Annotated in this window: 56 protein-coding genes (1 of these 56 running past the window's edge); 15 read left to right on the top strand and 41 right to left on the bottom strand. The window is 44.6% G+C overall.

From position 1 onward, the window contains the following. The 3 genes in view from B5P39_RS22055 to B5P39_RS22045 are tightly spaced (each overlapping or abutting the next) and all read right to left on the bottom strand, a layout consistent with a single transcriptional unit that may run on beyond the window. Nucleotides 1-608, bottom strand: the 5' portion of a protein-coding gene (locus B5P39_RS22055) for a TniB family NTP-binding protein (RefSeq protein WP_088212920.1). It extends 415 nt beyond the left edge of the window; the window shows 608 of its 1,023 coding nt (coding positions 1-608); the start codon lies at nt 606-608; its stop codon lies beyond the left edge, outside the window. Beyond that, complete coding sequence (locus B5P39_RS22050; RefSeq protein ID WP_088212919.1) at nt 605-2,458, bottom strand: Mu transposase C-terminal domain-containing protein; 1,854 nt, start codon at nt 2,456-2,458, stop codon at nt 605-607. The genes B5P39_RS22055 and B5P39_RS22050 overlap by 4 nt, the downstream gene beginning before the upstream one ends. Next, a complete protein-coding gene (locus B5P39_RS22045; protein ID WP_251068953.1) occupies nt 2,458-3,003 on the bottom strand; it encodes a TnsA endonuclease N-terminal domain-containing protein in 546 nt (181 codons plus the stop codon). Before B5P39_RS22045 ends, B5P39_RS22050 begins: the two co-directional genes overlap by 1 nt. Before the next feature lie 268 nt (nt 3,004-3,271). Here B5P39_RS22045 and B5P39_RS25070 point away from each other — a divergent pair, with 268 nt between their 5' ends. From B5P39_RS25070 to B5P39_RS22035, 3 genes are all read left to right on the top strand, one after another. Then, nucleotides 3,272-3,400 (top strand): hypothetical protein, encoded by a 129-nt coding sequence (locus B5P39_RS25070; RefSeq protein ID WP_254915840.1) that lies wholly within the window; start codon nt 3,272-3,274, stop codon nt 3,398-3,400. Between the two features lie 16 nt (nt 3,401-3,416). Continuing rightward, the gene (locus B5P39_RS22040; protein WP_088212917.1) at nt 3,417-4,073 is read left to right on the top strand and encodes a hypothetical protein; all 657 of its coding nucleotides are present in this window, start codon (nt 3,417-3,419) and stop codon (nt 4,071-4,073) included. Nucleotides 4,074-4,155: 82 nt separating this feature from the next. Continuing rightward, nucleotides 4,156-5,502 (top strand): hypothetical protein, encoded by a 1,347-nt coding sequence (locus B5P39_RS22035; protein WP_088212916.1) that lies wholly within the window; start codon nt 4,156-4,158, stop codon nt 5,500-5,502. A gap of 523 nt (nt 5,503-6,025) precedes the next feature. Here the strand turns inward: B5P39_RS22035 and B5P39_RS22030 are convergent. The 4 genes from B5P39_RS22030 to B5P39_RS22015 form a co-directional block, all read right to left on the bottom strand. Beyond that, nucleotides 6,026-6,940: a DNA cytosine methyltransferase gene (locus tag B5P39_RS22030; protein ID WP_088212915.1), complete on the bottom strand. Its 915-nt coding sequence runs from the start codon at nt 6,938-6,940 to the stop codon at nt 6,026-6,028. 206 nt (nt 6,941-7,146) lie between these two features. Then, nucleotides 7,147-8,397 (bottom strand): Y-family DNA polymerase, encoded by a 1,251-nt coding sequence (locus B5P39_RS22025; protein WP_088212914.1) that lies wholly within the window; start codon nt 8,395-8,397, stop codon nt 7,147-7,149. Further along, nucleotides 8,394-9,116 (bottom strand): S24 family peptidase, encoded by a 723-nt coding sequence (locus B5P39_RS22020; RefSeq protein ID WP_254915839.1) that lies wholly within the window; start codon nt 9,114-9,116, stop codon nt 8,394-8,396. Before B5P39_RS22020 ends, B5P39_RS22025 begins: the two co-directional genes overlap by 4 nt. A gap of 217 nt (nt 9,117-9,333) precedes the next feature. After that, nucleotides 9,334-9,684 (bottom strand): hypothetical protein, encoded by a 351-nt coding sequence (locus B5P39_RS22015; RefSeq protein WP_088212912.1) that lies wholly within the window; start codon nt 9,682-9,684, stop codon nt 9,334-9,336. 240 nt (nt 9,685-9,924) lie between these two features. On the opposite strand from B5P39_RS22015, the gene B5P39_RS22010 reads away from it, so the two are divergent. From B5P39_RS22010 to B5P39_RS21985, 6 genes are all read left to right on the top strand, one after another. Beyond that, nucleotides 9,925-11,031: a hypothetical protein gene (locus B5P39_RS22010; RefSeq protein ID WP_088212911.1), complete on the top strand. Its 1,107-nt coding sequence runs from the start codon at nt 9,925-9,927 to the stop codon at nt 11,029-11,031. A 562-nt stretch (nt 11,032-11,593) separates the two neighbouring features. Beyond that, the gene (locus B5P39_RS22005; RefSeq protein ID WP_011711497.1) at nt 11,594-12,004 is read left to right on the top strand and encodes a DUF6088 family protein; all 411 of its coding nucleotides are present in this window, start codon (nt 11,594-11,596) and stop codon (nt 12,002-12,004) included. Continuing rightward, nucleotides 12,001-12,942 (top strand): nucleotidyl transferase AbiEii/AbiGii toxin family protein, encoded by a 942-nt coding sequence (locus tag B5P39_RS22000; RefSeq protein ID WP_011711498.1) that lies wholly within the window; start codon nt 12,001-12,003, stop codon nt 12,940-12,942. The genes B5P39_RS22005 and B5P39_RS22000 overlap by 4 nt, the downstream gene beginning before the upstream one ends. 7 nt (nt 12,943-12,949) lie before the next feature. Next, complete coding sequence (locus B5P39_RS21995) at nt 12,950-15,574, top strand: type I restriction-modification system subunit M (protein WP_088212910.1); 2,625 nt, start codon at nt 12,950-12,952, stop codon at nt 15,572-15,574. A 1-nt stretch (nt 15,575) separates the two neighbouring features. Next, nucleotides 15,576-16,814: a restriction endonuclease subunit S gene (locus tag B5P39_RS21990; protein WP_088212909.1), complete on the top strand. Its 1,239-nt coding sequence runs from the start codon at nt 15,576-15,578 to the stop codon at nt 16,812-16,814. Between the two features lie 14 nt (nt 16,815-16,828). Continuing rightward, entirely contained in the window at nt 16,829-20,083 is a 3,255-nt protein-coding gene (locus B5P39_RS21985) for a type I restriction endonuclease subunit R (RefSeq protein ID WP_088212908.1), read from the top strand. 417 nt (nt 20,084-20,500) lie between these two features. On the opposite strand, the gene B5P39_RS21980 is transcribed toward B5P39_RS21985, so the two are convergent. From B5P39_RS21980 to B5P39_RS21955, 6 genes are all read right to left on the bottom strand, one after another. Further along, nucleotides 20,501-21,049, bottom strand: a complete 549-nt coding sequence (locus B5P39_RS21980) for a GmrSD restriction endonuclease domain-containing protein (RefSeq protein WP_041413300.1) — start codon at nt 21,047-21,049, stop codon at nt 20,501-20,503. 10 nt (nt 21,050-21,059) lie between these two features. Further along, entirely contained in the window at nt 21,060-21,368 is a 309-nt protein-coding gene (locus B5P39_RS21975; RefSeq protein WP_041413302.1) for a hypothetical protein, read from the bottom strand. Nucleotides 21,369-21,390: 22 nt separating this feature from the next. Then, the gene (locus tag B5P39_RS21970) at nt 21,391-22,287 is read right to left on the bottom strand and encodes a hypothetical protein (protein WP_011711516.1); all 897 of its coding nucleotides are present in this window, start codon (nt 22,285-22,287) and stop codon (nt 21,391-21,393) included. Nucleotides 22,288-22,297: 10 nt separating this feature from the next. Next, entirely contained in the window at nt 22,298-22,945 is a 648-nt protein-coding gene (locus tag B5P39_RS21965; protein ID WP_011711517.1) for a recombinase RecT, read from the bottom strand. A gap of 13 nt (nt 22,946-22,958) precedes the next feature. Beyond that, complete coding sequence (locus tag B5P39_RS21960) at nt 22,959-23,681, bottom strand: recombinase RecT (RefSeq protein ID WP_011711518.1); 723 nt, start codon at nt 23,679-23,681, stop codon at nt 22,959-22,961. Between the two features lie 354 nt (nt 23,682-24,035). Beyond that, complete coding sequence (locus B5P39_RS21955) at nt 24,036-24,737, bottom strand: hypothetical protein (RefSeq protein ID WP_088212907.1); 702 nt, start codon at nt 24,735-24,737, stop codon at nt 24,036-24,038. Between the two features lie 71 nt (nt 24,738-24,808). Between B5P39_RS21955 and B5P39_RS21950 the strand changes: the two genes are divergently transcribed. Then, nucleotides 24,809-25,339: a lytic transglycosylase domain-containing protein gene (locus tag B5P39_RS21950; RefSeq protein WP_086903608.1), complete on the top strand. Its 531-nt coding sequence runs from the start codon at nt 24,809-24,811 to the stop codon at nt 25,337-25,339. 82 nt (nt 25,340-25,421) lie between these two features. Here the strand turns inward: B5P39_RS21950 and B5P39_RS21945 are convergent, their stop codons facing one another. The 4 genes from B5P39_RS21945 to B5P39_RS21930 form a co-directional block, all read right to left on the bottom strand. Further along, on the bottom strand, nt 25,422-26,525 hold the full coding sequence (locus B5P39_RS21945; RefSeq protein ID WP_088212906.1) for an RNA-guided endonuclease InsQ/TnpB family protein: 1,104 nt from the start codon (nt 26,523-26,525) through the stop codon (nt 25,422-25,424). 138 nt (nt 26,526-26,663) lie between these two features. After that, the gene (locus B5P39_RS21940; protein WP_088212905.1) at nt 26,664-27,179 is read right to left on the bottom strand and encodes a hypothetical protein; all 516 of its coding nucleotides are present in this window, start codon (nt 27,177-27,179) and stop codon (nt 26,664-26,666) included. 2 nt (nt 27,180-27,181) lie between these two features. Continuing rightward, nucleotides 27,182-27,646, bottom strand: coding sequence for a metal-dependent hydrolase (locus B5P39_RS21935; protein WP_037429945.1), 465 nt, complete (start codon nt 27,644-27,646; stop codon nt 27,182-27,184). Further along, a complete protein-coding gene (locus tag B5P39_RS21930) occupies nt 27,643-28,257 on the bottom strand; it encodes an LPP20 family lipoprotein (protein ID WP_088212904.1) in 615 nt (204 codons plus the stop codon). Before B5P39_RS21930 ends, B5P39_RS21935 begins: the two co-directional genes overlap by 4 nt. A gap of 288 nt (nt 28,258-28,545) precedes the next feature. Here B5P39_RS21930 and B5P39_RS21925 point away from each other — a divergent pair, with 288 nt between their 5' ends. Next, nucleotides 28,546-29,190 carry a hypothetical protein gene (locus B5P39_RS21925; RefSeq protein WP_088212903.1) on the top strand — a complete coding sequence of 215 codons (645 nt, stop codon included), beginning with the start codon at nt 28,546-28,548 and terminating at the stop codon, nt 29,188-29,190. A 14-nt stretch (nt 29,191-29,204) separates the two neighbouring features. On the opposite strand, the gene B5P39_RS21920 is transcribed toward B5P39_RS21925, so the two are convergent. Beyond that, nucleotides 29,205-30,614 carry an RNA-guided endonuclease InsQ/TnpB family protein gene (locus B5P39_RS21920; RefSeq protein ID WP_088212902.1) on the bottom strand — a complete coding sequence of 470 codons (1,410 nt, stop codon included), beginning with the start codon at nt 30,612-30,614 and terminating at the stop codon, nt 29,205-29,207. Further along, nucleotides 30,614-30,871: a hypothetical protein gene (locus B5P39_RS21915; protein ID WP_209000262.1), complete on the bottom strand. Its 258-nt coding sequence runs from the start codon at nt 30,869-30,871 to the stop codon at nt 30,614-30,616. The genes B5P39_RS21920 and B5P39_RS21915 overlap by 1 nt, the downstream gene beginning before the upstream one ends. A gap of 123 nt (nt 30,872-30,994) precedes the next feature. Between B5P39_RS21915 and tnpA the strand changes: the two genes are divergently transcribed. Then, complete coding sequence (tnpA, locus tag B5P39_RS21910; protein ID WP_088212900.1) at nt 30,995-31,459, top strand: IS200/IS605 family transposase; 465 nt, start codon at nt 30,995-30,997, stop codon at nt 31,457-31,459. A 112-nt stretch (nt 31,460-31,571) separates the two neighbouring features. On the opposite strand, the gene B5P39_RS21905 is transcribed toward tnpA, so the two are convergent. From B5P39_RS21905 to B5P39_RS21815, 17 genes are all read right to left on the bottom strand, one after another. Next, a complete protein-coding gene (locus B5P39_RS21905; protein WP_226060185.1) occupies nt 31,572-32,072 on the bottom strand; it encodes a hypothetical protein in 501 nt (166 codons plus the stop codon). Between the two features lie 91 nt (nt 32,073-32,163). Next, a complete protein-coding gene (locus B5P39_RS21900) occupies nt 32,164-32,601 on the bottom strand; it encodes a hypothetical protein (protein WP_037429953.1) in 438 nt (145 codons plus the stop codon). Between the two features lie 69 nt (nt 32,602-32,670). Then, nucleotides 32,671-32,895: a 2Fe-2S iron-sulfur cluster-binding protein gene (locus B5P39_RS21895; RefSeq protein WP_037429954.1), complete on the bottom strand. Its 225-nt coding sequence runs from the start codon at nt 32,893-32,895 to the stop codon at nt 32,671-32,673. 512 nt (nt 32,896-33,407) lie between these two features. Continuing rightward, a complete protein-coding gene (locus B5P39_RS21885) occupies nt 33,408-33,836 on the bottom strand; it encodes a hypothetical protein (protein ID WP_088212897.1) in 429 nt (142 codons plus the stop codon). Between the two features lie 101 nt (nt 33,837-33,937). After that, a complete protein-coding gene (locus B5P39_RS21880; protein ID WP_088212896.1) occupies nt 33,938-35,311 on the bottom strand; it encodes a DNA cytosine methyltransferase in 1,374 nt (457 codons plus the stop codon). A gap of 128 nt (nt 35,312-35,439) precedes the next feature. After that, nucleotides 35,440-35,727 carry a hypothetical protein gene (locus B5P39_RS21875; RefSeq protein ID WP_088212895.1) on the bottom strand — a complete coding sequence of 96 codons (288 nt, stop codon included), beginning with the start codon at nt 35,725-35,727 and terminating at the stop codon, nt 35,440-35,442. Nucleotides 35,728-35,848: 121 nt separating this feature from the next. Then, complete coding sequence (locus B5P39_RS21870) at nt 35,849-36,283, bottom strand: hypothetical protein (RefSeq protein ID WP_011711533.1); 435 nt, start codon at nt 36,281-36,283, stop codon at nt 35,849-35,851. 111 nt (nt 36,284-36,394) lie between these two features. Next, nucleotides 36,395-36,760, bottom strand: coding sequence for a hypothetical protein (locus tag B5P39_RS21865; RefSeq protein ID WP_011711534.1), 366 nt, complete (start codon nt 36,758-36,760; stop codon nt 36,395-36,397). Nucleotides 36,761-37,266: 506 nt separating this feature from the next. After that, entirely contained in the window at nt 37,267-37,698 is a 432-nt protein-coding gene (locus B5P39_RS21855; protein ID WP_088212894.1) for a hypothetical protein, read from the bottom strand. 327 nt (nt 37,699-38,025) lie between these two features. Further along, nucleotides 38,026-38,328: a hypothetical protein gene (locus B5P39_RS21850; protein WP_088212893.1), complete on the bottom strand. Its 303-nt coding sequence runs from the start codon at nt 38,326-38,328 to the stop codon at nt 38,026-38,028. A gap of 145 nt (nt 38,329-38,473) precedes the next feature. After that, complete coding sequence (locus B5P39_RS21845) at nt 38,474-39,493, bottom strand: toprim domain-containing protein (RefSeq protein ID WP_088212892.1); 1,020 nt, start codon at nt 39,491-39,493, stop codon at nt 38,474-38,476. Nucleotides 39,494-39,682: 189 nt separating this feature from the next. Next, nucleotides 39,683-41,236: a hypothetical protein gene (locus B5P39_RS21840; RefSeq protein ID WP_254915837.1), complete on the bottom strand. Its 1,554-nt coding sequence runs from the start codon at nt 41,234-41,236 to the stop codon at nt 39,683-39,685. An 82-nt stretch (nt 41,237-41,318) separates the two neighbouring features. Then, a complete protein-coding gene (locus B5P39_RS21835; RefSeq protein ID WP_011711538.1) occupies nt 41,319-42,293 on the bottom strand; it encodes an AAA family ATPase in 975 nt (324 codons plus the stop codon). Nucleotides 42,294-42,389: 96 nt separating this feature from the next. Next, complete coding sequence (locus B5P39_RS21830; RefSeq protein ID WP_011711539.1) at nt 42,390-43,457, bottom strand: DUF3150 domain-containing protein; 1,068 nt, start codon at nt 43,455-43,457, stop codon at nt 42,390-42,392. Between the two features lie 178 nt (nt 43,458-43,635). Next, on the bottom strand, nt 43,636-44,031 hold the full coding sequence (locus B5P39_RS21825) for a hypothetical protein (protein WP_011711540.1): 396 nt from the start codon (nt 44,029-44,031) through the stop codon (nt 43,636-43,638). Between the two features lie 344 nt (nt 44,032-44,375). Further along, nucleotides 44,376-44,573: a hypothetical protein gene (locus tag B5P39_RS21820; RefSeq protein WP_037426827.1), complete on the bottom strand. Its 198-nt coding sequence runs from the start codon at nt 44,571-44,573 to the stop codon at nt 44,376-44,378. Nucleotides 44,574-44,886: 313 nt separating this feature from the next. Then, complete coding sequence (locus tag B5P39_RS21815) at nt 44,887-45,258, bottom strand: hypothetical protein (RefSeq protein ID WP_037426830.1); 372 nt, start codon at nt 45,256-45,258, stop codon at nt 44,887-44,889. Between the two features lie 565 nt (nt 45,259-45,823). Between B5P39_RS21815 and B5P39_RS21810 the strand changes: the two genes are divergently transcribed. Then, nucleotides 45,824-46,879: an RNA-guided endonuclease InsQ/TnpB family protein gene (locus B5P39_RS21810; RefSeq protein WP_088212891.1), complete on the top strand. Its 1,056-nt coding sequence runs from the start codon at nt 45,824-45,826 to the stop codon at nt 46,877-46,879. A 13-nt stretch (nt 46,880-46,892) separates the two neighbouring features. Here the strand turns inward: B5P39_RS21810 and B5P39_RS21805 are convergent, their stop codons facing one another. After that, the gene (locus tag B5P39_RS21805) at nt 46,893-48,692 is read right to left on the bottom strand and encodes an ATP-dependent helicase (protein ID WP_086904625.1); all 1,800 of its coding nucleotides are present in this window, start codon (nt 48,690-48,692) and stop codon (nt 46,893-46,895) included. Between the two features lie 150 nt (nt 48,693-48,842). Here B5P39_RS21805 and B5P39_RS21800 point away from each other — a divergent pair, with 150 nt between their 5' ends. Beyond that, nucleotides 48,843-49,682, top strand: a complete 840-nt coding sequence (locus tag B5P39_RS21800; protein ID WP_037426836.1) for a hypothetical protein — start codon at nt 48,843-48,845, stop codon at nt 49,680-49,682. A gap of 48 nt (nt 49,683-49,730) precedes the next feature. Here the strand turns inward: B5P39_RS21800 and traN are convergent, their stop codons facing one another. From traN to B5P39_RS21780, 4 genes are read right to left on the bottom strand one after another with little or no spacing between them, the layout of a single operon-like run. Beyond that, nucleotides 49,731-54,026, bottom strand: coding sequence for a conjugal transfer protein TraN (traN, locus tag B5P39_RS21795; RefSeq protein ID WP_088212890.1), 4,296 nt, complete (start codon nt 54,024-54,026; stop codon nt 49,731-49,733). A gap of 2 nt (nt 54,027-54,028) precedes the next feature. Then, nucleotides 54,029-55,135: a TraU family protein gene (locus tag B5P39_RS21790; protein WP_083848306.1), complete on the bottom strand. Its 1,107-nt coding sequence runs from the start codon at nt 55,133-55,135 to the stop codon at nt 54,029-54,031. Between the two features lie 41 nt (nt 55,136-55,176). Then, nucleotides 55,177-56,415 (bottom strand): TrbC family F-type conjugative pilus assembly protein, encoded by a 1,239-nt coding sequence (locus tag B5P39_RS21785; protein ID WP_239642740.1) that lies wholly within the window; start codon nt 56,413-56,415, stop codon nt 55,177-55,179. Nucleotides 56,416-56,452: 37 nt separating this feature from the next. After that, a complete protein-coding gene (locus B5P39_RS21780) occupies nt 56,453-56,959 on the bottom strand; it encodes a S26 family signal peptidase (protein WP_037426844.1) in 507 nt (168 codons plus the stop codon). A gap of 74 nt (nt 56,960-57,033) precedes the next feature. On the opposite strand from B5P39_RS21780, the gene B5P39_RS21775 reads away from it, so the two are divergent. Beyond that, nucleotides 57,034-57,459, top strand: a complete 426-nt coding sequence (locus B5P39_RS21775; RefSeq protein ID WP_083848303.1) for a hypothetical protein — start codon at nt 57,034-57,036, stop codon at nt 57,457-57,459. Nucleotides 57,460-57,671 lie beyond the last annotated feature (212 nt).

Here is a 57,671-nt window from a genome sequence, read left to right as displayed (position 1 = left end):
CTAAAATATTCAAGCTTTCTTCTTCTCACTAAGCGAGATGACCACTGTGGTTCTTCTGCAATTTGTTCGGCCCAAGGCATACCGACTAACACAATAGGAACTCTGGCCTCTTCACTTATATACTTGAACGCATTTGCAATCAGCTGTCTCTCTTGAACTGTTTTGAACTCGATTAATTCTTGAAACTCATTAATGATAAGCAGCTCAACTTTGGCTTTAACCAAGTTATCAACCAGTTTTTTCCTTAAGTCAGTAGCATAGCCATGCTTCTTTCTTTGATGGCTTCCAAACAGCTCAAGATCCATCAACATCTGAGTTAGTGTTGCATCTAATCCTTTGCCACTAGATATACGGCTAACTAGAACTGGTATAGATTCACGTCCGTAATTTTGGCTGGCTAATACTTGTTTTTTATAGTGGTTAATGAGATGGCTTTTGCCGACTCCGGTATCTCCCGTTAAGAGCATACATTGCTGATCTGATTGAAAAGTTCGATTAAACCTTAGTTCATCAAAATCATTGAAAATGGTTATCAACTGAGGATGCATGACAATACAGCCGCTAAATTTACCCAGTTTTTCAATTTGAGTAGGACTTAATGTCTTCATTCAAAAGCCTCTAAATCGTCGTCCCAGTTTTCGAAAATATGGATTTGTTTAGCTGCTGATTGATTAGGTAAAAGTAAGCTCTGATCATCACTTTTCATTTTTATCGTATTTTGGCCTGTGCTACTCACATCAGCCAACTGAGCCTGTTTCTTAACCGCTGTAATTTTTGCTTTGGTTTTAGATGCTATAAATGCTTCTTGTTCTTGCTTTACTCGAGCATGAATTGCCATACGAGCTTTAGCTAATCCCAAATCATCCTTCCCTTCCCGAATAATCTCACGATTAATTTTCTTAATCACTTTATGCTCATGAAGGCTCAATCCGTGGGTATAATCACTATTATCAGTACAGGGAATTTTAAGGTAACCGCCTAATTCCTCAAGATAAACATGAATATTCGATAGATCATCAGGGTCGACTTTAATGATTTTTTTGATGGTTTCTTTAGTTTGTGGGTAACGCTTTCTGTAATCGGCCAAAGCAGTAGAGTCATACATCAACTCTTCATATTTAAATCCATTTCTGGTCAAAGTTCGCTCATCAGTAATCCCCATCAACATAGTAAATCGTTGTTCGTCCTCTGCGCTCATCTTTAATGGCGGGAAAATATCAAAGCCGCGTTGCCACTGTTTTATGGGAATTCGCGTTTCACGTGAGTCTGAATCTTGATGATAAATATCAACAATCCAACGATGGAATTCTTCGACAAATGTGGAAAAACGTATAATGGCATCTTTTTCAGGTTTAAAATCTTCTTTTGCTAGGATGTTGGGGAAGGTTTTGCCTGGTATCTCAGTTAAAAAACACTCGTTAATCATCCCAAAAAAACGTTCTACAAATGGCTTTAACCAAGGTTTGCGAACTGGGTTATATTGAATGTTAATTCCCGCCTCTTTACATGCATGCTCTAAGCTTTTAGACCAAAACTCCGCTCCATTATCCACAACTAGGGTTTCAAATTTGCCAAAGCAAGGCCACTCATTTTTAAGCTCGATTCCAAGGCCTTCAAATGATTTGGATTTTATTGCATGTACTATTGCTTTTGCGGCTGAAACATATGAAGGAGCTCGATAACTTAAGTGAAATCCCAAAACGCAACAGCTGAAAACATCAACAACTAAAGTTAAATAAGGTCTGCCAATTGGGATAGATAATTCATCGTCAATCAGGATTAGATCTAGTGGAGTGTGATCAATTTCTACCCGTTCTAATATTCGCGTTGGGGGAATATGGGATGAGCAATATGCAAACCATTGATCTGCTCTAAATTTACCGTGCCGCGCCACTGCAACAGGATAAGGAGGTAATGACTTTATTCTTTGGTTAAAGCTTTTATAAGAAATGATAGGAATTTTTCCATCAACAATGCTCTCATTTTCAATTGTGATGGCATCTTTATAGTACTGATATGCTGTAGATACTTTAGGCCTTTTAGCATCTAAAAAACGAGTTAGGGCTTGCTCAAAAAATGCTTCATCCCCCTTAACTCGACTCGTTCTGTTGCCCATTTTATGCCGCTTAGCGACTAATGACGTAACATCGCCGTTACTGTCAATGTAGCTTTTACGCCAACGTACTAACGTTCGCCAATTCGGCCGCTTGTCCGTGGAGGTAGTAAAAAGAGCATCAAGAATTGGGTCTAGATTTTTTTGAGTCCATCCACCAGTGATTGTTTTTTCGATGAAGGCAATGAGTTGGTATTTATCGAGTGCTTTGTTTTTTAAAAAATCAGGAAAGGTATCTAAGTCTCTTTTGACTAATACTGTATCCTCTAATTTCACATATTGAATGGGGGTGTCGGGTTTATTGACTAATTCAGACTCACTAAATTCATCCTCGAAGTCCATCATTAAATGCACCATACTGCAGGATTGCAACTAAGATCATCTTGGCTTAAGTTCGCCTTAAGCAATCCTTTATGCATAAGGGAATACAAGTGTGAACGGGTTTCCCCTAATGCTAATGATTGCTTTACAGCTACATCGTTAACATTAATTTTCCCCGCTTTTTTTATAAGATTGAGCAGTTCAACTTGAATGTCGCTCAAGCCGTAAACTCCCGAATATCGATGCAAAATTTTAAGGTTATTTAGAATAGGATTTACGCGGATTTGTCGTTCTGTTATCAATATAAGATCTGCTCCCAAAGACTGAGCAGCCGCCTTCTTTGCTAGAAATTTAGCCCTAAAGATTGGATCGAATGTTTTACTATAAGGTTTGTATTCGTGGAACTTTGCCGTCCCATCAATAAAGTGAACTATTGTATCAGGTGTATAGGGCAATCTTTTGCCCTCAAAATCGTAATAAAACCCTTCAGGCTGACTACCAAACTCCTCTATACAATCATTGTATTCATGGTGAAAGCACGCATCAAACTCCAGTGTACTTTCACACATTATCGTTTCGCTAACTTTTGCGCTAGCGAATTTAAATACGTTTTTGTTCGGTGATGGTTTACGTAAGCTTCTTATATACATAAGTATAATTCGAACGAATAGTGTACATTTAGTGTACTGGCATGCAGTTTTTTGTCAATCTATGGGTTATTAATTGTTCAACATACTAATATTAAAGAAAATGGCTTTTGTAACATGATTACAAAAGCCACTTTTATGTCATTGAATGAGTTAAATTTGTCAGACTATGGGTACACTATGTCAGTGTATGGGTTCAGCGACATTAGAACTGATGGTTGAGCGCCTTGAGGCCGATGCGAAAAACGCCGTTGAACGCGCCGACATCGCCCATGCATACAGCATTAGGGAAATGGAAATATCTGATAGTATTTATTAACCTTAAATAACCACTTATGGCAAATGAAGGCTGGCTAGCAGTATTCAGTTTAGGGATAGCCCTAACGCTACTGTCACTATTGCGCGACAGGGTATTTTCCACCATTGGGCGTGGTTTGTTGTTTCGTCTTTATGCTGCCCCGGGTGTAATTGTCCATGAACTCAGTCATGCTCTTACTGCAATTCTGGTTCGGTTTACTATTACCAAAATATCCTTTTTCTCACCACAGCCTGACGGCACACTTGGCTTCGTGCAGTACCAGTACCGACCATCATTAATTAGCCCTGTGTTACGTTTATTCGTCGGAATAGCCCCGCTTTTCGGCGGATTTGCTGTTGTGTGCATACTTAATTGGTTATTCCAGGCGCCAGCCACCATTGACTGGTCTGCACTTTATAATTTCGCCGTTGATGAACCGTTGCGGTTTGGAATCTGGATGTATTTCACTTCTTCAGTCGTGGCTAATGCCGTTCCAAGCAAGTTTGATCTGAATAACAGCTATATTGCTCTGTACTGCCTGTGTTTTGTGATTGGAGCCCTGCCACTCAGTTACACCACTCTTTTGAATTTGCTCAGCTCTATCATGGCACTGTGCTTATTGGTAATGTTACTCTTTGTAGTAGTGTTATCTGGGGTATATTTCTGGCGACAACTTTCAAACATTAACATTTAAGCACGTTGATAATCATTATCTATGAGCAGCTATTACCGGATCGCACGTAGAGTGAAACCAATTCAATCTGGAGTTTTATTCGATGCAAAAAGAACCGCGTATTCATCATCTCTATGTAGCAACGGCGAAATACCTTTTTGCTCATCCCAAGCACGGTATCGTTAAACTCCTTGACCCAATGACGGTCAGTGACGCCAAGCGTTACCAACTAAGCCCTATTTTACTTTACGGTCTCACAGTCGCAGGCCTACCCATTCGCTGGATGACATTTGCACCAATTGACGCGCCAATTGCAATTAAAGGATTTTTGGCCAATGCTTGGGAGCACGCCAAAGGGTTAAGGGGCTTGCCTGATATTGTGCGCGTAAACAAGTATCTACATGCAGCTTGCCCGTTACTTGCCGAAGCACTGCAACCACTTGGCGTAGAACTGCAAGTTACTGCGCCTAATGATAGATCACACCCAGGCTCACTAAGGTCTGCGCAAGAAAGTGCGCAATATATCTCCATGACAGCGAGTTCGGCTCCGCCCCAACCGCAAGAAACACCTTTTGATACCTTATGCCGTTTTGCGAAAGATGATCATCTGAAAGATGTAAGAATCGCACCAAGTTACCACAGCGGTAAAGAGGCATTGAAAATTATGCAATGGCTGCAGCAACCAATACAGCCCTTGAGCGCACCACTAAATGACACCGAACTCGATTGGCAAACTGGGGATTGGTTGTCGTCGTGGGAAAAGTCGCTACCAGAATCCGGGCCTCGCTATTTCAAGAGAGATTCAATTGACAACTTCATGTGGTTAATGAGCGGCACGAACGCTGACTATATCGAACTGAGCGATGATGACGAATATGAACACAGCGATAACACTGCAGAACTGATAAAAATGCTTCTCGCAAATTGGCCAGGCAAGATGGTTGATATTGCCAAGCTATGCAGCATTACTCTAAAAGAACTTAATTGGTATCTCGGAAGCGCTGCAACATTGCCACCAGCCTCCTTATTTCAGCTAAAGCGAATCCTTGGCATTGGGATAGAGCTTGAATACCTACTTCAAACAATCAATGGACCTTACGTCTTGATGGCCAACAAACCAAAAGCGCTCGAAGATTTCTACAACGAATATACAAACGGTGGTAATGCAAGCGCTTTCGAAATTATCCCTGACAATGCACATGCCGACCCAAGTTACCGTTATATGTTGATTTGCCCTTACAGCAAACTGCCTAGCTTACTGATGGTGCCGCGGGGTTCATCAATTGCAGACCGTATTCCAGATCTATTGTTTAACTACGAAGGCGTTAGGCGTGTTGGCGCAAAACTTTATCGAGAAGCAGTGAGTACCTGTGCGGCAGTTGCAGTAAACCCTACGAACAACATTGCTATCATGTCAGAATTCACTTCGAGATATTCCTTCGAAGAGTAATACTGAACTAACATCTAATTCTATTGCCGGCCACTTGAAAATATCAATTCTGAAGCAGGCTTAAACGCAAAGAAGAAAGCTACACTGCCTAAGGCAAACCCAACAATTGAGCCCAACAACGCATTTTCGCATCCTATTAAGTCGTGGAAGGTAAACCCGCACAGGATTGAAGCCACGATATAAAGACCTAAAAATACTGCCTTGTACATGAACACCTCAAAAGATTTATCTGAATTATTTCGCGTTGAACTATGTTCGTTTACCGATGTTGAGTGTTGCCATAATTAAACTTGCAAATACAAACCATAGTGCCGCTTGGTGTTGGTCAAATACTGTTGACAAGATTATCGCCACTCCTAGTAATAGGATGTTTAAGATCATAACTTTTATACTTTTCATAGGTGATCCTTACTACAAGCATTTAAATTTGGTGGAATGATACCACAGCACTTTAGTCGCTCTATTTCCAGTAGATTTTCAATGAAAACTCAAAATCTATCTGTTACTTTATCTGCCCAGCTAATTACGCAGCTTTTAAAACAGCGCTTATAGCTTCTTTTGCCATGACCGGCGGAACAGCGTTGCCAATCATCATTTTTGTTGCCGTAGCAGATGCCGGCCACTGATAACATTCATCAAAGGTTTGTGCTGCTGCTAGCTCTCTAAGACTCAATGGCCGAATTAAATCGCCAATGACAAGACTATGCTTGTTGATCGTGGTAATAGTGCCTATGGGGTTGTCAATCGAACGTCCAGACCTAGCGCTTCCATAAGCAGCATCAAGAAACACCTCACCAAACTGTTTCCGTCCATTAGTGACTCTTTTCTGTGTTGCTAACACACGATTAGAAATATGGTCCCACTTGTACGCATGCATGTCCATGTCTATAAAACTTCTAGCTGCTATTGGCCCTTTTTCTGGCAGTTCTAGAACGATCGGTTTCGTTGTTCTAGTGGCTACGATAAATAGACGCTCGCGATTCTGTGGCACTCCCAAGCGGCTTGCGTTTACATGGTTAAACGATAGAGAATATCCCAATGACCGCATCGCATATTCCCACGCACCAAAAAGCTCCCAACTCAGGAAATCTGCCACATTTTCAATCACAGCTATTGGGGTCCTATGCACCTCTAGGCAACTCACAACGGCCCAAGCAGTTGACCGACTCAAATCTGCCTTCTTGCTGGATTTCTTCTTTCCCGCTGCTCGACTGTGTCCCTGACAACAAGGGGAAGCAAGCAAAATATCGTGTTCTGGTACTAACGACCAGTCTGCTTGATGCAGATCTTGACACTTATGTGCGACCTCTGGATGATTTAGCTCATGATATTTAACTACTAACGGGTTGTGATTAGCCGCCCACAACATGCGTAGTCCAGCCATCTTTCCGCCGGTTGTATTCCCCCCAGCTCCAGCAAATAGGTCTATTCCCCGCATGGCTTCACCCGGTTAAATCTACGGAGTGCTTCTTTCGCTCTCTTCTTACAAGTCTCCCAGGATAGCCGTTTATCTTTTTTTCGATAATCTTTGGCCAAAGACTCAATTTGCAACTCTAAATCTGATTTTAACCGCATGATGCTCTCCTAAATTCGTTGAGAGTAATCATCACACAAGCTTTAAATGAGGCAAATTTTACTACGTTGCTAACAGTGAATGGTTGGAATTTCATTCCAATTTGTTAGATAAGATGGACTCAAGAACGCTCGCCGCATCTGCCATTTTTTCTCAATGCCATTGGCAGCGACGAACACGGCACCTTTGCCCATTTGCTCGTTTAATCTGTCCATGACTGACATCAACGCTGGTTTTCCCAGGTTGTCGTTGAACATATCGAGCTGCAAGCCTGGTTCTATATCTAATAGCCCTACCCCAACGCGATAGTACGGCACTGCGGCATAAAATGACTCAACCGCAGAGGTAATTTGCTGACTGATAATCATGCTGTCACTGGTGGGAGCTGGTAAATGAATTGTCCGACTGAAACCACTAACACCATGCTTGTCATACGCGGATGTTTGAGCAAAAAATACCAAGCAACGTGCTACCGATTTTTGACCCCTTAGCTTTCGAGCCGCTTCACACGCATGGAATGACAACGCCTCTTTTAACCCCTCTATCGTCGTTATTCGCTGGCCAACTGAGCGTGTGGAGAATATCTGTCGCTTATTAACGGGCATATCGTCCCAGTTAAACGCCTTTGTCCCATTCAATTCGAAAATTGTTCTTTCGATGTTAACGCCAAACATTTTCCTCGCGGTCTTAGTCTTCATTTGGGCCAACTGCAGCGCAGTATGAATCCCCATCGAACTTAGCCGCTGACCAATTCGTTTACCCACTCCCCACACATCGGTAGTCAACATCGCCCCTAAGATGGCTTCGCGATTGTGCGCTTTAATCACGCAAACACCGCGATAGCCTAAGCGCTTCGCTGCATGATTTGCGGCTTTCGCCAGCGTTAAGGTATCCCCTAGCCCGACACCAATAGGCAATCGGACCTCGCGCCAGACATCGTGCCTGAGCTTGCGGCCTAATATTGAGAGGTTCTGTGGTGTGTCATCATTCCCAAATTCAGCAAAAATCTCGTCTATCGAATAGGGAAAATACGAAAAACACTCTCTCGATGCGACTTTCATAAACTGAGAGCTGATTTCTGAATACAAGGCGTAATTGCTCGAGCAAACAACCACGCCATTCGCCCTACAGAACTCAGCAACTTGAAAGTAAGGCGTGAATTTTTTAAGCCCCAACGCAGCCGCTTCAGGGCTTAACGCCACTGTCATGCCGTCATTGTTCGAGACCACAATTAGAGGCTTACCACGATACTGCGGGTTAAAAATCTGTTCGCATGAGCTGTAAAACTTATTCCCATCGCATAACGCTATTATGCTGCTCATACCAATAAACTCGGTTGTTTCAATAATCTAATGGATGCTGGCACAACCCCTTCGCACCAGAAGCGGTCATCAAGCCTAATTGATACCGGCTCAAAATCGTCATTAGCCGATAACAACCTGCTATTGGATAGATCTAAGACTTTACAAACAAATTCCTCGTTATACATGGCTATGATGACATCGCCGGAACTTGGAGTTAGTTGACGTGACACTATCAGGATGTCACCGGAGTGGATGCCCACCCCCGTCATAGACTCCCCTCTTGCACGGCCCACAAACGTCGATTCAACCAGAAGGTCATCGAGGCTTTTCAACACTAGAGGATCGCGCTTGCGTCGATGAAAGCGCACTGCACAAATGGCCACGCCCTGAATCTCTATCCCGTCTGTGACTGATATTTCGGAATAATGAGCATTGGTATTGGCATGAAGTTGATGATGGTCATGGTCATCGTCTAGCTGCCGACAAACGGTTTCGCCGTGCACCAGCGCCAAAACGACATCTCCCCGCGTCGCAGTCAATGACTTATCAACGACAAGTAGATCTCCGGTAAATAGCCCAAGACCCGTCATAGCGTCGTCGGTAACCTCTGCAAATACCGTTGCTGATGGGTGTGAGACAATAAGATTATTGAGGCTTAGCGCCTTCTCTTGGTATCCAGCGGCTGGACTCTCAAACCCATGTATTCCTGCCGATGCTAAGCCAATTATGACGTTCATAGGACAAATCACAAATACTGTACATTAATACAGTATAGCTAATTATTGAAACATCGAAAATCCCGAAGATGATTTTTTGCGTAAAGAATACATGGAGGGAACAAATATTAAAAAGATAAGCACTCCATTACAGGGTTAGAAACTACTGCTTGGAAGTTGGGCCTACTACCATCGGGGTTGTAGGCCTCACTGTTTTGAAGAGTATTAGACAGGTGATTTATCGCGTGTAAGTCTCAAACACTCGGTCAATATCCAGCTTGAACGCATCAAGGTCAGGCATTTCTCCAGTATGCTCTACATACCCCCAGAAGAACTCAGCCACAACGTCGAATACCGCAAGCCCTGAGAACGCTTTACCCTCGGCATAGAGATCTTCACCTTTTAGCCAAAACGCTTCAGACAGCGCAAACAGCTCCATCACAAAGTCATCTTCCCCCATCCCCAACACATCACCAATGACTTGCTCGTTGGGGCTCGTCGTCAACACGGCATTGGTCAGATAGTAGTGGTACATAGCGACCTCTGCATGGTTGCGCGGTGCAGTTGGCGTAGTTGCTAGTTCGGTCATTTTTTCTGTCCCATTCAGTTGATGTAGGAACATTCTATTACGGCGGCCGATTCTGGCAAATTTCAGGATTTACCCTTCTATATCAGCACCATACAAGACATGAATGACGCAAATCACCACGGGAAACGGGAAACGATGTTTCCGTAAAAACATCGTTTCCATTGCAGAGTGTTGAATAACTGGCTACACTGGGATTTATCGATGTAAGTCATTAACTTTGAAGATGTTTGAGGCAAGCAAATGGAACAATTGGCAGTGAAACCGAAGGCAACTCTTGAGGAAGTGACTAAGCTCGCGAATGAAATGCTTAAAAACGGTGTCGAGCCAACGACACGTAACTTGAGCGTTCATCTGCAGGGCAGAACATCGTCGATCCAAGGGTTCTTGATTGAGTACAAAAATAATCTTGAGCATAGAAAAAATGCTATCGCGGAAGAGGTTGGAAGCCTTGCCGTAGCTAAGTTGCTGTCTCAAGAACTGTTGCTCATGATTGACCGTCGTAACGAATCGCTGACCGAGCAAGTTGCCCAGTTGACGCGAAACCTTGATGAAACGCTATCGCTGTTAAGTGACAGTGAAGATAAGTTAGAAAGCGTCTTGAATACTACGGCGGCTCAAGTTGCGGAGATTGAAACCAGCACCGCAGCCAAGGTCGAAAAGGCCCAATCCGCTGTAAGCCTGATAGAGCAACAACTGCGAGAGTTAAAGGCCACCAGCGAAAAGGCCATTGATGACGCAAGAAATCACGCTAAAGCCGAAGTATTAAAAGCAGAAGCATTAGTAGACGCAGCGAATGGGCGCGTTGCACAAGCAGAGACCGAATTAAGGGCATCTCGAGAGCAAATTAAATTACTCAGCATCGATGTTGCGAAGCGTGAACTAGAACAGCGAGAGTTAGAGCAAGCGAAGGCCACCATTGCAACTCTGCAGGCCACATTGTCAAAGCAGCAAGACCAGATCTCTTACACCACAGCGAACCTTGAGCGATTGACGCAGGACCGAACAGAATTAAAGGCTACAGAAGCCAAGCTAGGTAAGACTGCGGAAAATTTAACGGCAACCTTAGTATCGGTGCGCGGTGAATTAGCAGAGTCTCGAGCAAAACTAGCCGAAGTTAATGCAGAAAAGTTGGCATTTGAGCGTGATACGCAAAGACTTAATACAGATCTAAATAGTTATCGTCAGCAAGCAAACCAACTCGGAAGCCTCCAAGCTGAGCTTATTAGCGTCGAAAAACAACTGAATCAGGTGAAATTAGATCTATCTCAATCCGAGCGTGAACGGGAGATATTATCCCAAGCTCTAGCTGCCAACCGTGTGGCGGGCAGTCAGACCGAGAAAAAATAAGATATTTCGAAGGATGTTCGTGTTGGAGAGGAATAACTTTCATACTCCTTGTGGCTTACTTGGACAAGAATCAGTTAGTGCTTAGGCTCTAAAATTCGATTTTAGCATTACCATTAGTAATGAATATCCTCAGAAAGTGAGATTGTTATTTAATAAATGGGATGGACAAACGCAATGCATCGAAAAGGCCCAAACCTTAGGTAAATGCCTTGGACGTTTGCTTGTTCATCAATTAAGGAAAAATAAGCGGTTCGATTAAGGGACAAGCTCGTCACACGTGCAAAGCCTGCTTAAATGCAATCGTTCGACCATTGCTAAAGCGGCCAAGTTGAGCGGGCTTGGGTAGCCACAATTTTTTTATAGATGTTAGCTGCTGTATCCCAAAGTAGGTGAGAGTCGCAGTAACTTATAGGTGGATATGAATATAATAAGTATTCTAATTTATTAATCATAAACTTAGGTAAATATAAGTGCCGTATTAAATGTTAATAGGATGCCGTATTTATTCCTATTACTCTCACATTAAGCTATACTCGCGCTATTGTAGAGTAAGGAGGTTTAAATGGCCGCTGTTGACAGTATCTTTCAAAAGATAAAGCGTTCTAGACGCTACGTTTTCGAACGCAAAGACTTTGACGGCATTGCTAGCTATGACCAAATTGGCCGATCGCTTAATCAGTTAATGGATAGAGGCGAGATAATGAAGCTTGGCTATGGCTTATACACGAAAGCGCGAGTAAACAGCCTGACAGGACGTTTAATGCCGTCGTGTCCAGGTGGTAGCGATGCACTTATGCGTGAAATATTAAAAATGAAAGACATCGATTTCGAGATAGATAATCTGTCCTTACAAAGTCTTTCCGGTAAAAACACCCAAATCCCCTCATCCGTTCATTACTCATGGGATCAAAAACAGTTCAATCGCAAATTGGTTGTTGGTAACAGACTATTAACGCCAGCAAGTAGACCATGAAAAAACTGAAACAACAGTTCTTAGAGGTTTCCGATGCATTAGCGCTCGGAAACCCCGCCATTATTGAAAAAGATTATTGGGTGGTTGCTCTACTTTCTGAGCTTGAACAGTTAACGTTTGAAACTCATCAAATGGTGTTTTCCGGCGGCACCGCACTGGCTAAGTCCAATGTTAAAATACTTAGAATGTCTGAAGACGTGGACATAAAGCTGATCCCCACGCCGCAATTTCAACACCTTAGTCGCGGCAGGAAGAAACAGTACCGAAAAGCGTTAGCAGTAAAAATTGAAACAGCGATTATTGCATCGAACACATTTTCTATCGAAGCTAGATTAGTTCAGGATGAATATCGCTATGTGGAATATGAGCTTAAATATCCGCAACAATTTAGCCAGGCTCCTTGTCTACGCCCAATCATCAAGTTAGAACTGATGGAAACCATTCCACTGCTTGCGCTGGAAACGCGGGGCATCCAATCGTTAGTCGCAGAGCTTTATAAGCTGCCACAAGAAGTGAACGGATTCATCTGCGTATCAGTAAATACCACCTTGGTAGAGAAAGTGCTTTCCATGTTACGCCGCACAATGTCTGTTAAGCGTGATGCAGCCCGAAGCGATGACGTCACTTTAGTTAGGCATATTTACGACGTACACTGTATTCATGCAGCACAGGCCCTTGATAATGAATTACTTGCGCCCCTTTTTCGCGCCATATTAGCAGAAGATATTGCTCGCTTTGGCAACCAACATGCCGAATTCGTCATGGACCCAGCCAATGAGTTACGCCTTGGCTTACAGGAGATAGAAAGCAACCCACTCTTCAGGCAACGCTTTAATGATTTTGTTAAACCCATGGTGTTTAACTCGCAACCCCCCAATTTTGATACGTGCTTTATGTCCTTTAAACATATTGCGACCTCACTCATTCTGACTATTTAGAGCAAACATGAACAAACAACAACTGGCCGCAAAAATCTGGGAATCAGCAAACCAGATGCGCTCAAAAATCGAAGCTAACGAATACAAAGATTACATCTTAGGTTTCATTTTTTACAAGTACCTGAGCGACCAGTTAGTTCAGTTTGTCACCAAAGAGGGCATGACACCTGAAGACATTAAAGCCCTCAACGAAGAAGACGCGGACACGGTCAAGTACATTCAAGACAATCTAGGTTATTTCATCGCTTACGATAATTTGTTTGCTACTTGGGTTGATCCTGCATTCGACTTTGACGAGTCTAACGTGCGCGATGCGCTATCCGCCTTTAGCCGTTTGATTTCGCCTACCTACAAAAAATTGTTTGAAGGAATTTTCACCACACTCGAAACGGGTCTTAGCAAACTGGGTGAAAGCGCGGGTAAGCGCACAAAAGCCATTAGCGACCTACTACATTTAATCAAAAGTATCCCAATGAACGGTAAGCAAGGCTATGACGTTCTGGGTTACATCTACGAATACCTGATTGAAAAATTTGCCGCTAATGCCGGTAAAAAAGCCGGTGAGTTCTATACGCCGCATGAAGTCTCGGTATTGATGTCGCACATCATCGCCCATGAATTAAAACACAAAGATACCATCGAGATTTACGACCCAACGTCGGGCTCGGGTTCGTTACTGATCAATATTGGTGAAGCGGTCGAAAAATACGCCAAAAGCAAAGACAGCATTACCTATTATGCCCAAGAGCTAAAAGCGAATACCTACAACCTTACCCGTATGAACCTGATCATGCGCGGCATTAAAGCCAGCAATATCAAAACCCGTAACGGTGACACCTTAGAAGACGATTGGCCATACTTTGATGAAAATGATCCGCAAGGTACTTATCATGCGCTGTATGTGGATGCGGTCGTCTCCAACCCGCCTTACTCACAAGCCTGGGACCCAAGTTTTAAAGACAGCGATCCACGTTACTCGCGTTTTGGTCTTGCGCCCAAAACCAAAGCCGATTTTGCCTTTTTATTGCACGACCTTTACCACCTAAAACCCGATGGCATTATGACCATTGTCTTGCCCCACGGCGTACTCTTTAGAGGTGGTGAAGAAGGCGAAATTCGCAAGCAACTGATTGAGCAGAACCACATTGATGCCATTATCGGCTTACCAGCTAACATCTTTTTTGGTACTGGTATTCCTACCGTTATTTTGGTGCTCAAGCAGAAGCGTGGCTCTATTGACAAACCACAGAATGACGTATTAATTGTGGATGCCTCCAAGCACTTTGTTAAAGAAGGTAAAAACAATAAACTGCAAGCCAGTGACATCAAGCGCATTGTTGATGCGGTCATTAACCGCGACAGCATCGAAAAATTCTCACAAGTGGTGAGTAAGCAAACCTTGCGCGACAATGGCTACAACTTAAACATACCCCGTTATGTAGATTCGTCACCAGCGGCCGAAAGCTGGGATTTACACGCCACTATGCTCGGCGGCATCCCAAATAGCGAAATTGCGCAGTTACACCAATATTGGCAAGCATTCCCGCAATTGCATGATGCGCTGTTTGTGGCCAAGTCTGCCGCCTACAGTGAATTAGCCATTGCCAAACGAGACGTTAATGCAACCATTACCCAGCACTCACAAGTCATCGAGTTTATCAGCGCTTATAACCAAGCTTTCGATGGAATTAACGGTAATAACAGCTTTGATGACTATTTAAACAAAACGCTTATTCAAGGCTGGCAAACGGTTAACCGCAACCAGCAAGAGCCTGAATTAAGCACCGAATTATTTAATCGCTTAGCACCTATTGCCCTTATCGACAAATACCAAGCCTACCAATATTTAAACAACCAATGGCAATTGATTAGTGCTGATTTAGAAATGATGCAAACCGAAGGCTTTGCGGCCACGAAACAAGTTGACCCTAATATTGTCATTAAGAAAAAAGACGGCAAAGACACCGAAGTACAAGATGGTTGGAAAGGCCACATCATACCCTTTGATTTAGTACAACAAACCTACTTGAGCGATGACCTAGCGGCACTGGCACAACAAGAAAACCGCCTTGCCGAAATCGTAAGCCTTCTTGAGGAAATACTCGAATCACTAAGCGAAGAAGACAAAGAGCAAGACACGGTAAAAGAAAGCAAAGACGGCTTTGCCAATGCCGAAGTCGCCAAGGCGGCTAAAGCTTTCCTAAAAGAGCAAAAAGAGACCAAAGTTAAATTTGAAAAGGAAAGCTACGAAGCCAAGATAATTGAGGCCAATAAACTCATTGATGAAGACAAAGCCCTTAAAAAAGCAGTTAAAGAAGCACAAACCGCCCTGCACTTAAAAACCAAAACCACCATCGAAGGCTTAACCGATGAGCAAGTGAACGAATTGCTGCACCTAAAATGGATCATGCCATTAAGTCTTGAACTCGCTGCCATGCCAAGCGCCGTGATTACTCAGCTCACCAGCCAAGTACAAGCCCTTGCCGAAAAATATGCGGTGACCTATTCGCAAGTCGCGAATGAGATCAAAACCACCGAGATTGAGCTGGCCGACATGATGGGCGAACTTACCGGCAATGAGTTTGACCTACAAGGTTTGGCAGAACTCACCAACTTATTGAAGGGCGTATAAGATGAGAGTTGAAAAGAATGTGCCTGAGATTCGGTTTGAGGGGTTTAGTGGGGAGTGGGAGGAGAAAGTTTTAGAAGATATTTGCGACGTGAGGGATGGTACTCATGCATCACCGAAGTACCAACAAAACGGATTTCCCTTGGTTACATCAAAAAATGTTAAAAATGGGTACATCAATTATGACGATGTTCAATACATTTCTAAAATCGATTTCGATGAAATAAATAAGCGTTCTAAAGTTGATGTTAATGACATTTTAATAGGGATGATTGGCACTATAGGTAATATTGCTTTAATTAGACAGACTCCAGATTTCGCAATAAAGAATGTGGCTTTAATCAAAGATAAAAACGAAATGGATTTTTTATACAGCTATTATTTTTTGCAGTCGCCAATTACAACTCAGCAGTTGGATGATTTTGCTAGTGGTGGAACACAGAAATTTATTTCATTAAGTAATGTTCGCAGTTTATTAATATGCGTCCCTGAAAGGGAAGAACAAACCGCCATCGGCAATACTTTCCAAAAGCTCGACAGCCTAATCAACCAACACCAACAAAAGCATGACAAGCTCAGCAACATCAAAAAAGCCATGCTGGAAAAGATGTTTCCTAAACAAGGCGAAACCATGCCAGAAATACGTTTCAAAGGCTTTAGTGGGGAGTGGGAAGTTAAGCCTTTATCTGAGGTTGCAGAAGTTATCGATCCTCATCCAAGCCATAGAGCTCCTGATGCTGTGGAAAATGGAGTACCTTTCATTGGTATAGGTGATATATCGGATTCAGGTCTTGTTGATTTTAAAAATGTGAGGATTGTGCCTCTACATATCTACAATGAACATTCAGCCAGATACACAATCGAAAATGGTGATTTTGCCTACGGAAGGGTCGCTTCAGTAGGTAAGATTATTGATTTATCAAATAACGTAGGTAACAGATATACCTATTCACCTACAATGGCAATCGTCAAACCTAAGAGCTTGCGTCCTGCATTCTTAAAAAGTTATTTAGGAACAGATGTCTTTAAAGCTCATGTTGATAACAAGACTTCAGGCTCAACGCGTAAATCGCTTGGCGTACAAGATTTTAGGAATTTGCCGGTATTATTTCCTTTAGTCGATGAACAAACCGCAATTGGAAGCTACTTCCAAAAGCTCGATACGCTGGTTAACCAACACCAACAACAGATCACCAAACTCAATAACATCAAGCAGGCCTGCTTGAGCAAAATGTTTGTTTAGCAGGGAGCACAACCATGACCACCTTTAAAACCGAAGCACAATTTGAGCAGGCCTTTATCGAAGTGCTTACCCACAAGGGCTGGGAAAGCGAGATACTTAAAAACAAAACCGAAGCGGATTTACTGCAAAACTGGGCTAACATTTTATTTGAGAACAATCGCCAGCAAGACCGATTAAACGATGTGCCACTGACGGCAACGGAAATGCAGCAGATTATTGGGCAGATCAAAGAGTTAAAAACACCGCTTAAACTCAATGGTTTAATCAACGGCAAAACCGTGGCCATTAAACGCGACAACCCCGCCGACAAGTTGCATCTTGGCAAAGAAGTCAGCCTAAAAATCTATGACCGCCAAGAAATTGCGGCAGGCCAAAGCCGTTACCAAATTGTCCAGCAGCCGAAATTTGAACGCGGCAGCCCACTGCGTAATGACAGACGTGGTGATGTGCTGTTACTGATTAACGGTATGCCGGTCATTCATGTTGAACTTAAACGCAGTGGCGTGCCAGTTAGCCAAGCGGTTAACCAAATCGAAAAGTATTCCAAAGAAGGTATTTTTAGTGGGCTGTTTGCACTCATTCAAGTGTTTGTCGCCATGGAGCCTAATGAGGCCAAATACTTTGCTAACCCAGGGCTAGATGGCAAGTTTAATCCAGATTACCAATTCAATTGGGCCGATTTTAACAACGAGCCCATGAACCATTGGAAAGATATTGCCTCGACACTGTTATCCATTCCCATGGCGCACCAGTTGATTGGCTTTTACACCGTTGCCGATGATACCGATGGTGTGCTTAAAGTGATGCGCAGTTATCAATATTACGCCGCCAATGCGATATCGGATAAGGTAGCCAAAACCAATTGGCAACAACTGGGGAGCCCCAATAACCCAGACCGTTTGGGCGGCTATGTATGGCATACCACGGGCTCTGGAAAAACCATGACCAGCTTTAAATCGGCGCAGCTGATTGCCCAATCAAAAGATGCCGATAAAGTCATTTTTTTGATGGACAGAATTGAGCTTGGCACCCAGTCGCTGGCGGAATACCGTAATTTTGCAGGCGATGGTGAAGATGTACAAGCCACCGAAAATACCCATGTATTGGTAACCAAGTTAAAAAGCACGTCCCCAGCCGATACCCTCATTGTTAGCTCTATTCAAAAAATGAGTAATATTTTTGAAGACGTCTCCAGTGACAAAGAGCAGGATGAAGGCACTGCAACGCTTGTATCTACAAATACAGCAGATATTGAAAAAATCCGCGCTAAACGCTTGGTATTTATTATTGATGAGGCGCATCGTTCAACATTTGGCGACATGCTGATTGTTATTAAACGCACCTTTCCCCGCGCCTTGTTTTTTGGCTTTACCGGTACACCGATTCAGGAAGAAAACGAAAAAAGCGGTAATACCACTGCGACAGTATTTGGTAACGAGCTGCACCGCTACAGCATAGCCGATGGTATTCGCGATGGTAACGTACTCGGCTTTGATCCCTATAAAGTGCCTACTTTTAGGGATGGTGACTTAAGGCAGGCTGTCGCCCTAGAGCAAGCTAAGGCGGGATCTGTAGCGGAAGCAATGGATAATCCTGTCAAAAAGAAAAAATTTAATTATTTTATGAATGAAGTGCCTATGGCTGGCTACAAAGACGCTACAGGTAAATACCACAAAGGTATTGAAGATTACGTACCTAAAAGTCAGTACCTAAGCGAGACTCACCAAGCCAAAGTGGTAGAAGATATTCTGCACAAATGGGATGTGCTAAGCCAAGGCAATAAGTTTCATGCGATTTTGGCTACTAACAGTATTGCTGAAGCCATTGATTATTACCGTCTGCTAAAGGCTGCTAAGCCTGATTTAAAAGTATCAGCACTGTTTGATCCCAACATTGATAATGATGGCAGTGGCGACCGTGGGCCAACGTTTAAAGGTGATGGTCTGGATGAAATTATGTGTGACTATAATGCGCGTTATGGCCACGATTTTGATTTTGCCCGTCATGCAGCATTTAAGAAAGATCTAGCCGCACGCCTTGCTCACAAAAAACCTTATGAGCGTATTCATACCGATCCTACAAAACAGTTGGATTTATTAATTGTTGTAGACCAAATGCTCACTGGTTTTGACTCCAAGTGGCTGAATGTCTTGTATTTAGATAAGGTAATTAAATACCAAAATATCATCCAAGCCTTCTCTCGTACCAATCGATTGTTTGGCCCCGATAAGCCTCATGGTGTTATCCGTTACTATCGTTACCCGCATACGATGGAGCAACATATTAACGATGCGGTAAAACTATACTCTGGCGACAGACCCATTGGGTTATTTGTTGATAGGCTAGAAAGTAACTTAGAAGCAATGAATGAACTGTTCGGTGATATTACCGAGTTGTTCATTAGTGCCGGTGTGACAAATTTTGAAAAACTGCCAGAAGATGTTGAGGCGTGCGCAAAGTTTGCTGAACTATTTAAAGTATTTAACCAGCATCTAGAAGCCGCGAAGGTACAAGGTTTACATTGGGAGCAGTCGGTTTATACATTCACGACGGACGCTTCAACAGGCGAAAATGGCACTGAACATGAGGTTACTCTCGCCATTAATGAACAAACCTACCTGAGCCTTGCGCTGCGTTATAAAGAGCTCGCATCAAAAGGTGATGGTGGTGGTGCGGGTGGCGGAGATGTGCCTTTTGATATTAGTGGCTATTTGACGGAAATCGACACAGGAAAGATTGATGCCGACTATATGAATAGTCGCTTCGATAAATATTTAAAAGAGCTAAATCAGCATAATGATCAAGCCAGCATAGAACTTACGCTCAACGAACTGCACAAGTCATTTTCTTCACTGACGCAAGCTGAACAAAAATACGCCAAGCTTTTCTTACATGATTTACAACGCGGTGATGTACAGTTAATAGATGGCCACAGCTTTAGAGACTACATCAACGACTACAAAGACAACGCTGAAAATGCGCAATTAAATGCGCTAGTCAGTGCGTTGGGGTTAGATAAAAACCTACTCATTAACTTAATGAGCGACAGTGTTAATGAGAATAACCTGAACAATTTCGGCCGCTTTGATGCGCTTAAAAACACCGTTGATAAGGCAAAAGCTAAAGTTTATTTTGAAAAATTAGATGGCGTAACCATTCCACCTTTTAAGCTCAATATCCGAATCGATCAGTTTCTAAAACAGTTTATTTTTGCTCAGGCAGATGATCTTTTAAATGAAATTTATGAAGATGTTACTGAGATGATTTAATGCCTTACAATCCGGCCTTTAGTATTACCCAATCACACTTAAGCAGGTTGCAGAGATCAGTGAAACGATCGGTCGTTTAAGTGCGCGTATTGAACAGGCGCAGGCACTCCGGCTGCGTTGTGTCAACCGTATCCGTACGGTGCAAGGCTCGTTGGCGATTAAGGGCAACACCTCCTTAGGCGAGGCGTAAAACACCGTCAAAAGAGGTGCTTGAAGTAAAAACCGCATTACGAAAAGTAAGCCTAATCGGAGCATTCTGCGAACACTGAGTGAAGAGAGCTAGCAAGCTTTGGGGCATAAACGATTTAGAAAAGGCAGTACAGCGATGTGAGCGCTGCCTTTCAGTATGATCCTTTAATACTCAGTATCAAACTTAACTTGGTGAAAAGTATTACTCTCCAACAAGTTTGACCACGTTTACCCCCTTTGACACTGAGCTACCAGCGCCAGCGCCCGTGGTTCTTCTTTAGTGAAATATTTTAGATGATACGTTTTCATGATCCGGTGAAATCGCAAGATATACTGACACTGATTGGTGGGCGGTAACCACTCTGTGATCCCCGCCGCCCCTTTTTCTTTATTCAAACCCTTTTCGACTACCTGCAAATTTCTCACATCGTTTGCGAACATTTCACGCTGATAGCGATCCCAATATTTAGCGCCTCGGGCATGGGCATAGCCAAGCGGTACAGTGTGATCCACATCGAGCGCAAAGGCATCGAGATAGATTTGCCCCGTCCAAGGTGACACCCATCTTCCACGAGTCACGATTTTACCATCACGGCTAAAACTTGGTTTAACCGTGGATTGGGTTGCGAGTAAGTCGTGGCGCGTATTGAGACCATTGCCATCCAGATCGCTCCAATGCGGGTAATCTTCACGGTGATACTTCAGGTCGGCCGCAGCCAAACCGTTAGTAATGGACAAGGAAAGCATAAGTAATGCGAGTGAACTCAGCCTGGTCATACTAGGCGCCTTATTGGTTAAACAATGATTGAACAACAAATGGGTCCGGCTCAAGCTCAAAATCATCCCCCTTCATGGTAGCCGTGCCGCTTAGGCACACGATTTTGTGGCATGAATCGCAGATACCGATTCCACGATAGAGAATGTCACTCTCTACGAGATTAATACTGCCCCTGACTAATTCGTCTTTAAATTCTTCACCACACTTACACTCCATCTTAAACTCACTGACAATCTTTCCACTGCCTAGCGTTAGCGGGAATTGGCTCGCAAATGGCTGATGCTGTCCCATATACACTTTGACTTGCTTTGCGTTCACGTTGACCTCTCTTGATGTCCAATCACTCTGACAGATACTTCCAACGAAGCAATTTTTTACCTTTTAGAATAAGCTCCACATCGTACAAACCAGAGGCTCTTAAACCCGCCAACCCCTGTAATGTGTTCCCCATAATCTCTTTTGTCTGGTTCGATTTCACCACAGTCCCAATCGCCACGACTCTGCGCTGTAAGGCGCTAACTTTGCTCAGCACTTCATAGGCTGTCGGCATCTTGGCCAGCACTTCGATATTTGGCAAAGGAGCCATCACCGGCACCCGAATATCAACCGAGGGCAAATGACGTAGTGCAGCGAGTGAACGCCCTGCAGCTGCTTTACGTGCATTCAGACTTGGGGTTAACTCGGGCATTAACGGCTCCCCGTCCTCTGCCACGTCCAAAATGAGATAACCACTATTTGATTCCTCAAACATCGCAGACGTGAATTGCTCTTGGCCCACAAACCACGCAATCAATTTTGTGCAAACATGGAAGCTCTCACAGTGATGCGTGGTTAATACACTCACCTTGCCCTGCTCTTTAACCAGCGTAAAAATCTGGCTAGTTCCGCTCTCTACAATCCAATCACCGGCACAGATTTCCGGCACTGACTTCAGGATCTCTAATTGCTCACTCGCTTTGGTCGCTGGCAGCGGCAACGTCCCTTCTTGTAAGAAGTAAGCCCCTAACTGGATATAATGCTGAGTCCACACCGCGAATCGATTTTGAATGACCTCCCACACGGAGTTGTCGTCACGCGAGATCACTTCCAGCGCTTTCACGCCTTGATTCACCGAATTAGTGGCAATGGTTATCGAATCATGTTCAACATACGCCTCAACGGTGAAAGTAGATGTCACGTTAGACGCAATCGTGAAGGGTGTTTTTAAACGGGTTGTCGGCTTTACTTGTAATTCCATTTTTCGCCTCTTAAGCCGCTTCTGACCATGCTTTTTCGGAAAGTCTCACTGTTTTAGCTAAGATCATCCCTACAAAAAACTCATTCCAAGCTCTTGTGGCCACCTGACGATGTTCAAAGGTCGTCATGAGATCATCAAAGGTGAAATGTGTTACGCACACACCGCCACCAGCGAGCTCTGCTACACAATAGGCACCGCGGATATTTCCACGATTCTTGCTAAATGGGTCATATTGGTGGCGAGGTGGAGTAAAAGAGTCAATCCACTGAAAATCATCGGCTTCATACACAATCACAGGTCGTGCAGAACGGATGATCCCCGCCTTTGCCGCCGCGTCACGGTAACCACGGTATGTCCAGCACAGTTGCACCCCTAACCAACCACTATCGTAGTAAGCCCCTAACAGAATAGATGCCTGCTTGCGGTTCGGATTGAGGCTGATTTGTGCTTGTGTCAACTCAGTCATGACATCAAAAACGCTATGAATATTTACCCAGCCAATTTGGGATGGATTGAGCATTAACAGGCGCTGCAACTGAGCAAATAAAATGTTTAGCTCCGAGTACGGAAAATTGTTATTAGGGTATGCAGTATTAAATTCGACACAGAGATGTTGAACGTAGTGTGCGGCATCTGCCGAGGTGTATCTGGTACTCATAAAAACCTCTGGTTTAGTCAAATAGTGCATCGAAACGACATGCTGATGTTTCTACCACGCCAGCAGCCATAAACTTTGTTTTCTTGGTCGGTGCTTCAATTTTGCGGATTGGCCTTAACGCCTCACAATGCGCCGTAAGGGTGTTATAAAAGCCGTCAAATGCAGTGATCGCGACATGGTTTAATAGGCGCCAAAGCGCTTGCTTCTTTACCATTTCATCGACGTAGATTGATTGCCAAACCTCTGAGCCGTTCTCAGCTACAGATTCCAGTTCAATTTGGTCAATCTCAAAGGACACGTATTCGCCTGATGGCAATAGCGCTGAAGCAATACCGCCACGCAATTCGCCACGTTTAGGTGATAAGCCAACCAAGCTGACCAGTGGCATTCTGTCGTTAAAAACTCGAATAGAGTCCCCTTCTCGAATGGCCCATGCCTGATATGCTTGAATTTCACCCGATTGCAGCGCTAAATCCAGACCGCCGATATAGGTCAGTTTGGTTTCAATCTGACCTTCGTCATTCAGCGCCAAATACAGCAGATTTTCACCTGGGCTCCATGACAAGCCTGTCGCAGCGTAAACACTGAGCATGTAGGCTTCTAACTGGTCTCTGGGAAGGTCAAAACCCGATTCATCGATAACATACTGAATATGCATTTTTTCGATGTTTATCTCAGGAACGGTCACTTGCCGATTGTTGGCTATAGCTAACTGTATGTACTGACTCGCTTTCATAACGTAATCGCTTTGTTTTTACTGTTATGAGTATTAAGCCACACACTTTTTTTCTGGCAAATTTTTGGAATATTTCTTTATAAACAAGCCACTTGATTTGTGGTTGTCGCGGCGATCATGGTGTGCATCCATGAAAACTGGCTGACTGAACAGGCTTCAAATCCCACAATCTAACCTCTTTCACGACATAATTTCACCAGTCGTCCTCGGTCAATTAGGTACACAATTGCTGGTATTTTCGCTTCCGGCAAAAATTCTGAGATATAGGTCGCAGGGATTCGGTTGGACGTTAGATTTTCTAAAACGATGTAAAGGTCATTGATATGCAAAACTGACAGCATAGGTACTCCTTAACTACTCTCTGCCAAATTTGATTTTCTCGGAGGATGTCAGTTGGTTCCAACCTATCATTTTGGCCATGGGAAGGGGCTCTGCATCTACGAGATACTTACGCTGATTACGTTGTTCGGAGTTCACTTCATTGTCTTGGCCTGGCTTCTGTATAGTGGTAATGCTCGTGAGTGGAATAGTGCCAAAAATTGACTCTCTTTCGTAGAATAAGCAGCTTACGTGAGCCTTGCTGTCCTCTTTAATTCCGCCAGTGGTCTCAGCCATATACCCGTCAATAACGACAGCGCAGTCAGGGTAATCAGTAAACACGAGGCTGATTTTAAATTTTGTATCGTCGGCAAGGTAAGTGGTCACCCCATCGAATTGCACAGTCAAATTCGACTTGGCCACAGGATTGGCTGCAGCCAATGTGTCGAGTGAGCGAATAGAAACATTGACAGGATCAGTTAACAACGCGTTGTCTGCATTACTCGCCAGTTTGTACCACAAGATAAATCTATCGACACCGCCGGAATACATAAAATACGCAAGGGCAGATACCGACACCACGGAGACTATTACCGGATCAAGACCTCTCCGTTTGCGAGAGTTATCCGCGAGCGATTTGTTTTTTAGCTTGTTATTAAGCGAATCTAAAAAACTGAATTTGTTGGCTTTAATATTCTTAACCAATGATTCCAAAATCGTTGCGCCGCTGAATGCCATTCGAATGCTTCTCTAATAAATATCTCGTGTTATACTCGCCGATATTACACACTTTTTTAAACACAAACAACATGTCAACTATTGCAGATTTGAACGACACTTACTTAAGTAATGGCTATCGAGTACCCCAGCAGGAACTTGAGTTTTGTATTGCTAAAGCTGCTCGGCCTATCGACCCAGACTTATTACTCGCGGTACTGGTTGCTGAGGGCGGCAGACGTGGGGCGATTGTTCAGAATAAGAATGGTTCGTTTGATCTGGGCGTTGGTCAAATCAACACGATTCAGTATACGGAGACATGGTTTAAGTCGCGCTACCCTGATTGGCGTCAAGTGGCCCAGGATACGTGTACAGGCGTTGCTGCTGCCGCTGACGTATTGCTGCGCCGTATGTCAGAATTGAACGTAGGTCAGTCGGTGTGGGAGGCGGTTGGTCATTACAACTCTAAAACTGCCACGGTAAAAATCCAATACTTACAGAATGTAATGCAGATTTATACCAGACTTTCACAGAACAAGGGGACTGAATATCGTCCTTGGATGACCATTACCCACAAGCAAAAGCACTTCTTTACTTGGAGTAATAGAGAATCAGAGCGCTAATTGACTGCTCCCCTCCCTAAAGGAAGGGGATTCTTGTTTCAAGGCGTTATGCCCGAAGTTCATTAGAACAATCGGGACTTACTTACGCTCCACAAGCTAACACCGCTTGCCCAGCGGCTTTGATATTAATAGCGGCATTGGTATCACGGTCTAAGCGCGCTTCACACGCTGGACAAGTCCAATGCCTTATATGTAACGGTAGAGAATCAACTACGTGACCACAGCAATTACAACGCTTACTAGACGGATACCACTTGTCAATCTGGACAAGTGTTCTGCCGCGCCATTCTGCTTTGTACTCAAGATGCCTAACCATTTCGCCCCAATTGGCGTCACCAATGGCCTTAGCAAGTCGCGGATTCTTGACCATGTTTTTAACGCTCAAACTCTCACAGCTAATCACTTGGTTTTCGTTTATCAACGTAGTGGTGAGTTTGTGGGTAAAGTCGCGGCGGCAGTCGGCAATCTTCGCCTGAATGCGAGCAACTTTGATTCTGGCTTTGTGGAAGTTGGCAGTTCCTTTCTTCTTCTTGGAAAGGCGGCGTTGCGCCTGAGCCAATTTCTTCTCGTACTTTGCAGTATGGCGGGGATTGCCAGATTTAAACCCGTCAGCGGTAATCACAAGGTCGGTCAAACCCAAATCAATACCCGTTGTCTTTTTGGTAACAGGCAGTGGTTTAGGCTCGAAGCGGCAAAGCATAGACACGAAGTAGCGGCCTGCACTGTCTTTCGAGATAGTGACGGTAGTTGGTTCGCTAGGAAGTTCACGCGACCAGCGAATATCAAGCGGCTGTTTGGACTTGGCAATGTAGATATTGCCATCTTTGAACTTAAACGCCGACTTCGTGAATTCTGCGCTTTGCTTGCTGCGCTTCTTCTTAAAGGCTGGATACTTCGCCCTTCCTTCAAAGAAGTTCTTAAACGCAGTTTGTTGATGGCGCAAAGATTGTTGGAGCGGTACACACGACACGCTGTTAAGCCATTCAAACTCAGTTTGCTTCTTGAGTTCGGTCAGCTTAGAGCTTGCCGTGTTGTAGTTAACCTTTTTGCTTTCGTTGTAGAAAGCGTCGGTACGCCATTTAAGGATCGCGTTGTAAACGAAACGCACACAGCCGAAAGTCTGCGCAAGCAATTGAGCCTGTTCAGTCGTTGGGTAAAAGCGTTGTTTAATAGCGATCTCTTTCATAGTTCACAAGAATACAGTTGTTTTTGTGAAAGTAAAAATTAACATTAACCAATCGGGTAGTTTTTGCTCCTTCGGAGCAACCGCTATCCCTCCTCGCCCTAGAAGGACGGGGTTTCTCGCGGGATTTAGTTAAATAATTTAGACTGAAGACGTGATGTGATGCAGGCTATTTACTAAGTTAGTGATTAAAAATTTCAATTTTAGCAGACTTGCCCCACCCCAGAAATCAGCACAACTTGCGCACGTTACGACACCAGTGGCGAGTGATACACGAATAGAATCACGAATGTGCTTAGCTTTGAAATTCACCATTGCATTCCATTCCGGCGTACATTTCACCGAATCCGAGCTAAACATTAACGCTAAACGTAGCTCAGCCGCAGGGTATTCATCGTTCCAAAATTTTTCGTTGAAGTAATTACCGTTAACCCCGACTTCTAATCGAGTGTCACCGGCGACAAACTCAAGATGCGAGTCGTGCTGAATTACAAAGACTGAGCGATTCAGTAGTTGCTCCAACACAACAGTGATCATAGCTTTGACATCTTTTGGCGTCGCAGAATCAACAATCTCAGAAAGTCTTGAATCTCTGAGAGTTTTCTCTTCGCGAGCTCTAAACATCATCACTACGTTTTGCGCACCAGAACTTCCCATCTTCAATACATCCATCTTAAAAATAAAATAATACCAACACTTGCTACTACTGCATGATTTAGCCCAATTCGTTGCGCTCTACCCAATGGCCAAAATGGTCTAATTCCGGCCGGAGTCACCGCGTCCCCAAGCAAATGACTTAAATAGCCAATGACTAGGGCTTGCGATGCGATAGAGTCAGCTTGATGGCTGGCTAAAAGCCAGACCATTAGCCCAACAGCCCACAATGAGTGAGTGATACCACGATGTGAGAAGAGCGAAAGAATCGTTGATATTGGTTTAATCCTTCTTCCCAATTTCGACTCAGGATGATCTATGTCAGGTAATAACGACGCTATCGCCACCACGGGTAACATCAAACACGCATCTACAACACCGATTACTGTCTCAGGGGCATAGGAGTTGACGATAGCAGCGTAAACGCCCCAACAACCCACTCCTAGGCCCACATGAGCAGCATATCTCATTGGGTCACAACTTCCGCAGCTGTCACATTTCCCACAGTCGGAGAAGGTTTCACTAACGCTTCAACTTCTGAATAGGCCTTTTGCGAGCGCTCGTCAAAGCTGCGCTCGTTTAGTTCAATCATACGCTCCAGCTTGTCGTAAGGCAGGTGTAACAGCATATACACTACGTACAGCCCGTTATCGACGCGAACTTGGGTGTTAACGTGGTTATAGCCAACGACTTTTGCACGATTTACTAGCTTAACAATTGTTTCATCATTCAACTGATTAGTGCGACCATTGCGCACTTCAGTGTTTTGACGCTCACGACCAGAAACTTCCTGCGATACTGTCTTAGCAATCGCGTATTCCGCATTTAAGTTCGCAATATTGCGAGCGGCCATCAAGTTATCAGCACGGCCCATTGCCGTCGCGTAAACGCCATCACCATACGAAGCAGGAGGGTTTAAGAACCACTCAGGCGCCTCTTCAATAGCGTCGTTCATTTGTTCATTTTTTTGTTCTACTAGCTCTTGTTGTGCTTCGACATAATCAGAAACAGGGTTTGAGCTGCAAGCAGACAGAGCTAAAACAGATAATGCTACGGTTGTTAATTTGTGTTGAGTTTTCATCTAGTAATTCCTTGTTTGTTAAAGTTTACGACCAGAATCATTTCATCACAGTTCTAAAACGTGGCAAATTTTGCTGTATTATCTTGTTAAATCAGTTGGTTATAATATTATTTTTACAAACTTAGTGACGTGCATCAAAAAAATATCTACCCAATAACGAGAATAATACAGGATAACAAAAAATTGGGTAGATATTTTTTGTTAAAACTTGGTCAGTGCTTCTAAATTTGCGAAAAAAATTTTCTGTGAGATAAAGTTCACATAACAAATTTACATCTTGAGGTATGCATGTCGCGCATTACGATTCACCCACTATTTTCCGAATTGGCAGTGGAGTTAGGCTGCAACAGTGCGCCGAGTCGTTTGGTGTTCTTGGAGGTTCATTTAAGATTGATTGGTCTCGCGCCAGAACAGGTCAACAAAGAGCATTTAAAGCAACTGATTAAGCTCCTATTTGACGAAGAGATTAACCTGCACCCTCACCATTCAGACTTGGCCTTAGTCTCAATACCAGGCATTGCAGAGCCTTACCCAATACTCACTGCTCGAGGCTACAACCGGTTGTATAAATCGGATAAAGCTGGGGAATTCCGCGTCAAAGCCATTTCCAAAGGGGAAGAGTTCACTACAGCTAACATTGATGCCATGAGCGAGCCTGAGCAATATAACGTTGCGCCCAATGCGGAACTGGAAGGGTTTGCCGCCGTGTACAGTGATAATAGCAATCTGCTGTTAACGGGGGTTATTTCAGTGGATGAAGTAGAAGATGTGCTCCACCGATTCCACCGCTGCAGTTTGTCGTTGGCAGAAGTCGGCGCAGGCCTCGCGTTTAATCGCTTATTCAAGGTCAATCGTGCATTTAAAATGTCACCCGCCACCAGCGCCTTTGCGGGTTGGTTTTCGATGGCAAGAGCCGCGTTAAAGACCGTTTAGTGAACTACTCGCATCTAAAGCAGCGAGCTTCCAAGAGCGCAACCAGCAGTCGCACCCTTTTCTTTTTTGACGCTTCGCTGGGAGCTGCTGACTGAGCTTTTGACCCTGCCAGCCTTACGTTTCCCTCCACGCCCAATATCGGCGGCGGCTGTTAACACATCCGCCGCTGATAACTCCGTTCCAGAGTCCAAAATTAACGTAATAGCCCGCTTTTTTATTACCAGAGATGCGTTGTGATCTGCATTGTCAGTATTGCCGCACTTGCCGCACACAAAAAGACTCTGTGATATGCGGTTAGCGGGGTGAATGTAGCCGCACACGGCACATTCCTGACTGGTGTAAGAAGCGGATATTTTAAAAAACGCCTTTCCTGCTTGGTAGGCTTTGTACTTGGTGAAACTTTCTAGCATGTGCCAACCGGAATGCAAAATGGCTTTATTTAGCCCTGCCTTTTGTTTGGCTTTATTCGGCAAGAAATGCCCTGCTTCATCTTGCTTGGCATTTGGCCGCCGCGTCATTTGCGCAGTGCGTAGTGCCTCAAACACGAAAACCTTGGCATGGCTATTAACCAACGCCCTGCTTGTTTGATGATTAAAATCGCGGCGGACATTGCCTTTTTTACCATGATAACCAGAGATCCGGCGCTTGGTTTTGGTGCGGCGGTTAGAACCCTTCTGCTGTCTTGCCAGCTTACGCTGGAGTCGCTGGAGGTAGCGGTCGGCCTTGCTCAGGTGGTGCTTCTGGTTGGCAGAAAAGTCGAAACTCTGCTCGCCTGCCTGTGCTGGAATGGCGACGCCACGGTCGATCCCGATGGTGTATTGTTCCAGAAACTCACGAGGAGCCCCCTGTAGAAAAGCCAAATGCTCGGCGTTACTGGACAACGATGTTTCGTTCACGCCTTTTTCATAGCAGAAAGACACATAATATTGGCCGCGCTCTTTTCTGACATAGAGCGAATTAGGTATCTCGAATTCACGGTGCGTCTTGAATGAAAGGTAGCCAATATTATTGGTCTTGGTGCCGATGAATAGCCTGATATTACCGTCATAGCAATGTTCGAAATTGAATAGTTCGCGAGTGAGATAAACCGAGCCTTTGTCAGTCTTGGCTTTGCGCCTGGGTCGCCCGCACAATCGTTTCATGAACTTCTGATAGGTCTGATACCAGTTAACCGCGCTATTACGCAGAATTTGACTGGGGCAGTCTGATAACCATGGCGTTAATTCTTGAGATTTAAATTGGGCGGCTTTTTGGTCAATCGGTGGATAAGTGCCAATGGCGCAATATTTACGGGCATAGGTGCGGTGGTATTTTTCCTCGTCCACCTTTCCATTCCAGATCACGCGAGCGCAGCCCATCCACTGACTCAGTGTTTGCTTTTGAGCTTCGTTCGGATTAGCGCGGAGCTTGATGCCAGTGAGCATTATCTGACCGCTTTCTTAATTGCCAACTGCGCGACACCAGCTGCGAGAATTTCACGCGCTCGGGTGATGGATGCCATATCCTCCGCGCTGGCTAACTCATCTGTGTACCCCCAAAAATGGGCAGCTGCATTCATCTCTACTCGGCGCACCTTCCCCGGCTGTAACTGGGGGAGTTTTTGTCTGCATAGGTGCCCTGATTCTCTTGACTCGCAGAGGTAATAATCGGCTTTTTGAACCTTGCTTCTGCGCAAGGTCACTGTGCATCCACATCCGCCGGAGCATGAGATGATTACTTTGTCCATATTGTGTCTCGCCAGTTGTCGTCATTGGTAAATGTTAGTACCATTCACGCACCATTGTCAATCTAGTATGAGGTTGTAATGTACGACTGGCGCACTGGCAGAAGCTGTGTTTTAAAAAATCATGCACACCTAGTCTTTGTCACGAAATATCGGCGAGAAGTATTTACGGCAGAGATGCTGGAGCGAACAAAATCCATCATAGCGGAGACGTGTGAACAAATGGATTGCGAGCTATTGGAGTTTGGCGGAGAGCATAACCATATCCATTTGATGGTGGCGATCCACCCCAAGGTTTCAGTCTCTAATCTGGTTGGCAAGCTAAAAGGAAAGTCCTCGTACATGCTGCGTCGAGAGTTCTGGGGCCAGATAAAGACGATGCTATGGGGCAACCATTTTTGGTCTCCCAGTTATTGCGTTGTGTCGTGCGGAGGCGCTACGTTGGAGGTGATAAAGCAGTACATCGAGGAGCAAAACGCCCCGCCGAGCGAACAGGCCGTGCAGCGGTCTAAGGCATTGACCAAAACCAATTTACCTCCCGCTTGACCCGCCCCTAAAGGAGTGGGATTGCGCGGGCGTTTCGTTCAAATTAACTAGCCAAAAAATCCAAAAAAAAACGACGAAGGGATGCCTTAGCATTCCAACGTCGTTTTACACTTTAGTGCAGATCTTGCTTGATTAAATCCACCATCAGTTTATTGCCTGCATACTGAAAATAATCGAGCCAACCTGCCACTGAAAACGATTCAAAACTGGGAGTGTTCCATAGTCCCCAGATATTTAAATCGCATCCACGCTTAATAATATCCTCCAACTGACCGTGCGGTTTCCGGTGAACAATATTAAGCATTTTTTCAATTGAGATCGGTTCTATCGATGATTTCCCGTCATCAATTGAGATTAAATAAGGGCTTGTGGGGTAACCTGCATTGTGCCAAAAGCTCACATATACAGGGTTTACGCCAAGTCCCACAGGGATTAACACCGAACCGCCTTCGCGCAGCTGCCACAAGAACTGCTTGATACCTTTGTCAGCAAACCTTGTAAGCGTTTCGAGATCGACCTTTAAATCATCTTTATAGACAATCGGCAGGTTTAATCGATTCGATTCAGATGTCATAGAAGCGAAAACAGTATTAATTTCTGATTCGTAATTCATGGTGCTCACTCCAAAATTTAAATGGGTGAACGCCCTAGGGTCGTTTCACCCTAGGGTCTTTGTAACGGCGTAACCGTTTTACATTGTTAAGTTAAAAAATCGAGATTATCGAGATTGCAAAACCTATGGTGCCAAGAACAAGACCTATTGCGCCCATTCGCATAGAAATACGAATGTTTAAGTCTTGATGATCCCAAAAATGTTTGAAAATCTCTAACTGCGTCGAATCAGTCACCTTTAAATTGACAGGATTAGTATGCAGCTTTAATCCCAACTGCTGAATCCCGTCGTAATCTATCGCTATCTGATTCTTCGTTAGTGAAAGATTTCCCGAATTACCCATTGCATAGCGCAGGATCCAGAACCCATTGTCGAGGTTTTGGATCGTAACTGGCTTTTTACGCATAAATCGCTTAGTAAGCACTTGACGGCGAGAAGGACTACTGACGATGTTATAATTGCACATTCGAACAATCCCCATACCACCTTCGTCTTCCTCTGTTAATCGAATAACTTTATCTACTTGCATAACTCACTCCGAATGGATTAAGAGTGAGCAACCCACAAGGGTGATTGCTCACCCAAGGGGTAATAGAAATTAAACTTCTAAGGTCACGTCAGTATGTGCTATTGCACAACACACAAGCACATGACCGGCTTTGACGCTAACTGGCTCTTCTTTATAGCTTACAACTCCATTAACTAATTTGGTGCTGCAAGCCCCGCAGTAACCGCTTCGGCATTCAGTAAAAACAGAAATACCTTTAACTTCAAGCTGCAAAAGAAGAGTGGAGTTATTATCTGACTCAATTGATATAAGCATGACTTGCTCCTTTTAAAGTAAGCCACACCCGTCGGGTAAGGTCTTACCCGATAGTTATTAATCGTGACTAAAGATCGTTGATGAAACAGATGTGCCGGTTGTATTCCGATTGGTACGTAAGCTCGTCAGGGGCGTTGACGTAAACCACGTCCCCTTCGGTGTAAGTGCATAACATGAGAGATTGAGGGTTAACCCATAATCCTTGGTACTCGTCGCAATACTTCCGCTCCCATCCACTCTTAAGTGAGGACTCAAAGTTTAATGAGCCGCCGAACGGCCAGAAATCTCTGACCATCGTAGACCCATACATACTTAACTCCGGTTTTGCTCTGCCCTTTTGGATACGCTTCTTAATGAGTCGGCGTAACCATCGTTTCTGAGCAATCTCCTTACTTGAGATATATTTCTGACCTGTTTTTCTGAACTAATACAGGTCGCCATCGATACTTTTTAACGACTCATTCAGTTCGTTAATGTTTAACAATGACGTTTTCTTGTTTGCATGAGAGTTATTAAACATGTGCTAATCTCCCTGCGTTTTGACCGAAGCTCACAATCCCGTTCCAGCTAACTTCTTCAGTGAGTGGCAATGGAATGGCTTGAGGTTTCGAAGACATTGCATAGCAGAACTCAATAAGCCCGATGTCATCACGGCTAATTGACTTCAATGACGTTGGTTTTGCTTTCGCAATACGGAAGCCCCAGAAGCACAAATTCATGAGTTCTAGTTCATCCTGAATCTCAAACGGAAGTAGGTTCCCTTCGAGTTTCACGGTCTCAACAGCTGCAAGTCTCACGTCGCCTGATTGTTTTATCACATATAAACCAATGTGATAAACATAGAGCTTAGGGCGACGGTCAATTTCAATCCCCTGTAAAGTGGCATAGGCCACGATTTTTTTAGTGCTTGTTTCCCAGGCACCTACTACTAAATTTTCCATATCTCACTCCAAATTTAAAAAATGCCCGTAAGGCATAAACAAAAAAAGGGGGAGTTATGGCCCGGAGGGGCAAACTCACCCCCAAGGGTTAAATTTTGATGTTAAGCTGCAACTGCAGTATTAACGGTATTGGTTAAAAGCGTTGTTCCTACTGATTGCATCAAGTCTTTAAAAGCAGGGAATATCACCGATTGCCCAAGGATTTGATGCGCCAGTGTGTCAGACAATCCCTGAATGACTTCAACGGGGATCCCCTTCACGCGGCAATGCTCAACCGGTGTGAACAATCTTGATAACGCGGAGTCAACTGGATTGATGATGAATGGCTCAGTGCTACGGCATTTCGCGTAGTCCTTGCCTATCACACCACAGCCATCGGAATCTGCTGTCAATAACTGACGAGAAAACCCCTTACCTGCCGCTTTATCGCGCTCTTCCTTCGCCGCCAGATAATCAAACGGCTTGTACCTGTCGCTATCGTCCGGCACCGCATCCAAAATATGCCCTAGACTGGGCTCTGGAAAGCGAGAAGGCATAAGTGAATAGATGTCAAACTCTGACATATCAATTCCCGACGACAGAGCGACAACGGCTAAGCGTTTACGACGTTCTAAAACCCAGCGGCCACCATCTAATGTGGTTTCGTGGAGGTTGTACCCCAACGAACCCAGCACAGACCTGATGACTGTCATTGATGAAGTGTTGGCGTATTCGACCACATTTTCTATCAAGATAATCGCCGGATTTAACACTTGCGCGAACTGAAGAAACGAGAAGAACAAAGCGCCTGCCGAATCGTGAGATTCTGCGAACTGGAGCTTCAGTTTACTTCGACCGCTTTTTGATGCGCCGACGCAAGGGATACCTCCTACTAGCACATCGACCTCCATATTGCATTGCTGCAAGTTCACATCTTGAACCGGAGACTCAATCACAATAGAACTGCTATCCCACAACTCTGGATTGTTGGTCAGGCTCGAATCGAGGTACTGGGACTCTAGCTCAACAGCGACAGCTATTTTGCTGGAGATCCCCGCCGACTCTAATCCATGATGGACAGCCTTATCTAACACGCCACCGCCATGGAATAACGAGGCCACTTTCAATGACTCACCATTTTGCAGGCGTGACATTAATCGTGATTCCCGACTCTTAACCCGCTCAGATTGATGATGCGCTGAGATAATGATTACCCCTGCTTTAATCAACACTCTGAGTTTGCTAATGCCTTCAAAAACCTCTGTAATCGCTTTACAGGTTAAATCGATAATGGGTGTGATATTACCGTTTTTACTGCGACGGCTTACGGTGTACTTACCCTGTTCATCTGCCGCTAAGCGGATTTCATTTCCGTTTGCGTGAATAGTGTAATTTCGACCTGCATCCCACCCTTCTCGTGATAGCTTGGAACCCTCGACCCACACGCGAGCGCGGCCTTTGGAATCTCCAATTTTAGTATTAATGATTGTTGCCATGTGACTCACTCCATAAATGCCCGTAAGGCATAAAACAAAAAAGGGTGAGCTATGGCCCTAGGGGACATTACTCACCCCAAGGGTTAAATTTTGATGTTAAGCTGCAATGGCAGCATTAACTGTCTAGGTTAAATTGCTAGTGAAGCTAAAAAGCGGTATATCGCGCTAAAGACGATAGATATAACTGCCACTTTGAGGATGTAATTGAAGTTGAAACTTGCCTTAACAAGCTGATTCAATAGCACATACGAATTAACGACCCCAATTAAAACGATTAAATCCTCTTTGGTCACATTAAAAAGCAGTACATATCCAAAAAGCCCAGTTATTAAAAAAGAAGCATCGAAAATCGCAAAAAAACGCTGCTCTCGACGATCCATAATCTCGCTTTTACTGCCACCTTCTAATTTACTCATAGCGTGTCCTCACTACTGATTAAAGGTACACGCAGCCCAAAGGCACTTGTGTACCCTTGGGGGTTAAATATCGACTACAAAGGCTCTTTCACTAAGCGGCGCTGGGCTCGCTTGAAAGGTGTCAAACCATTGTTGTTTCGAATTTACGCATTTCGGCTTGAATCAATTTAAGATTTTCATAAATCGAAGCGGCTAATAATGCAGTGCGGGAGGCATTCTGATGAAACTCCAATATCCTGTCTTGATTGACCACCTTCTCTGCATCTTGAAGATGCTCCGAAGATGCCCAATTCATAAGGGATATGTAATCATCAAAGTCTGCTCTCATTATGATGTTGTTCAGGTTCTGGATTGAATTAACTAATCCAAAACCTGTCAGGTTTTCTATATCATCTACAACGATGACTTGAGACCCTTTTACATAAAGGATGTCTTCCATCCCCTTGTAAAACAGCACGATTGTTTGACGCTTTTGGTTTATCAATACGTCCAAATGTGGTGCCGTCAAAGCCACAAGTTGTTTTGCTTCTTTGAAACTGATTTTCTGTAATTGCATGACTCACTCCAAAATTTTAGAAATGCCCGTAAGGCATTAAAATAAAAGGGTGAGTCTGCCCCATGGGGACAAAACTCACCCCCAAGGGTTTAAAAATCAAATTCGTTAAGGTTACAGCACTTCCTGTACTCGCAAATAGAGGTCTCTAACGCGATTTTTAGGTATGGTGCCGATGATCACTTGTTTGCCATCTTTGACAAAGTATTCCGGTGTCACAGGAACCCAGCGAGTTCTTCCGAGGCAAAATTTTGTATCTTTGTCTAATTTTTCCATCTCGTGACTTCTAAAAGTGAGCTCTCCCCGGTGGTTTTCGTCCACTCGTTGACTTGTGCCGTAAGCCAAGCGCAACTGTGTACCAGACGGGTCTGCATCAACAACTAAAACAGGACGGAATTTGGGGCCTGGCCGATTAGGATGTTCATCCGAAGGGAACCAGGCAAATAGAATGACCCCAACTAGGGCCGTAGGGTTACTCATAGGAACCTCGACCTAGTTGTAGGAAATAATTTGATTGAATTATGGTTTGCTGAATACCCCATTTCTCGCGAAGAAATCCTCAATGGACTCTCCTGCGATCGATGGCGAACAGTCACTCTGCATTCCTGCTGAAACGAAACGTAGAACCAATTGCTCAGTTGTAATACCGAGCTGAGAAGCTTTGGCCTCCAATTCTGCAAGAAGAGTGTCACGATCATCAAATCGAATTGTGATTGATGGCATGTTAGATACTCGTATAAAAAGTTTACTTGAGCATCGTAGCACGTTCTGTTGTAACATGAATATTCTCCTGTGGAACAACTAAACATAATTAGCTAACTCAAAAGATTCTTGAGCCATTTTCAGTGAAGTGGCATCAATCACCCTTGCTGAGTTCTCACCATCACAAATGAATTTTTTCATAGCGGATACCTATAAAGTTAATTAAAGGGAATCCGCCCTAGGGCAAAATTCCCTAGGGATGGTTAATCTATGTTGATTTATATTTATGCGGCTTCTCGAATGTAAGCACCAGAAGTCCAAGCGCTTGTCGCGATTCGGACTTCATATTGCTCACTTAACTCATCGAAAAGTTTTGTACTTGCAGAAGCATGATGGAAAAGAGCCAAAGGATTAAATTCCCAAGGTTCTGACCAATTCGCTTCTTTGATTTGTACGCTGATAGCGATGTAGCTACACCAGCTGGTTAACAGCACTTTATAAAAGCCGTTTTCAGCGATAATTTCTCCATCTCTAGTGCGAACATTAAATGTTGGCTCAGTGAATGATTTCGGTAAAAGAGACTGAACTGTCTTTTTTACGTTCTCAATAAACCACTGAGTCTCGTCGTGCAACTCCCAAGGTTCCCAAGCTTCATCAAATGGTAATTCGATATGTACGGTACTTGCGTTTGCTAGACAAAAATGACCTGCGCCCATAACTCACTCCTAAAAATTAATTAGTAAAAAAGTAAAATGGTGCGCAGGCCTTGAGGCTATGCACACCTCAAGGGTTTTGGCTTTAAGCGGTACTTAAAGCATTGTTAGACCTTAACGTAGGTTCGACGGGCTTTCGCCAATACATGACCGCAGTACAAGAATCATCAAGTACATTAGTCATGCAAAATCCAACTGTATTTAAAGTAGTCGATTTACGACGGTCTTAAACAAGGTTGGAAGGGTTGCTCGGTTAGCACTGAGGCCGTTACCGAGTAGTCATCAAAGTTGGCCACTCGGTAACGGCCCCGCGTTGGCAGGGCTTTGGAATTAACTATCAAAGGGAACCCTGATAGTGATACCTGCGGGGGGTGACTTCCGGCTAAGAACGTATCCAAGCACTTCACCGCAATCGGTGTGAGAGCTTGTGATCATTCGCTCACCGTCTGTCTCAATGAACCGCCATACGCTACAGGATTCCTCCTTTTTCACGCCGGGGTGCAGGTAGTTTTTTCCGTTGATGTGGATTTCTTCTCCTGTAGATTTCTGGCTCGGTATCGGCTGAAACTCAAGGAAAAAGCTCACTTCATCAACGTAGTTCGTTGGGCAGTTTGGAAAGCCGTTTTGACTCATATTCACTCCATTAGTTTATAGAGTGAGGGCTTCCCATTGAGGGCTTTCGCCCTCGCTGTGTGTGGTATTTAGGTGTTCATCTCAAAGTAGACTGTTATTAATCCACTTTAAAATGAACACCTTTTGTAAGGTATTCATTTACGACTCAAGCCGCTGTCGGTTTTGATAGTTGATTGTATTCATCAAGCCAATCAATGCCTTTCGAACCCGCTGGTATTGCTTGCTTGGGGAAAAATACCCGAGCCTCAACACCATGCGATTCTAACCGCTTCCTGAGATTTTCGGCTGCCGCCTGACCTGCGCCAGAAACGTCTTTATCAGCAAAAATGCTGACTCGTTTTACACTCGATGGAATGTGAACAGCTTCTAACAATCTATCGCTGTAACACGCCCACGTCGGTAAACCGGACATCTCTCGCACTGCCAGAGCAGTCTCAATGCCTTCAGCAACAGCCAAGTGTTCCCCAGGATGATAATCAAGGCGGATAGCTCCACCTCTTATATCACCTGGTGGCGACATAATTTTTTTTACGTCTTCCACATTGGCCTTATTACCTTCGGGTGTCAGGTAGATCCGGTGCAATGTCAGGGGCTTGCCTTCTTTATCGAAATAAACGCCTAACATCGCTGGAGTCCAGCTTTTCACCAATTTCCCATCGACATTGCTGACGTTCAGACACGATTTAATTCCGCGCAGTGTATTGGGTAAGTCAGATACATCTAAACCGCGTTTAGACAGATAAGCCTTCACATAATCAGCTTCCATTGCGAGAACGGATTTTGACCACACCTTGCGTAATGACTCGGTTCGTTTTACAACATCTTCAGGAGGTAATGTGTACTCGGCAGGTTTGCTAGAACCCGATGCCACGTACTCAGAATCTAATTTCAGATTAGCCAAACGACTGATTTCATCGCAGGCCTTCATCTTCGGTAGATCAAGTACGTATGCCACCGTATCAATCACATCCATGTAACCAACCCCGTTGAGGTAAGTTGAACCATTGGATGCAATTCGAAACACGGTTGTCCCACTCCCCGTCCGAGGATCAGGTACTTGAGATGGTTTCTTGCGTAGCGCTTCGCTGAGCGCCGGAATTTTGCCGTAAATGTCTAACGGATTAACGCTAGACCGAATAGCTTGGATTTTTTGTATTGCGTCCATAAATGCTCCTTTACTCAGGGGATCTTTGATACCCACTAACTAGAGAACGCATCAAAGATCCCCCGAGGGAAATCTAGGACGAACACACAGAGAGAGCGATTGCAGGGAAGCAATCAAACTGCGTATTCATGCGCTAAATGGCGCACTTCTCCCTAGAGGGGAAGTACGCCCCTCTAGGGATTTAAAGTGTTAAATGTGTTGCTTAAGCAACTGCATTAACTGTTTCGGTAACTCGTTGACGTGGTCGATACAGGCTACTTTAAGGTCTTTAAAACCAGTAAACCTTACGTCCACCTGACCAATGATGACAGGCAAAACCACAACGCTATGCTGAGCTAACCAATCGAGAGAACCAACCACTTCCTGCGGAACGTCCGGTTGACCATCGGTAATCACAAACATCACCTTTTTTTGCGATGACTGTAAAATGAGCTTGCTGCCCATTTCCATCATCGCACTTCCAGTACTTGTGCCGCCGAGCTCTACATATGGCAAAACCGAAGGTGTCTTCTTCAGAGCAAAACCTTTTAGCTCCAGATAAAAATCACCAAACAACGATAATGACGTCAAAACACCACTCTGTTTTTCAAGAGCCTGTGTCATTGCCATTGCCGCCTTTGTTGCTACATAAGAGCGGTGTGTGTCGTCCCACGGATACCCCATAGAACCTGAAGCATCAAGCAACACACCAACTGAAAGGTTTGCCGCAATATCACGACGGATATTTTTAGCGCCAGGATTCCCCAGAAAAGCATCGACCAACCGATCCTCGTCTAACTCCCCAAACTGCGTCACGCCGGATAATTTCATGTTTCGTTGTCGGAACATGACCTTAACAGCATTGGCGACAGCGCCATTCACCTGCAGATTTGCCGCAGGGAAAACATTGCTTGGATTACCACGCAGCAACTCCTGCACTGTGTAAGGAACGACTTTGATTGGTTCAGGAACACGAGAATAGTTACTCATATCTTGCTGATATCGGTGAGCCTCTAACAGTTTGCCAATGTCCAAGTCCTCGAAGGATTGCTCCAAATCGATTTCATTGAACCCTTTGCTATTGCTAAGAGCCTTCCCGCTAGTATTGCCGTTGCTTTTACCTTCAGCGTCACCTTCAGCTTCAGCTTCAGCTTCACCTTCAGCTTCTTGCTGATTAGCCAGTTGCATTGCCGCAAGCTCTAACAGAAGGTTTTCTGCCAACTCACGCACTTCTAAGGTGTCTTTCGCCGTTTGTGCAAGCTGTGCGTATTTCAAACACAACTTATCAAGCTCCAGTGTTACCCAATCAAATCCAGCTAATGCTGGTTTGATCGCAGTAATCCCGTTTTCAAGGTTTCCGACTAGAAGTACGTAATACAAAATGTCGTCGAGACAGTTTGTAAACTCACGCTTGGTAATGATGTCTACCAATATTCTTCGGCTTGATTGATAAGACTGTATTGCGCCAGGAAATTCCCTGATATTGCGCAAGTCGATTCTTATGTCCTCAAGCACGTTGATTGCGTTTTTCAACGCTGTACTGGTCTGCTGCATGACGTTTCCGATTGCACTGAAGTTGGTGTGATTGAGATGGGCCGACTCGTGAAGTAACGAGCAAACCATCTGATCCCACGGGCCAACCCCAATGACAATTCTTTTACCGTTGGTGTAAGAACTGCCACCAGCAATCGTGACGTTAACGCCTTTGCGAGTTAACGCATTCGACAGCATCGAGAATGACGCTTGTTCAGTATTTCTTTTCATTTCTCACTCCAATTGCACCCGTAAGGTAAAAAAAAATGGGGTGAGAAAGCCCTTGGGGGCGTACTCACCCCCAAGGGTTAAATTAAGCATTCGCAGCTGTTAGCGATTGCGTAAACATTTCAGCTAAATGCAGCTTGCCCAACTCATTAAGCGCTAGACGCTCTTCAGGAGTTGAAGCGGCTGTAAACACAATCTCAAACACCTCCTGCATCGTGAAGTCAGGCAACAACTCCCACATTACCGCCCAATCAACTAAAACACGAGTTGATAGTGCTGATTGAATGCAGTGCTGAGAATTGCCGTTGACAGCATCGGTGTTCATCGCATCACGTACCGTTTTGGCAAATTTCGCCATCGCAAGACGAATACGATAAGACAGCTTAGTCATATCACCGAGAATATCTGTATCCACAGAAATTGCTGGATATTCAAAGCCAATCCAAAGGAAGCGACGTTTAACCGCCTCGTCCATATCGGATGAAATCGAACCGTAACGGCCAGACATGTCGGCTATACCTGGGGTCTGACACGTTGCAATTACTCTAAAGAGCGGGTGAGGATTTACCACCTCGCCAGTTTTCTCAATCGCAAGAGGTTTGCCCTCGAGGATTGGGTGAAGACTAGCTAGCAGGTCGAATGAGCCTTTATCCAGCTCGTCCAGCAACAGAATACCGCCTTCGCGATACGCTTTGACCACCACGCTCTCTTCAAAAACGGTTTCACCATTTTTGATACCAATGTTGCCCTTCAGCGTTTCGGGGCGCATGGTTTCACTCACGGATACTCGGTGCAGAGATAAGCCAAGAGAAGCCGCAAGAAACGCGACAAACTCCGTTTTACCCGTACCTGTTTCGCCATAACAAGCCAGTGACATGTTACGGCTCTTTCCGAACATCCAAGTCAGCGCAATGAGCAAATTACGCTCGTTTGGTCTGTACTTGGGGTTCACTTTTGGCACGTTAGCCATACCTTCAAAAACAGCGACCATTTTACCGCTTAAAGTTGGGCATAATGGGAATACTGTTGCACCGGATACTTGTTTAGCTTTAATAGACATAACTCACTCCAAAATTTTAGAAATGCCCGTAAGGCATTAAAATAAAAGGGTGAGTCTGCCCCATGGGGACAAAACTCACCCCCAAGGGTTTAAAAATTAATTAAAAAACGCAGCAAAAGCGGCATCTAACTCGGCACTTAATTCCGAGTGCTCCACTTCTTCAGTCACTTTTGCCGTTGTAACTTCCGTTTCACCACTGTCTTCTGTGGATCCGCGTAACGCATGTAGCAACTGAGCGACATCTTCATCAATCTCAGCCATAGGCTCGTTAACAATTTCAGGCTCAACCATCGCTTCCAAGCCTAGTTCGTCGTATGACGTTAACAGAGTTTCAAGCGCGGTTTTGTTGCTTAATGACGTTAGTAACAGCCGTAACAAACCTAACGATTTGCTATCCAGTTGCCCATTCTTAGGGAACGAGTTGCGCATCTCATTGAGACATGCCGCAAGTCCGACCCAAGTATCAGAAAGAAAACTGAAGTTCGCCGCCTTTGCTTCCATATCAGCAAGGAATGAAATTGCCTTTTGACCAATCACGTCGCCGCGACCAATCTTATTCAACACATCCTCTGACAAATCCGCAAATTCTTGAAGCAGCTTTTTATCCAAGTGAGTATCAGCAGCAGCCGATTCATCATCGGACATAGAACCGATAACGATAGACATTGGTGGGCTCATGCTCATATAGAAGCGTGATTCCACGTCACTGACAGTAGGCGCATCACGGCGAATGAATCTTGCCGCTTCAGGATGTGCCGCACACTGGTTATCCAGCAGCTCTTCGTAATCTTTCACGAAGGCTTCTGCTTCCTCATTAAAAGCACGCTGAATTGCTTCAAAGCGAATTTTTAAGGTATCGAACTCACTCTCAGGGACTAACCACCCACCCCAAACAGGAATGCCAGCAGTATCCATGAGTCGCTTAGCTCTCATGTAATATTTACTGACGAATTTAAGGGCTGATTTATCAACCAAGAACTTACGAGGCTTCTCTGTGACTTCTGACACGTCCCCACCTTGATCATCAAATACCTTTGATGATTTCTCTGACTTCTTGCCCGAAAAGGACGAGAAATCTAAAGACAGATGGAGACCTTTTTGGCCTTGCAATGAAGCAATTTTGGCCTGACGTGCAGCGATGTTACCTGCGGTATTAAATTTCATGACTCACTCCAAATATGCCCGTTAGGCATAAAAAAAGGGTGAGTCTGCCCCGGGGGGACAAAACTCACCCCAAGGGTTAATAAATTGATTTGTTCACCAGCTGCAGCAGTCAAACTCCGTTGGCGTTTTATGGCTCGGATTTTACTGATGCAATTGGATATGCTGGAGCGATACTGACTCAAAATAGTGCCAATGATTCGCCCCAAGAAATAGTCTGCCAAACGCCTTCGCCATTTCGCAATTGCGATTGCTGCTTAGTGCGTTTTTTAGACCAAGTTTCGTTGTTGAGCTTTATTCTGGCATTGACGATTTCAACTGGGTCAACGACGTCTAAGACACCATCCCTCAGTAAATCACAATCTAAACCAGCATAACGACAAGCAACTAGAAACTGCTCTGAAAACACCCAGTCAAGAATGTCTTCCGCTTCAGTCACCGAATCTCTCAGTAACTCCAGATTTGCAGAAATGATTCCGTCCCAAAAAGCGCGACATTGTTCAGCGCTCCAATCAACAGATTCATGAATGCCTAATTCACCCAACGATTTCTCGCGGGTTTGATATTTTTTAGCCATACCCACTCCAAATAAATAAGTTGCGGGTACGGCCCTTTAGTGGGCAGAACCCACAAGGGAAAAAATGCTTAACGCAGCATCAAAGCGCCCTTTCGGGAGATTGTGATGGTCAAACTAGATGCTCTAGTAGACGCACCACAACCAAACAACAACTCGGCAATTAAATTCCAGTTTCGCGTAGGCGATTGGAATACTGATGTTCAGCGCTTAATTGGGAGTTGTTGTGAGGAAGCATGGAGTGGTACTAAGCAAAATAGGCTTGAAAAAACCCACTTTGGTTAGTTGTGCCAATCAGCACCGGCACTGATTGGCTGACACGTCCGTAAGACGGTCTTACTAGCCGGTTAGATAACACCTAGAGTTTCCTCTGGTGACAGAATGTTTTGAGATTTTGCCCAAACTGATAAACGCTCAGCCAGTTCGCCATGATCACTGCTGCTCACATCAAAACCAACCTTGCTTGATGTAATAGCAACACATTTTTCAGACGCGGTAACGAGCACATTCAGATCAGAGAAGAAAATCGCAGATAGTGTAGACATAAGTAAAATTCCTGTTTATAGAGTGTCGCTAGTGCTGTCTATTGCGAAAGAGCATTAGTGACACCCCATAAACAGTCCTAGAGGACGCTTAAGTGATGTCGATTTACAGTGGTTAATTTGGCATTACCAAACTAGGCCCAATCTCTCTAATACAGGTCTAACTAAAAACAGATAGATAGTCATAAAACCCATAAAGATTGCCGCAAATACGATAGCGTCCATAGTCTCACTCCAGTTTTAATAAAATAAAAAAGAAAAGGGGTGAGAACGCCTTTTAGGGCAATTCATCACCCCAAAAAGGTAGGTTTGTTAATCAATGTAACAAGTTGAATAGATTCCGTTTGGCCAAGCGTGTACGTGCGCCAGAGTCAAGCAAGGCATACGTAAAACTGTCTTGAAGCTCTAAAGGGAGTCGATTCATTAGTTCTTTAAATGTCGCAACCATCTCTGATTTCAAAGATTCAGCCGCAGATAAATAAAGGGTCCCACACAACTCACCAGCTAAATCAGCATGGAATTTGGCGTTTTTTTGAATTTTTGAATTGACATCACGAAACGGAGAATCGTTAAGCAAGGCAATCTGAGCTGAAGCAGTTTGAATCTCGCCTTCAGCGTCACAAAGTGTGATTTTTTGATTAAGGGTGATCTGATGCAGAACACTCTCGGCCGAAAAAATACTATTCATAGTTCACTCCAATAATTAAAAATTGGGTGAACAATCCCTGTGGGGGAATATTCACCCACAAGGGAAGATATTTAGAAAATCTAAACATCTGGTTTCAGGTCGCTAATCTGAATTGAGTCTGAGTCCGAGGCTAACGGAGACTTTTGGTTGCTGCGTAGCAACACCTTTTGAACTAAACGCCGAATCTATCTAACTGAATTTTTCAGTGATAGATTTTTCGTAAAGAAATGGAAAGCTGATATTCAGCGAGCCAGACGTTTAGGTGGGAGGTTCGGCTGCGCAATTGCACTAGGAAATCGTTATTTCCTAGTGAAACTGGAGGTAAATCAGAAATAGCTAAAGCCACCGATACGAAAGCCATGAACAGGTGTGTACATCATGGCCCTGAAAAGAATGCCTACTGAAAAGTAGAACACTTAGAAAGGCGAAGGGCATCCGCCTACATACACATTATTTTAATTTCACAGGTTTGTCAATCTGTCAGTTTAAGCGTAAAACCCCACACTTCTAGGGTGGGGATGTAAGCGCCCTTGCATTTAATTGATGTCTGTATAAATATACAGCCATGCACACAAAAACCCTAAAAGTCAGAGTAAAAGACAAACACCAAATCGTGCTCACTCAGCAAGCGAGGTCGGTCAACTTTGTCTGGAACTACATTAACGAATTAAGCTCACGCTCCATCAAAGAGCGGGGGCGGTTTTTGTCTGCATTTGATATTCATCCTTACACCAAAGGCGCGAACAAAGAGCTAGGACTTCACAGTCAGACGCTTCAATGTATCGCCAAAGAGTACGTTACTCGCAGAGTCCAATTCAAAAAGGTTCGCCTTAACTGGCGCAAGTCGGGTGGTGCGAAACGCTCCCTTGGCTGGATACCAATTAACACGGGCGCGGCCAAGTGGAAAAACGGTCAAGTGTTCTTCAATGGTCACTATTACAGCGTGTGGGATAGCTACGGCCTAAGCAAATATCAGTTCAAAACCGCTTCATTCAACGAAGATGCTCAAGGGCGTTGGTACTTCAATGTGGTGGTTGAAATCGAAACTCAAGCAAGCTCAGGGACAGCGAGTGTCGGTATCGACCTTGGTTGTAAAGAAGCGGCCACTGATAGCAACGGTCATAAAGTTGTTGGCCGCCAGTACCGCCAGCTCGAACAGCAATTAGGTATTGCGCAACGGGCTAACAAGAAACACCGAGTTAAGGCAATTCACGCCAAAATCAAGAATCGCCGCAAGGACGATTTGCACAAATACAGTCGCCAGCTAGTAGATGGTAATGCGGCGATTTTCGTTGGTAACGTCAATTCCCTTTCTTTAGCTAAAACCAAAATGGCTAAGTCCGTTTTGGATGCAGGATGGGGAATGCTCAAAACAATGCTGGAATATAAATGCGCTCACGCAGGCGTTGTTTTTGAAGAAATCAACGAGAGTTACACAACCCAAACGTGTTCGTGCTGCGGGGAAATCCCCGCAAGCAGTCCGAAAGGTAGAGCAGGCTTGAGAATAAGAGAATGGTCTTGTAGCAGTTGTGGCGCTACGCATGATAGAGATGTCAATGCAGCCAAGAACATTCTTGCGGTCGGGCATGACCGTCTAGCTGTAGGAATCCACCCCCTTTAGGGGGTGGAGGATGTCAAGCGGCGTCAAAATCGTCAGCATCGTCTTCATATCCAGACTCCAGCTCTACAACCCTTTCTTTGTTAACCTCGTACAGAAACTCACTGGGCTCACTGGTGTAACTCATAGTGAGCGACGAGATAGCGCGGGTCATGGCCACATACATTAATCGACGTTCTTCCGCTATCTTACCCTCTGCTAACGCCTCTTTGCTCGGGATGGTTCCTGTGTCGCTCCCCACAATCCACACGTTGTCGAACTGCAAACCTTTTGAAGAGTGCATAGTGATCAATGACAGCTTAGGTGCGGCCTCTTCTGATTGGTCTTTACGCTTTTTGCTGTCTAACGAAGGCTTCAGTTGCGCAATACTTTCTCCCAGGCTCTCCCAGTGACGTCCAGCAATGACATCACCGACGACTTGAGCATGTTTTTGGTCGCGCTTATCGAGGTGTATGGCTAACAATTTAACGATAGATTGCATGTAGGTTCGCTTAGCATCCTCACGCCCTGCAGGTATGTCATGCCAGCCTTCAGCTAATGAGTGGAATTTTTGCAGGTCAGCATGATGACCAATCTCCGCATGTTTAAGGCCGCCAAAGGTCGTTTTCGCCGTCCGGCATAAACCAATAATTCTTGCCGTTTCCGCCTCTGGCACTGACAAAGCCGCCAAAGCCCGATGTAGGGTATGGTCATCATGTTTGCCTGAAATCACAGAGGCAATTTGAATCAAGCTGTAGGGTGCTACGCCATCAAAAAACGACTTACCGCCGCGTCGATTGTACTCAATGCCATGACCCTGAATAACCGTTTCAACGCGATCAAGGATGGCATTATTCCTCGCAATTACTGCCCACGTATGAGGCTCTTTGCTCACCGCATCTAAAATCTGGTTAAGCTGGTTATCCATCGTGCCAGACTTAATGATTTTGACAGTCCCTTGCTCTTCCCTAACCGCATTCATCGGCTTATCAATCCTATCGGGGTTATTGAACTTAATCAGCATACCCGCTCGATTCAGGATTTCCTTTGAGCATCTAAAGCAGTCTCTTAGCACGTAAGCATCTGCGTTAAACTCTGACTGAAAGGCCACCATATTGTCGTATCCTTGGCCACCCCTGAACGAGTAGATAGCTTGATCGTCATCACCAACGACCACCAGCTTTTTACCAAGCAGCGCGTGTTCACGTAGCCACATGTATTGCAGTGCATCGGTATCTTGAAATTCGTCTACCAGAATATGCGTAGCCGACACAGGAGGGATTTCACTTTGCGCCAGCCAACTCACGGACAGTTGGCATACGACGTTAAAATCCGTCTTGCCCTGCTTAATCAGCATATCTTTGTAAAGCTCGTACAAGGCAACTTCTGTGCCACTATACTCTTTTGACAGGTCTTGGCTTCGGCCCATTTCATCAAACAGCCTAACAACGTCCGGCACCTTAAATCTGAACTTATCAATGAGGTCTAAATGGTCAGCTTCATTGAGCACCGACTTAACGAACAGCATTAACTCATTGGCCATTAATAACCGGCGATTAAGTTTGCCGCGAGTCATCGCTAACGCAGTTGAATGAAAGGTACTGATAGTTACACGTTCCATAGCTCGTGGGGTAAGGGCGTGAAGCATTCGCTCAGTGAGCTCAACACGAGCCGCATCCGTGAACGTAAGTAAATGGACAGAATAGGCGCCATCTCTGGACAGTAAACGCTTAGTCAGCTCTACCAAAACATAGGTTTTGCCGCTTCCAGGTAATGCACAAACAAGGGTATTGTCGTCACGCTCGATGACTAACCCCTGATCTTTTGTTGAGCCCATTTAAACTTCACCATTAAATTTATGTGTTGTCCAAATGATAATTTTCACAGGCAAAACAATCAACCTTTAACCACTCATATTATATTTCAAGAAATTTGCCAAGTATTAAGCCTGTGTTAACATTGTTGGCAATTCTATCAGGAGTTCACCATGAAAAAGACCTACTCACTTGCCGCTGTTCTTGCTTGCACCGCATTGTTCTCTGGTTGCGCGTCAACACCAACTGACAAATCAGCACCTAAAACAGTCTCTCAACTCGATATTAAATCTGATGATTCTTTTGCATTTAAAGTTTTCAAGTTGGGTCATGGGGGGCATGGAAACATCAAAGACAAAATTGTTTCTGATGCTGAATGGGAGAAAATTAACGGTTCTAGCGGCTCGGTTGTCGCAATGAACGCGGCAGCTGGCACAGCTGGCTTAGGTGTGATTTCTGGTTCCGGCCTATCTGGTGGCCTATTAAATGCGGGTCTATTTTTCTTAGGTTCAGGGGAGATCCCACCTTTACCAACATTTATGTTTTATCAAATTGTGCCAGCAGAACAGATGGAACAAGCAAAAGGTGACTTAATCAAAGCCTACTTGCCAAATGGTCAGAAATTTGAACTCACAGCTGGAGTTGATGGCAGAACTGTAGTGCTGGTTGATTCGAATTATTCAGATTTACCATTACCCCAATTCAAAGGTAAATTTGCGGCATTGAGCATTTCTACAACTACCTTGCTTAGTGGGGCTGAATTGAAATCATTGCTGAATATTGGTGATGGAAGCGGTAGTTATGCGATTTTAAAGTTAGGCATTGGTTCTTGTTACCAAGTTGAGAGCAGCAAGTTATTAGCTCAGACCTTTGAATATCCATCCTACTTTTATATGCCACCAAAGGCACCTAATTCACGCAAAACCTGTGAGTCTGTTGATAAATCATTGACTGATTATCCATATATCATTGACGTTAATACCAAAACTCAGCGCTTCTTCGTCAAAATGTAATCTTATCCCCGCAACCATTTAACAAAATACTTGCGGGGTTTTGTCACTTTAGATTGGGCAAGATGGTGGTCTTGGGAAACCAGAACAATCTAGGTTAGTAGCAGGGGAAGCGTTTTCAAACGCTTCTCTAACTTTTACACCAGTATCCACCCCTAACTGATTTTTAATCCTGTCATCGGCGCTGTCTCGCGCATCGGGGTTAACTATGGCATCTTCACCCGTTTTTTCCATGTCAGGCTCAGGGAACATACCAGATTCAGTCATTAACCCCACCCACTCGCTGAAGTCTACTTTTCCTAGGTCGATATTCGATAATTCGTCTAGGGTTAATCCACGACACATTTCGTTGTCATGCCATGACACTGGATTATGGCCAAGTTGAACTATCACCTGCTCCATGATAATTCGAGCTAAGGTACTCTTGAAACAGCAATACTCGTTGTGCGCCTTATCAGTACATATCCCTAATGTCTTTTTACAAGGCACTTTACGGACAAAGAAGCACTTGCGCTCTTTCAGCTCGGTCCCCATTTTCAGCTCTTCCTCGTCACATGCCGTTAGAATCGTATAAAGCAATTTGAGCATGTTATAAATGGTGTAAAGCATCATCACGAAAGAAAGCGCTGCTATGAGGTTACTTACAACACCTTCCATAGCCTGTGCGCCAGCACCTTCTGCTAAAGCACCTGATTGCTCTTTGGCTACTTCAACCCCTAGCGCTTCAGCCCCAGAAACTATAGCTTCCTGCATCGCCTGCGGCATGACATCATAAACCCACTGGTAGATTTGAGTTTTTACCGTATCGATTGAGGTAGCCAAATCAGTAAAAAAGTCAGTAACAACGGATCCAGCTTCTCCTGATACGGTAGTTGTCGCATTACCTGCTGTAGCAGTAGCTTCAGACGAAAAGGATTTACCAAGATAATCCCATGCACCTTTTGCAGCCTCCGTCGCTGGTTTAGTTGAGTCAGATACCCAATCGACGGCATCATTCCAACCACTTTTTACCATGCTCCAGCCTTTTTTGGCATATTCCCCGCCTAAATACTCATTCACCCACGCGTTCTCACTGGACACTGCGTTTTGCCCAGCTTTAAAGGTCATTAATGACAGTTTAAATAAGTTGGATGTGGTATCGGTGCCTTTGGTGGAGCAGCAATCATTTACCTTGAGTTGATCCCAGCTACATTGCTCAACACTGCCAACGAACACTTGGCAGGTATCAGGATTAGTAGGGTCAGTACATGATGACCCATTGTCTAATTCGTTTATAGCCGCGTACATCGCAGCAGTTTGAACAAAGTCTGTATTGGTCTCTTTTGCTTTTGTTTTGCAATTGCCATTCACACATGAAATATCGGTAAAACAGGTATTATTCTCTACTATTTCAGTTTTAGTTATGACCGAACCGCTCTCGCAGCGATAAGTCACATCCCACCCAAAACATGTATTAGTTGCCGAATCAAGCCACCCCTCCGCACACGTAGATGACTCAATACTGCATTTTTCATCTGACGTATACTGACTGCACTGATCACCCATTGTCCGAATGTCAGAATACCCAACTGTTCCACCATTAAAGGGTAGTCGATTACCCTTAAGAGGATCACACACATAATCTTCCATGTGCGCATACATGCAAGGAGTAAGGCCATCGTCCCCCTCGTATAAAGGATCTAGATTGACAAGTGCAAACATATCCTTGGTTTTTTCTAACGCATCGATAACTTGTTGGTCTGAGGATATATCACGCAGTACTTCCCAATGAGCGAGATAAAGTGGTGCGTTAGCACGTTTGGTCCAATCTTCTGAGGTATTCCCTCGCCCAATGATAATTCGACGTTGCTTTAAAGAGTCAAAACTTCCACCGTACATCTGCTTAGCATCAAAAATCTGGCCATTCTCATTGTAAAACCGAGATGTAACACCGTTGTTTATTTTGACAGCAAATACAGACCATTTATTCCGCTTGGGTAGGACGTTTACAAACTCTGTACCATACATACCTGGGCCACTGTAGATACTATGAGTTTGAAACCCAATTCCCTCTTTGCATACCCATAGACCGTCGTCGTTCTTATTGTCACCTTCATCATCAGTGGTACCAACTATGTTGCCGCAGTTTGATTTAGTCCCATTTGCCAAACTTGGGTCAAAATCCCTACGCATAACCATTAATATTACGTCATTTGCCCCAGACACCGCCTGAACCCCCGGAGCACCATCTATATCCGAAAGATTTAGCACACCACCGTTATTGATTAACTCAGAATCTAATCTAGCATCGCATTTCCAATCAGATGCCGTACAAAAACTGTCTGGCGTTGACAACGATGCCTCACATCCTTCTGGTGACTCAACAATGTCCTCAACCCAGTTTGCAAGCAAGTCTTGATCGAAATTGATAGTGATACTGGCATACCCTTCCCCCAAATTTTTTACGGATAGCAACTGTTCGACGGTCAGAGTGCGATTCTTTGCTAATGCAGTCTGGAATGGCACAGTCACATCAATGGGGGACGCAGTTATGGTGTTACCAATATCGGAGCAAGACTGTCCATCTAGTGGGAAAGTCGAAGACTGGTTAAGAATTGTGTCATTAACTGATAATTTAAAATAATCGTCATATCTCGATTTCCCTATAGTCGCGGAAACAATGTTTATTCCGTCAAGCAATCTGAACGATGAAGCATTGCGATAGACTTTACACGTACCATCATCATTGTCTGGCAGAGCGTTATCCGTTTCATCTCCCAAAATGATTGAAATACAGCGTTTACCGCAATACCCAAACCCACTGCCAAAGATTTTATTCTCGTTTGGTGGCGTTAAAATTCGTTCTCTATTACAGCTTGAAAGATTGTTTCTGTTTGGCTTAAAGCACTCTTCGATAGTATTTTTAATCAGTGAGTCATCGATAGTAGTTTTAGTGACAGTGTCCGTCGAACAATCCCCGAAAAATTGTCCTCCACTACCATTAAGAATGTTTTGCTGTTCCTGTGATCCAGATTTAAGGAATGAAGCATCCTTTCCAATAGTGTGTGGCGGGTTCTTGTTTTGAGCATCAAGCAAGGTTAGATAAGCATTGGCACTATGATCTTGCGCATCATTCGTTTCATCTTGATTTGCCCCTACAACGGGCTCTGACTTTCCATAAGCCGTGTTTCGCTCAACGGCCTCTTTAATCGATTTTTGTTGCGCCTTTTCGTCCTGATAAGTACCTGTTGCAGATACGTTGTAACCGTTATTGGAGTCAAGCCCGAGCATATCAGCATTGGTCATATTAGATGTGGTCATATCTGTTTGACCAACATTCCGGTAATTAAGCTTAATATTGTTAGTTGTACCTCCTGGCAGCTCAATGGCGCCTACCGCGGATTTGCCAAAATCGCGGCCCATCTGCATAAAGTAATCAGGATCTGATAAGTTTCCCTTCGCCGTAATACAGGTATTGCTGTAGGGATCTAACTCTTTTCCTGCTGGGCAGCTGGTTACTGTACCTGACGTGCTCACGCATGAGCCATTCTTATACGACGTTCCTGCTGGGCAGCTCGGGGCCGTCCCAGGTGAACACTGACCGCCATCTTGGTAATAGCCGGACGAACAGCTTACCGTAGACGGGGTTGTTTGCACTTTCACACAGTTGTCATCACCGGCAGGGGTGTAACCCGTTGGACAGGTGGAGACCGTACCTTCGTAAAGAGTGCGCTTACAAGTAGATTCATTCTGCTTTTGCCAGCTTTGGTCAGGCAGTGACACAGTGACTGTCTCGTCTTTTTTACAGAGTCCGAGGTCTACATAGGTCTGGGGACAGATTTGCTCAACCTTTTCAGAGGCTCCGCCCTCATTTGGACACGTTTTTCCCAATGGAGTTTGTAGCTTAAAACAGATCCCATTGCTATATGTCGTGTACCCACTGGGGCAATTCGCTAATGAGGATGCGCTTTGCCTTGCAGAGCAATAATTGGGATACAGTGGGTCTTGATAATTCCACGATTGCTGGATATCGAGCCAGTTAGTCCCAGTGGGGCAACTGTTAATCGTTGTCCGGGACTCATTTTTGGCGCATGTTTGTAAGCCATCAACAGTGGTGACGGAATAACCAGCTGTAGGGCATGTCACTACTGGCGCTGCATAGGTGTACTTAACACAAGTGCCATTTGAAAAGCTCCACCCTGTTGGGCAGGAATACTGAAGAGATACTGGCAATGGGAGATCTGCAAATGCAGGGCTACTTGTGAGAAATAGCGCCAGAAAACTCATAGTTAAAATATTGAATAAGTAAATGCTTCCTATTCCGTAAGAGATTGCCTTTTCCCACCACGTAACCAGTTTATCTTCCATTGTTATTGAACCCTCACACAGCAATCGGTGTATCTGAAAATTGAATAAACCGCGTGTTGGTCTTTTCCATTACCAGGAGACTTTCTACCTGAACCCCACCAAATCGTAGGCCAACCGAGAGGGTGACAACATTCATCCCATGAACCATCTAGGGTTGATTTATTTTTATCTTCGCTGTTGTCGTAATTGCCAGTTTCAGGATTTTGTAGATCCTCAATATTAAAAGCCTTCGTGGGTTTCACAGCTGATGCTGCTGCAGGATTAGCTTCAGGAGACGGATACATCATAGAAATTTTGTACTGCGCCTTAGGGATCATTGGACTGTACTCGGCGTTACACATCGCCTCTTTACCGTAAGTTTTTCGCGCTAACCCCCTGCGATGTAGCGCAGCAAGTGAACGAGTCGTGATTAACTGAGTATTGCGGATAAAATCATTGTCGGCCCCAATAAAGCCGGTTAATGGATACAAGGGACCATCTAAACCAGCGCAGAACCACAGTGCCTCGTTAGCACTGCCGCTACTAGCAGTGATCATCCCATCGGCAACACAAATGGCGCGGCCAACTGGATTCGCAATCGGAATTGCGTCAGGAGTGAACAGAAATGATAGCGCCGAGTTTTCGTAGGTGACATCGAGGATTGACATGTACGCAATATCGAGGTCAAAGTAACCAGGGGATGTGTCGCACTCAGGCAACAAGAAAAGACCTAACATCTTGAAAACCGGATTGATGATGTAGTTGTAATGTAAGAACGATACCGTTTCGGCAGATTGAGTTTCTGGGTTGGATGCCCTCCCCCGCATCGTCATGTCATTTTGTAGCAAGGTTCCACCCAGCGTTGGACTGCACCATGGCGTTGCAGAGACTTCAACTAAATGATCAGGTGACCAGTAACCCAGAGATACCCCAAGCTCCGGCACACCCAGAGCATCCGAGCATGAGCATAAACGACTCGAATTAGCCCCTTTAGGCACATTGTCCGAGAATCCGGCGAGGTTAAAAGGTAGCGTACATGACCAGCAAAAAGAGTTAATCAGGTTTGAGAAATAGCCAGCATCGGGGCAAACCGAGTCCGGCTTACTGTTCGCACTCACATTTACGGACATCATGGAAGCCAGAAAAACAGCTACTTTTGCGAACTTCTTCATCATTTGGCACCGCCATTTGGAGCTACTAATAGTGTCGGTAATCCCGCATTACTCAGAGTTCGTTGACCAATCTCAGTGACGCGGATTTCTCCCTTAAACAAATCAACCAATGCGGGTAAATGCTCAAGCTGAAAACGAGACACCATCGTCGGTTGCATCAAGTACAAGCGACGGCCTAGTTTTGTCTGCAACCGGTTAAATTCGGTTAAATCGCTACCGGCCGGCAGCGCAGATAGCAGCACGTAAACTTGCTTGTGCTCAGTCACGGAAAGTACATCATTCATCCACGCCAGCTGACGTTCACTGGTTGGGTCAATCATGAATAAGCGGGTTTCCATTTGGAGTAATGCTGTAGGATCTACAACATCACCGGCCTTGGCAAAATACTGGCCATCCGGCGTTGTTTGGTCTTGGGTAAAGCGAACACGCGGGTCAATTTTGTAACGCACATCCTCGTCTTTAAGGCTCTCTGTCAACTGAACCTCTTTACGGTTAACGAATCGGCTAACGGCCTCGTGCTTTTTCTCTTCCCAATCTACTTTTTTGAGCTTCTGTTGGATAAGTTCGAGCATGTCCATCTCAGTAATGTCGTAAGTGTCTGACAACTTCCCGAGCGAGCCGCTTTGCAACAAGCCTTCGGACTGCTTAACGAAATCTTCTAATGACTGTAGCCCTGTCGCGGTAACCACTTTGCCACCGTTGCGATACACCATTGTTGGCGCTACTTCGACTGCATAGGTATTAAACAAACGAGGGTCTATGATAACTCTTGGAGTAACATCTAAATCTGCTTCATCTATCACTCTATGAATGGCGTTGGAGGCATCACGCAGACTTTCAGATTCATCTTTCAGGCCTCTAAATACGACTGTTGTTTTAACTTGGCTTTGAGATGCTGCTCTCAGCGCTGATTTCAGCGTGTATGCTGGCATACCGAATGAAGCGAAAATGAATACCTCTCCGTTTGCGGCTATCTCTTGCTGCACAACAGGCGTGACAGGTTCTGGCTTTGGCAGCACTTGATGCCTGATCGCATCGGCCTGCTGGGTGAGCATTTGTGCTTGTGAAATGTAAGATTGCTGCCCCCAAGCAGCGGGGAGGCCACCTTGGGGCTGCTGGGTATTGTTCTGCCTCATAGCCTCGATTTGGCTACGGACTTCATCCATCTGTCGTTTTGCATCCAGAATAAACTGCTGGTTATCGTCTGTAGCCATTGCATCGAAATAAATGGCAGACATCGTTACCGCCACAAACAAGCTAACAAGAAACTGTCTATTAGATAATGAGGTAAGCACGACCAATCACCTGCTGAGTTTTGATTGAACCAAAGAAACGACTGTCATAACTGCCAGGTTCTGTGCCTAACACAAAGATCCCGCCATTCTCTACAGTCCGAGTACCAATGAGCTTTTGTACATCGATATTCAGCGCATTCGCCGCATTGTCGATAGGTGCTGGGAACCTGTGTTTTTTGTTGGTCACACTAAACCTCCCTATTTCTACGAGGTCTCCTTCGACACCTGCCACTAACTTTATGATGTTGATCCCTGACGGAAGAATGTCGGTTTGAGGAGACATGAACATCACCAGCTCGCCGCTATTAACGTGTTTTTGTCGTGTGTCTACCACGAATACTGAACCTGGAATGCATTTATCGCTGTTGAGTACCAATATCAGTTTATAGCTATGACTAAACCACGTAGTAGCAGCTGTAATGACGGCAGCAATACAAAATGGAAGTAAATACGTGTGACGCCAGTGAGCCTTGTCGAATTTGATCATCTACACATTTCTATTAGTATACAGTTCATGTATATTACTAGACGGAATGCAGTTCAGCAACAACGAGAGCGGCGATGAAATCTACTGTGAATGACTTAGAGCTAATTTTGAATCAACTAGGAATTGACCCGACAACACTGATCCCAGTGAATATTACAGGTCTTACAATTGAAGAGTTGGACCGCATTTCCGCACACGTAGAATGTGGGAAGAGTTTTGTGAATTGCTGTAGAACTCAGAGCATATTGAATGCTGAACTTATAGTGCAAGGGATCGTGATTGTCGCGATAGGTGATAATTTAATCGCGCTAGATCATCGATGGTTAAAGCGTGGCGACTACTATTTAGACCCCACATTTAGTTTATTCAACAGCACCAGCAGCCCTAATGATACCTATGTTCTTAGCTACTTTATGCAAATTGAAGTTGCAACCGCAAATGCTGCTAATGATTCAATATCCGATATTTCGATCGATTCATTAAGCAAACTAGCTCAATAGTGAACAACCATCTTCCGTTTAGACCCATTTAACCGAGGCCTCAACCACCTCGGTTTTTTTTGGTTTGGGTTAGATTTTACTTGTCTTGACATCCTCCTCGCCGTAAACGACGAGGATTCCTACTGCGGTTAGGCGCGAACGCCGGACTCGCTTCGGTGGGTTCCTGCTGCTGGCGGCATTGTTGCACCACTCACTTCACAGGCTAATCGGGC

Origin of the sequence: Shewanella sp. Shew256, assembly GCF_002196695.1 — a bacterium.
Lineage (GTDB): Bacteria > Pseudomonadota > Gammaproteobacteria > Enterobacterales > Shewanellaceae > Shewanella > Shewanella mangrovisoli.
The sequence above is the reverse complement of the archived record's forward strand: the minus strand, read 5'-3'. Positions and strand labels throughout refer to the sequence as shown.

Coding starts and splice junctions, on each gene's coding strand:
- B5P39_RS22020 (WP_254915839.1), bottom strand. CDS start 9,116: ATGAACGTCATAATTGGCTTAGCATCGGCAGGAATACATGGGTTTGAG.
- B5P39_RS21850 (WP_088212893.1), bottom strand. CDS start 38,328: ATGAGTCAAAACGGCTTTCCAAACTGCCCAACGAACTACGTTGATGAA.
- B5P39_RS21825 (WP_011711540.1), bottom strand. CDS start 44,031: ATGGCTAAAAAATATCAAACCCGCGAGAAATCGTTGGGTGAATTAGGC.
- B5P39_RS21980 (WP_041413300.1), bottom strand. CDS start 21,049: ATGACCAGGCTGAGTTCACTCGCATTACTTATGCTTTCCTTGTCCATT.
- B5P39_RS21885 (WP_088212897.1), bottom strand. CDS start 33,836: ATGGAAAATTTAGTAGTAGGTGCCTGGGAAACAAGCACTAAAAAAATC.
- B5P39_RS21820 (WP_037426827.1), bottom strand. CDS start 44,573: ATGTCTACACTATCTGCGATTTTCTTCTCTGATCTGAATGTGCTCGTT.
- B5P39_RS22010 (WP_088212911.1), top strand. CDS start 9,925: ATGGAACAATTGGCAGTGAAACCGAAGGCAACTCTTGAGGAAGTGACT.
- B5P39_RS21900 (WP_037429953.1), bottom strand. CDS start 32,601: ATGCAAGTAGATAAAGTTATTCGATTAACAGAGGAAGACGAAGGTGGT.
- B5P39_RS21950 (WP_086903608.1), top strand. CDS start 24,809: ATGTCAACTATTGCAGATTTGAACGACACTTACTTAAGTAATGGCTAT.
- B5P39_RS21965 (WP_011711517.1), bottom strand. CDS start 22,945: ATGAGTACCAGATACACCTCGGCAGATGCCGCACACTACGTTCAACAT.
- B5P39_RS21800 (WP_037426836.1), top strand. CDS start 48,843: ATGAAAAAGACCTACTCACTTGCCGCTGTTCTTGCTTGCACCGCATTG.
- B5P39_RS21815 (WP_037426830.1), bottom strand. CDS start 45,258: ATGAATAGTATTTTTTCGGCCGAGAGTGTTCTGCATCAGATCACCCTT.
- B5P39_RS21855 (WP_088212894.1), bottom strand. CDS start 37,698: ATGGGCGCAGGTCATTTTTGTCTAGCAAACGCAAGTACCGTACATATC.
- B5P39_RS21805 (WP_086904625.1), bottom strand. CDS start 48,692: ATGGGCTCAACAAAAGATCAGGGGTTAGTCATCGAGCGTGACGACAAT.
- B5P39_RS22015 (WP_088212912.1), bottom strand. CDS start 9,684: ATGACCGAACTAGCAACTACGCCAACTGCACCGCGCAACCATGCAGAG.
- B5P39_RS21775 (WP_083848303.1), top strand. CDS start 57,034: ATGAAATCTACTGTGAATGACTTAGAGCTAATTTTGAATCAACTAGGA.
- B5P39_RS21780 (WP_037426844.1), bottom strand. CDS start 56,959: ATGATCAAATTCGACAAGGCTCACTGGCGTCACACGTATTTACTTCCA.
- B5P39_RS21995 (WP_088212910.1), top strand. CDS start 12,950: ATGAACAAACAACAACTGGCCGCAAAAATCTGGGAATCAGCAAACCAG.
- B5P39_RS21905 (WP_226060185.1), bottom strand. CDS start 32,072: ATGAATTACGAATCAGAAATTAATACTGTTTTCGCTTCTATGACATCT.
- tnpA (WP_088212900.1), top strand. CDS start 30,995: ATGTACGACTGGCGCACTGGCAGAAGCTGTGTTTTAAAAAATCATGCA.
- B5P39_RS21940 (WP_088212905.1), bottom strand. CDS start 27,179: ATGGGAAGTTCTGGTGCGCAAAACGTAGTGATGATGTTTAGAGCTCGC.
- B5P39_RS21845 (WP_088212892.1), bottom strand. CDS start 39,493: ATGGACGCAATACAAAAAATCCAAGCTATTCGGTCTAGCGTTAATCCG.
- B5P39_RS22000 (WP_011711498.1), top strand. CDS start 12,001: ATGAAAAAACTGAAACAACAGTTCTTAGAGGTTTCCGATGCATTAGCG.
- B5P39_RS21970 (WP_011711516.1), bottom strand. CDS start 22,287: ATGGAATTACAAGTAAAGCCGACAACCCGTTTAAAAACACCCTTCACG.
- B5P39_RS21785 (WP_239642740.1), bottom strand. CDS start 56,415: ATGTCTGCCATTTATTTCGATGCAATGGCTACAGACGATAACCAGCAG.
- B5P39_RS21875 (WP_088212895.1), bottom strand. CDS start 35,727: ATGAGTAAATTAGAAGGTGGCAGTAAAAGCGAGATTATGGATCGTCGA.
- B5P39_RS21920 (WP_088212902.1), bottom strand. CDS start 30,614: ATGCTCACTGGCATCAAGCTCCGCGCTAATCCGAACGAAGCTCAAAAG.
- B5P39_RS21895 (WP_037429954.1), bottom strand. CDS start 32,895: ATGCTTATATCAATTGAGTCAGATAATAACTCCACTCTTCTTTTGCAG.
- B5P39_RS22045 (WP_251068953.1), bottom strand. CDS start 3,003: ATGTGTGAAAGTACACTGGAGTTTGATGCGTGCTTTCACCATGAATAC.
- B5P39_RS22025 (WP_088212914.1), bottom strand. CDS start 8,397: ATGAGCAGCATAATAGCGTTATGCGATGGGAATAAGTTTTACAGCTCA.
- B5P39_RS21985 (WP_088212908.1), top strand. CDS start 16,829: ATGACCACCTTTAAAACCGAAGCACAATTTGAGCAGGCCTTTATCGAA.
- B5P39_RS25070 (WP_254915840.1), top strand. CDS start 3,272: ATGGGTTCAGCGACATTAGAACTGATGGTTGAGCGCCTTGAGGCCGAT.
- B5P39_RS21840 (WP_254915837.1), bottom strand. CDS start 41,236: ATGAAAAGAAATACTGAACAAGCGTCATTCTCGATGCTGTCGAATGCG.
- B5P39_RS21925 (WP_088212903.1), top strand. CDS start 28,546: ATGTCGCGCATTACGATTCACCCACTATTTTCCGAATTGGCAGTGGAG.
- B5P39_RS22040 (WP_088212917.1), top strand. CDS start 3,417: ATGGCAAATGAAGGCTGGCTAGCAGTATTCAGTTTAGGGATAGCCCTA.
- B5P39_RS22005 (WP_011711497.1), top strand. CDS start 11,594: ATGGCCGCTGTTGACAGTATCTTTCAAAAGATAAAGCGTTCTAGACGC.
- B5P39_RS21790 (WP_083848306.1), bottom strand. CDS start 55,135: ATGTCCGTAAATGTGAGTGCGAACAGTAAGCCGGACTCGGTTTGCCCC.
- B5P39_RS21945 (WP_088212906.1), bottom strand. CDS start 26,525: ATGAAAGAGATCGCTATTAAACAACGCTTTTACCCAACGACTGAACAG.
- B5P39_RS21835 (WP_011711538.1), bottom strand. CDS start 42,293: ATGTCTATTAAAGCTAAACAAGTATCCGGTGCAACAGTATTCCCATTA.
- B5P39_RS21870 (WP_011711533.1), bottom strand. CDS start 36,283: ATGCAATTACAGAAAATCAGTTTCAAAGAAGCAAAACAACTTGTGGCT.
- B5P39_RS21830 (WP_011711539.1), bottom strand. CDS start 43,457: ATGAAATTTAATACCGCAGGTAACATCGCTGCACGTCAGGCCAAAATT.
- B5P39_RS21930 (WP_088212904.1), bottom strand. CDS start 28,257: ATGAAAACTCAACACAAATTAACAACCGTAGCATTATCTGTTTTAGCT.
- B5P39_RS21935 (WP_037429945.1), bottom strand. CDS start 27,646: ATGAGATATGCTGCTCATGTGGGCCTAGGAGTGGGTTGTTGGGGCGTT.
- B5P39_RS21865 (WP_011711534.1), bottom strand. CDS start 36,760: ATGAGTAACCCTACGGCCCTAGTTGGGGTCATTCTATTTGCCTGGTTC.
- B5P39_RS21880 (WP_088212896.1), bottom strand. CDS start 35,311: ATGGCAACAATCATTAATACTAAAATTGGAGATTCCAAAGGCCGCGCT.
- B5P39_RS21960 (WP_011711518.1), bottom strand. CDS start 23,681: ATGAAAGCGAGTCAGTACATACAGTTAGCTATAGCCAACAATCGGCAA.
- B5P39_RS21810 (WP_088212891.1), top strand. CDS start 45,824: ATGCACACAAAAACCCTAAAAGTCAGAGTAAAAGACAAACACCAAATC.
- B5P39_RS21990 (WP_088212909.1), top strand. CDS start 15,576: ATGAGAGTTGAAAAGAATGTGCCTGAGATTCGGTTTGAGGGGTTTAGT.
- B5P39_RS22030 (WP_088212915.1), bottom strand. CDS start 6,940: ATGCGGGGAATAGACCTATTTGCTGGAGCTGGGGGGAATACAACCGGC.
- B5P39_RS22035 (WP_088212916.1), top strand. CDS start 4,156: ATGCAAAAAGAACCGCGTATTCATCATCTCTATGTAGCAACGGCGAAA.
- traN (WP_088212890.1), bottom strand. CDS start 54,026: ATGGAAGATAAACTGGTTACGTGGTGGGAAAAGGCAATCTCTTACGGA.
- B5P39_RS21955 (WP_088212907.1), bottom strand. CDS start 24,737: ATGGCATTCAGCGGCGCAACGATTTTGGAATCATTGGTTAAGAATATT.
- B5P39_RS22050 (WP_088212919.1), bottom strand. CDS start 2,458: ATGATGGACTTCGAGGATGAATTTAGTGAGTCTGAATTAGTCAATAAA.